The sequence below is a fragment of the Janthinobacterium kumbetense genome (assembly GCF_023703445.1).
Classification (GTDB): domain Bacteria; phylum Pseudomonadota; class Gammaproteobacteria; order Burkholderiales; family Burkholderiaceae_D; genus Janthinobacterium; species Janthinobacterium kumbetense.
Window position 1 is genome coordinate 1 of record NZ_JAMQGR010000002.1, and the last position, 56621, is coordinate 56621.

A 56621-nucleotide genomic window follows, 5' to 3' on the forward strand; every position below is an offset into this window, starting at 1 on the left:
TTGACGCCAATCCGAAGATTGACGCTGCACTTACATCAAATGTCCACACTTATCGACTGTTAATTGTTAAAGAACTGTATTCGGTACTGCTTTCGCGCTATCGACAAAGCGTTGTGTTTGTCAGCTGCGAAGAAGGAAGAGTATGAAGCGTTTCGGCCATTTCGTCAACCTTCTTTTTACTACCCAGCCCCTGAAGGCTGTCCCTTTTGTGCCGCAAACCAGTGCGTCTCATCGGGGAGGCGAATCATATCAAAGACCGTCGAAGTTTGGCAAGCGCTTTTCCAGAAAAGCGTGCATGCCTTCTTTTTGTGCAGGCGTACCGAAGGCGGCCTGGAACAAGCGGCGCTCGTAGGCGACACCATCGGTCAACGTCGTTTCAAAGGCGCGGTTGACGCAATCCTTGATCATCATGGCAACCGAGGTCGGCATGGCGGCAATGGTCTTGGCGGCGGCCAGCGTTTCTTCCAGCAATTTATCTGCCGGCACGACGCGCGACACCAGGCCGATGCGCTCCGCTTCCGCTGCGTCGATGGTGCGCGCCGTCAACAGCAGATCCATGGCCTTGGCCTTGCCGATGGCGCGCGGCAAGCGCTGCGTGCCGCCCGCACCCGGCGTGACGCCGACCTTGATTTCCGGCTGGCCAAATTTGGCGCTGTCGGCGGCGATCAGGAAATCGCACATCATGGCCAGTTCGCAACCGCCACCGAGCGCATAGCCGGCCACCGCACCCACCACAGGTTTGCGCACGCGCAAGATATGTTCCCAGTTGCGGCTGATGTAGCCCTGGGTAAAGGTGTCCGGGTAGGTGTAATCGGCCATGGCGGCGATGTCGGCGCCGGCGGCAAACGCTTTTTCGCTGCCCGTGAGCACGATGCAGCCGATATTGTCATCCGCGTCGAATTTCAGCAAGGCATCGCCCAGCTCATTCATCATGTTGTCGTTCAAGGCATTCAAGGCCTTCGGGCGATTCAGGCGGATGAGCGCCACTTTGTCCTGGATATCGATGATCAAGTCTTCGTATTGCATATAGTCTCCTCTGGATGAACACGGTGACAACGATTGTAGCGGCTAACGGCAGCGGCGCGGCAGGTGCGCTGCTATTATTGTGAGCCTGATCATTTTCATATCGAGCAAGATATTTTCTCCTCCCTCTTCCAGTACTGCGCCCATTACCTGCGCGGCGACGGCAGCGCCGCCAGCGTCGATTTCCGCCGCCTGTGGTTCAGCAACGGCCTCAATTGCTTCGGCGCCCAGATCACCTCGCTGGCCCTGCCCCTGTGCGCGGTACTGTTATTGCATGCGACGCCGGAACAGATGGGCGTGCTGGTCGCCTTACAGGCGTTGCCGTTCGCCCTGTTCGGCTTGCCCGTCGGCGTGCTGCTGGACCGGCGCAGCAAGCACCCGATCATGCTGTTCAGCGAAAGCATGTCCGGCCTGGCCCTGGCCAGCGTGGCAGTGGCTTACTGGTGCGGCGTGCTGTCGATGCCGTGGTTATATATAGTAGGGTTCATCATCGGCACGGGCTTCGTCGTGGGCGGCGGTGCCGAGCAGGTGTTTCTGACTTTCCTCGTGGGCCGCGATGGCTTGATCGATGCGCAGTCGAAATTTGCCGCCACCGAATCGGCTTCGCGCCTGATCGGTCCCGGCCTGGCCGGCGTGCTGGTGCAAGTGCTGTCCGCGCCCGTCGCCATCCTGTGCACGGCGTGCGGCTATCTGATTTCCGTCTTCAATCTGCGCGCCATGAGCGTGCGCGACCCACGCCCGGCGCCATCCGACAAGCACGCCTTGCGCGACATCGCCGACGGCTTGCTGTTCGTGTGGCGCGAACCGCTGCTGCGCGCGCTGGCCTGGGGCGCCGGCATCTGGCACTTCCTGTTTTACGCCAGCATGGCCTTGACGGTGCTGTTCGCCACGCGCGACCTGGGCATGAGTCCTGGCGTGCTGGGCATGACGCAGATGCTGGGCGGTGCCGGCGTCTTGCTCAGCGCCTTCATCGTCAAGCCATTGACGAAGCGCTACGGCGCCGGCCGCACCATCCTGATCGGCCTGGCATCCACCTCCGTGTGCTTTGCCCTGACGCCGACGATTCCGGCAGCACTGTTCGGCAGCGCGGCCGCCAGCGCCGTGGCGTATGCCATATTGATGTTCTTTTTCGATTGCGGCGTGATGCTGTTCTTTATTCCCTACCTGGGCCTGCGCCAGAAGGTGACGCCCGATCCCATGCTGGGCCGCATGACGTCGACCATGCGCTTCCTGACGGTGGCGACGGCGCCGCTGGGCGCGCTGGCCGCCGGCTGGATCGCGGAACACTTTGGAGTGCGCAATGGTCTCGCTTGCATCGCGGCCGGCAGCATCCTGTTGACGGTGGCCATGGTGTGGGGCACGCCGCTGCGTAGCGTGCGCACCTGAAGCGATGAACGGGCATACACTGCTAAAAGATTGCCTTGGCGACACTATTCACGCCAAAGCCTGTGAGGTTTGATTTATATCAAGGTTTTAATTGATGTAAATCCATAAGCTGTCTTACATCACTTGAGGAGCACGCTATGTTTAACACCATCTTATTTCCCACCGACGGCTCGCCGTTGTCCGACAAAGCCGCCGAGACCGCCCTCGCCTTCGCCCAACTGAACAAAGCCAAGCTGGTCGCCATCAGCGTGGTGCAGCCCTTCCCGTTCTCGCCGATGGCCGACGGCGGCATCGTGCTCGACGCCAGCCTGTATGAACAGCAGATGCAGGAAGCGTCGCAACGCGCCATCGACAAGATCGGCGCAGCGGCAAGCGCTGCTGGCGTGCCTTTCGAAGGCGTGGTGGCCGTGTCGCCGAGCCCGCACGATGAAATCGTCAATGCGGCGCAAACCTACCATTGCGACATCATCCTGATGGCCTCGCATGGCCGCAAGGGCTTGAACAAGCTGTTCGTGGGCAGCGAAACGCAAAAAGTGCTAGCCCACACCCATTTACCCGTCATGGTCCTGCGCTAACCTTGCGCTAGCGCAATCCCCGCCCGGCGCCGCGAGACAATCAGCGCGCCGGCGCCTGCTTCGGCAACAACACCCACACGGCGCCGCTCTGTTTCATGCGGCCCGCATTCTCGGCCGCTTCCGCGCCAAAGCCAAAGAAATAATCGACCCGGATCGGCCCGCGAATGGCGCCGCCGGTATCCTGCGCCATCACCAGGCGCTGCATGGGAATTTCGCTATTGGCTTGCGTGGTGGACAAGAACACGGGCGCGCCCAGCGGCAGGAAGCGCGAATCGATGGCTACCGAGCGCTGCGGCGTCAGCGGCACGCCCAACGCGCCCTTCGGCCCCACTTTCGGATCGGGCAAGCGCTCTTCCTTGAAGAAGACATAGCTCGGGTTGGCGTTGAACAATTCATCCTTGCGCGTGGGATGGCCGGCAATCCACGCCTTGATGCCTTGCGCGGACGCCTGGCTCAGGGTCAGCTCGCCCTTGTCGACCAGGTAGCGGCCGATCGATTTATACGGATGGCCGTTTTGATCCGCGTACGCCACGCGCACGGTTTCCTGCGTATCGGTCAGCTGCACGCGCCCGGAACCCTGCACTTGCAGGAAGAACGCCTCGACTTCGTCATCCACCCACAGCAATTCCTTGCCCGTGACGGACGTGGCGCGCTCGATGTCGGCGCGGGTTGCGTACGGTATCACCTTCTTGCCGACCAGCTTGCCCCGCAAGCGCATGTTTTTCAGTTCCGGATACACGCCGGACAAGTCCACCGAGACCAGATCGTCAGGCACCTTGTACAGCGGTGTCTGGTATGGACCGCCGCGCTTGCGCGCGCCGTGCAGCAATGGCTCGTAATAACCGGTCACCAGTCCAGTATTGGCGCCATCGGCGGTGACGACTTGATTTGGCACAAAGAAGGTCTCGAAAAACAGGCGGATGGCCTTGTCGCTGTCGGCATTGACCTGGCGCGCAATCGTGCACGATTCCTTCCAGTCCGGCCGTTTCACCAGCACGCCGCACGAAGCCATGAAGGCGGGCCAGGCGGCGCGCATGTCGTCGCGGGCCCAGCCTGGCAAGGCGGCAAACTTGGCGGGCACGAAGGTGGGCGCCGCCACATCCGTGGCATCCTTGGCATCGGCCGGCTTGGCAGGCACAGGCTTGACGACGGTCGGCGCAATGGCGGGCGCCTTGCCGCTGGAAGCAGCGGGCGGCGCGACGGGCGGCGTGGTGCAGGCGGACAAGACAAGCGCGACGGCGCCGATTGAAACGGGTAGACTACCGCGTGTAAACAGACGGCTGGTAAATGGGCTGCGGGTAAATAACATAGGGATGCGTATGTGGATCTTGATGATAGAGGCGCTGGTGGCGTTCTTCTTGCTGGCATTTATAGTCTGGTGGACCATGTATTCGGGCAAAAAGCCCGCACCGCCGGCACGCAAGCAGCTCAGTGAAGAACAGGACGCCACCGAAAAACTGAAATAAGGGGCAAGCCCCCCCGGCGTTTCCTTAATGCAGGGTACGCGGCACCGACAGCACGAACTCGGGAATCGGCGCTTCGAACTGATGGCCGTCTTCGGCCACGCAGAAGTATTCGCCGTGCATCGAGCCTTGCGGCGTGCCCAGCATGGTGCCGCTCGTGTATTCGAACTGCTCGCCCGGCTGCAACAGCGGCTGGTGGCCGACGGCGCCCAGGCCGCGCACCTCTTCCACCTTGTTGTTCGCATCCGTGATGACCCAGTGGCGCGAAATCAGTTGCGCGCCAGCCGTGCCCGTGTTGACGACGCGGATCGTGTAGCTGAACACGTGCCGCCCCTGGTCCGGTGCCGATTGATCGGGCAAATATTGCGTTTTGACCGTTACCGTAAATTCATAAGTCGCCATCGTCATTCCTCTTCAGACATTGCCAGTCATATTGTGTGTCGCGCGCGACGCATTGGCCATCGCACGATGCGTATTCTGTATTTCACCTTACTTCAATGAGGCATGGTAACGGCGTCAGGCGTAAAATAGCGCAAATCGCATTTTCTATCCTTTGGCTACTTCACCATGACAACATTCCGTATCGCTCCCAGCATCCTGTCCGCCGACTTTGCCCGCCTGGGCGAGGAAGTGCGCAACGTCGTTACCGCCGGCGCCGACATCATCCACTTCGACGTGATGGATAACCATTACGTGCCGAACCTGACCATCGGCCCGCTGGTGTGCGAAGCGATCCGCCCGCACGTGCAAGTACCCATCGATGTGCATCTGATGGTCAAGCCTGTCGATCGCATTATCCCGGATTTCGCCAAGGCTGGCGCGAACATCATCACCTTTCACCCGGAAGCGTCGGATCACGTCGACCGTTCCTTACAGTTGATCCGCGACAATGGCTGCAAATCGGGCCTGGTTTTCAACCCGGGCACGCCGCTGCATTACCTGGAACACGTGATGGACAAGATCGACATCATCCTGATCATGTCCGTCAACCCGGGCTTCGGCGGCCAGTCCTTCATTCCGCAAGCGCTGAAGAAAATCGCCGAAGCGCGCCGCATGATCGACGAATCGGGCCGTGACATCATGCTGGAAGTCGATGGCGGCATCAAGATCGACAACATCGCCGCCGCTGCCGCCGCCGGCGCCGACACCTTTGTCGCCGGCTCGGCCATCTTCGGCAAGCCGGACTACAAGGCAGTCATCGACGCCATGCGCGCCGAACTGGCCAAAACGGTGGGCAACTGATGCAAACGGGCATGGTGAAAGACCACGTACTGGCTGGCGTGCGCGCCGCCATCATCGACCTCGATGGCACGATGCTCGACACCGTGCCCGATTTTCATGTCGCCATCAATGGCATGCGCGCCGAACTGGACCTGGCGCCCATCAGCGCCGACGCCATCAAGTTGATGGTGGGCAAGGGCTCGGAAAACCTGATCCGCACCGTGCTGGCGCTCGACTTCGATGACGCCGGCGTGGAACAGCGTTTCGAGCAGGCGATGGAGGGCTACCAGCGTCACTACCTGGCCATCAACGGCCAGTTCAGCACCCTGTATCCTGAGGTCGAAGCAGGGCTGGCGGCGATGCAGGCGGCGGGCCTGCGCCTGGCCTGCGTCACCAACAAGCCGATCGCCTTCGCCCTGCCCCTGCTGAAACTGAAAAACCTGGACCAGTATTTCGAGATCGTCTATGGCGGCGATTCGCTGCCGCAGAAAAAACCGCACCCCATGCCGCTGCTGCAAGTGTGCGCGGACTTCGACTTGCCGCCATCCAAAGTGGTGGCCATCGGCGACTCCTCGAATGACGCGCAAGCGGCCAGGGCTGCGGCTTGCCCCGTACTGACGGTACCGTATGGCTACAATCACGGACACTCTATACACGATACCGATTCCGATGGTATAGTAAAGACACTGCTCGAAGCAGCCCGTTTTATTGGCATGCAAAACTAACCGGCATACTGACCAAACCCAACACCATATCGTGAACACGTTTCTCATCAAAAAACACAATGTCACCCAAACCGGCTCGATTGAGGCCTGGCTTTGGCGACGCTGGCAATCCTGGCAGGCTTAAGGGCCGAGCCGTTACGATTGCTGCCGGTTGTACACACGTCGTTTGCGCATATTGCGCACGTTGCGTGTCCCGGCAAGTTTTTTGATAACCCACCGCAGGGTTTGTGCACTATGCACACTCATACCCTGACGGCATGGAGAGAAACATGACCGAACTCGAATTCAAATCGCTGGCCCAGCAAGGCTACAACCGCATCCCCCTGATCGCGGAAGCGTTCGCCGACCTGGAAACCCCGCTCACCCTGTACCTGAAACTGGCACAGTCCCAACAAGGCGGCAAGAACACCTTCCTGCTCGAATCCGTCGTCGGCGGCGAACGCTTCGGCCGCTATTCCTTCATCGGCTTGCCCGCCACGACCGTGTTGCGCAGCTATGGCAAACGCACCGAAATCGTCAAGAACGGCACCGTAATCGAAGAACACGAAGGCAATCCGCTCGACTTCATCGAACAATTCCAGTCGCGCTTCAAGGTGGCCCTGCGCCCCGGCATGCCGCGCTTCTGCGGCGGCCTGGCCGGCTACTTCGGCTACGACACCGTGCGCCACATCGAGAAAAAACTCGCCGGCGGCGCGCCGAAAGATGACTTGAAGCTGCCCGACATCCAGCTGATGGTGACGGAAGAACTGGCCGTCATCGACAACCTGTCCGGCAAGCTCTACCTGATCGTCTACGCCGACACCACGCAACCCGAATCGTTTTCGAAAGCGCAGCAGCGCCTGAAGGACTTGCGCATGATGCTGCGCCGCGGTGTCGATGCGCCTGTCACCAGCGCTTCCGTGCGCACGGAAACCATCCGCGACTTTTCCAAGGAAGATTACCTGAAGGCCGTCGCCAAGGCGCATGAATACGTGATGGCGGGCGACCTGATGCAGGTGCAGATCGGCCAGCGCATCCGCAAACCTTACGTCGATTCGCCGCTGACTCTGTACCGCGCCTTGCGTTCGCTCAACCCGTCGCCGTATATGTACTTCTATAATTTCGGTGACATGCAGATCATCGGCGCCTCGCCGGAAATTCTGGTGCGCAACGAGAAGACGGCGGACGGCGGCAAGAAAGTCACCCTGCGCCCCATCGCCGGCACCCGTCCGCGCGGCGCCACGCCAGAGCGCGACGCCGAATTGTCGGCCGAGCTGCTGGCCGACCCGAAAGAGATCGCCGAGCACGTGATGCTGATCGACCTGGCGCGCAACGATATCGGCCGCATCGCCGAAACGGGCAGCGTGCAAGTCACCGACCGCATGGTCATCGAAAAATACTCGCACGTGCAGCACATCGTCTCGAACGTGGAAGGCAAGCTGAAAGACGGCCTGTCGAACCTGGACGTGCTGCGCGCGACCTTCCCCGCTGGCACCCTGACGGGCGCGCCGAAAGTGCGCGCCATGGAAGTGATCGACGAACTGGAAATCACCAAGCGCGGCATCTACGGCGGCGCCTGCGGCTACCTGTCGTTTGGCGGCGAAATGGATGTGGCGATCGCCATCCGCACGGGCGTGGTCAAGGACGGCATGCTGTACGTGCAGGCCGCGGCCGGCATCGTGGCCGACTCCATCCCCGAAATGGAATGGCAGGAAACGGAAAACAAGGCGCGCGCCGTACTGCGCGCCGCCGAACAAGTGCAAGATGGCCTGGATGGAGGGTTTTAAGATGCTGCTGATGATCGACAACTACGACTCCTTCACCTACAACATCGTGCAGTATTTCGGCGAGTTGGGCGAAGACGTGCGGGTCTACCGCAACGATGAAATCACGATCGCACAGATCGAGGCGCTGAACCCGGACCGCATCTGCATCTCGCCCGGTCCGAAAGCGCCGGCACAGGCGGGCATTTCCGTGGAAGTGCTCAAGCACTTCGCCGGCAAGAAGCCGATACTGGGCGTGTGCCTGGGCCACCAGGCCATCGGCGAAGCGTTTGGCGGCAACGTCATCCGCGCCAAGCAAGTCATGCATGGCAAGACTTCCTTCATCGCGCATACGGGCGTGGGCGTTTTCAAAGACTTGCCCAGCCCCTTCACAGTGATCCGCTACCACTCTTTGGCGATCGAACGCGCCTCGCTGCCTTCCTGCCTGGAAGTAACGGCGTGGACGGACGACGGCGAAATCATGGGCGTGCGCCACCGGGAATACGATATCGAGGGCGTGCAGTTCCACCCCGAATCGATCCTCTCGGAGCACGGCCACGCCCTGCTGAAGAACTTTCTCGAGCGCTGATTTTCCGCGCACGCCACGGCGTGCCATCAGTGTCCTCCTGCGCCATCATTGAAGAAGGAAGCATCATGCCGATCACACCACAAGAAGCCCTGCTGCGCTGCATCGAACACCGCGAGATCTTTCACGACGAAATGCTGTACCTGTTCCGCCAGATCATGTCCGGCGAAATGTCGCCCACCATGATCGCCGCCCTCACCATGGGTTTACGCGTCAAAAAGGAAACCATCGGCGAAATCGCCGCCGCCGCGCAAGTGATGCGCGAGTTTTCCACCAAGGTGCCCATGGCCGACACCACCAACCTGCTCGACATCGTCGGCACGGGCGGTGACGGCGCGCACACGTTCAATATTTCCACCGCCTCGATGTTCGTGGCGGCGGCAGCCGGCGCGCGCGTGGCCAAGCATGGCGGGCGCAGCGTCTCTTCCTCGTCCGGCAGCGCCGACGTGCTGGACTCGCTGGGCGTCAACATCAACCTGCAGCCCGAGCAGATCGCCCAGTCGATCGCGCAAACGGGCATCGGCTTCATGTATGCACCGAATCACCACGCGGCCATGAAACATGCGGCGCCCGTGCGCAAGGAACTGGGCGTGCGCACCATCTTCAATATCCTGGGCCCCTTGACCAATCCCGCCGGCGCGCCGAATATTCTGATGGGCGTGTTCCACGCCGACCTGGTCGGCATCCAGGTGCGCGTGCTGCAGCGCCTGGGCGCGCAGCACGCCATCGTCGTGTATGGCCGCGACAACATGGATGAAGTGTCGCTGGGCGCGGCCACCATGGTCGGTGAACTGGTCAACGGCGAAATCCGCGAATATGAAATCCATCCCGAAGACTTCGGCATGTCGATGATCGCCAGCCGCAACCTGAAGGTGGCCGATTCCGTGGAATCGAAAGCCAAGATGATGGAAGCGCTGCGCGGCGAGCCCGGTGCGGCGGCCGACATCGTGGCCCTGAACGCGGGCACGGCGCTGTACGCGGCCGGCGTGGCCAGTTCGATCGAAGACGGCCTGGCGCGCGCGCGCAGCGCCGTCAGTTCGGGCGCGGCCCTGGCGAAACTTGCGCAATTCGTGCAGGTCACGCAACAACTGGGCACCCCGGCGCAAGCGTAAGCTGCCGCCCTCCTTTATAGAATAGCGACCATCATGTCCGACATACTCGATAAAATCCTGGCCGTGAAAGCCGATGAAGTGGCCAGGGCCAAGGCCCGCCGCAGCCTGGCCAGCCTGCGCGGCGACGTGGAAAGCGACAACGCCCTGCGCGCCGGCCTGCGCGGCTTCGAAGCGAGCCTGCGCCAGCACATCGCCGCCGGCAAACCCGGCATCATCGCTGAAGTAAAAAAGGCATCGCCATCGAAAGGGGTCATTCGCGCCGACTTCCGCCCGTCTGATATCGCCGCCAGCTATGCCGCGCATGGCGCAGCCTGCCTGTCCGTACTGACGGACGAGCAGTTCTTCCAGGGTTCCGTGGCATACCTGCAGCAGGCGCGCGCCGCCTGCGCCATCCCCGTGCTGCGCAAGGATTTCATGGTCGACATGTACCAGATCTATGAAGCGCGCGCCATGGGCGCCGACTGCATCCTCCTGATCGTCGCGGCGCTCGACCATGGCCTGATGGCGGAGATGGAAGCGTGCGCCCACGAACTGGGCATGGGCGTGCTGATCGAAAGCCACGACGGCGACGAACTGACGGCGGCCCTGAAACTCAAGAGCGCATTGATCGGCATCAACAACCGCAACCTGCGCACCTTCGAAACGTCGCTCGACACGACCATCAATCTCTTGCCGCGCATCCCGCAAGACAAATTGATCATCACGGAATCGGGCATCCACGGCACGGCCGACGTGCAACGCATGCGCGATGCGCACATCCACAGCTTCCTCGTGGGCGAAGCGTTCATGCGCGCGCCCGACCCCGGCGTGGAGCTGGAACGCCTGTTCAGTTAAACCATGGTAGGCTGGCGGTCATGAGATACGGAATTATCGTCCTTGCCGCCGCCAGCCTGCTGTCGGCCTGCCAGACTGCGGCCCCGCCGGCGGTGAGCACGCCCACGTCCACGCCCCCGCGCACGCCGGCCGCGAAACAACTCGCGGACAGCATCGACGCCTACAAGTCGCTGGTGGCGCAGCAGATCATGGCCGCCAACAGTGCCTACACGTTCAGCGGGCGCCTGCCGCCCATGCTCCCTGCCATCGTCGTGCTCGACCTGAGCGTGGGCCCGGACGGCGAGCTGAAAAGCGTGCACGTGCACCGTTCGCGCGACAGCGAAGCATCGGCCGCGGCGCTGGCCGCCGTGCGGCGCGTGCCCACCCTCTTTCCGCCAGCGGCACACCTGATGCGCCGCCACGCCCGGACCTTCGATTTCTCCGAAACCTTCCTGTTCAACGAGCAGTACCAATTCCAGCTGCGGACCTTGTCCGGTCCACAGTAAACGCGGCGGTATCGAGTTCGATGCGGTCGCGCCCCCGCTCCTTGGCCAGGTACAGGGCCGCATCGGCGCGCGACAACAGCTGTTCCAGCCCTTCCACCACCGACGCCTGGCTAGCGACGCCGATGCTGACCGTACACGGTGGCAGCCCTGTATGACTGGGCTCGCGCAGCAAGGCGCGGATGCGTTCGGCCACGCCCAACGCACTATGCGCCGGCATGTCCGGCATCAGCACGACGAACTCCTCGCCGCCGAAACGCGCCACGCAATCCGATTCGCGCAAGGCGCCCTTGATAACGGTGGCCACATGCGCCAGCACCCGGTCACCCACCGCGTGACCGTGGCGGTCATTGATCAATTTGAAGTAATCGAGGTCGATGCTGAGCAATGTCAACGGCAAGCGGCGGCGGCGCAGATTGTCTATCTCGCGCGCATAGGCGTCGCCAAAGCCGCGCCGGTTCAGCACCTGGGTCAGCGGATCGTGGGTCGAGCGGCGCTCCAGTATCTGCTGCAGGCGGCGCGTCGCCATCGTCATGAAGCCCACCGTCAGCAGCAGCGCCATGAAATTGGCGACCGCCAGATAGATGCCGGCCGGCGTGCCGGCCACCGTCAGGTTCACGCTGGCGCCGCCATGCAGCAAGGCAGACACGCCGCGCGCCAGCACCACGACGGCTTGCATCAGCATCAGCGCGGCAAAGAAAAAACTCGAGAAATGGCGCTCGCCGTGGCGCCACACCAGTTGCACCTGGCGCGCATAAAACAGGAAGACCAGCAGGGAAAAGACCGCCACGCGCGCCGAGAAATCGGGGTGCACCAGCAACCACCAGCTATTGCCGGCGATGGCCAGGGCAAGTATCAGCAGATAGGTGCGGCGGCTGGGCGCCAGGCCAAAGAATTTCTCCGTGCCCAGCATCGACAGGCCGATGCCGGCCACCAGCGCCGCATTGGCCGCGATCATGGACAATGCCGGCGGCAGCACCTCGCGGGTGCCGAACAGCAGGGACGCGCACACCAGCAACAGCAAGCCGGCCGCCCAATGCCCCAGGCCATGCACCTCGCGCCGGAAACTGCGATACACCGAGAACATGACGATGCTCATCGCCCCGCACATCAGCGTGGTCATCAGCATAATCGTTCGAGGATCGAGGGTTTGCACGTTGGGCGCGATCTAAAAGAGCGGTTCGGCAATTTTAGTTTAGTTAAAGAAAAATTAGTTCATTTGCAGTAAATATGATGGCAAGCCGCCAGTTTCACCGGATAAGTTGCATTTTGGAAATTGCTGCTTGAAATAGAAAACCGGCCAGTGACGGCCGGTTTTCTGTCTTACTGCATGAGCATCATGCCGCGCTAGGACGCTTCGGCCCCGTGGCTTTCTTCGGCGCCGGCAGCAGCGCCAGGCTGACGCCGGGCACGCGGTCGCCTTGCAGCACGGCCGCAAACGTCATCAGCTCGTCGCGGCGGAAGGCGTGGATGGCCACCTTGGCGCCGACGGCGTAGCGGCCCAGCAAGGTGTCCAGGTTGGCCGGGTTACCCGTCACGCGCAAGCCATCGATGGCCACCAGCACGTCGCCCGCCGACAGGCCGGCCACGTGCGCCGCGCCGCCCTGGTGCACCTGCGCCAGTTTGGCGTCGTTGCCGTCGCGGCCCAGGTTGACGTCCAGGCTGGCCTTTTCCGCCTTGCGCGCGTCGCTGTATTTCACGCCGAACGGCGCCAGCAGGCGCGCCAGCGGCACGTCGTCCGTGCCGCGGATGTAGCGCTCGAAGAAGGGCTTCATCCGCGTGCCGGCAATTTCGTCGAACAGGGCTTCGACTTCGGCCGGCGTCACGCCGCGGCCTTTGCCTTCTCCCTTGCCCTTGTAGAAATCGCGGCCATAACGCTGCCACAAGGCCTGCATCACGTCGTCCAGCGACTTTTCGCCATTCGTCTTGGCGCGGATCGTCAGGTCGAAGGCCAGCGCGATCAGCGAACCCTTGGTGTAGTAGCTGACGATGGCGTTCGGCGCGTTTTCATCCTGGCGGTAGTACTTGCCCCAGGCGTCGAAGCTGGAATCGGCCACGCTTTGCTTCGTGCGGCCGCTACCGCGCAGCACGCTGTTGACGGTTTTCCCCAGCAATTTGAAATAGGCCGCTTCATCGATCAGGCCAGCGCGCACCAGCATCAGGTCGTCGTAATAGCTGGTGAAGCCCTCGAACAGCCACAGCAGCGGCGAATAGCTTTCCGCCTGCAGGTTGTACGGCGCGAAGGCGGCCGGCTTGATGCGCTTGACGTTCCAGGTGTGGAAGTACTCGTGGCTGCACAAGCCCAGGAATTTCAGGTAGCCGTCGCCGATTTCTGTGCTGTTTGAAGCCGTCGTCGGCAGGTCGGCGCGCGCGCAGATCAGCGCCGTCGAGGCGCGGTGTTCCAGGCCGCCATAACCGTCGCCGACGGCCATGGTCATGAACACATAGCGGTCCATCGGCGCTTTCTTTGTCTTCGGCTCGAAGAAGGCGATCTGCGTTTCGCAGATGGCTTTCAGGTCGCGGCACAAACGGTCCAGGTCCAGGTTCGGCACCTTGCCCGTGACGACGATATCGTGCGGCACGCCATGCGCGGTGAAAGTGGCCAGCGCGAAGTCGCCCATCTCCACCGGGTGGTCGATCAGCTCGTCGTAGTTGGCCGCCTGGTAGCTGCCGAAGCCATAGCGTTTCGCTTTCAGTTCCGGCAGGGTGGTGGCCACTTTCCACGTCTTGCAGGCCGCATCCTTCGGCTGCACGATATGCACTTCATGCGGCTCGGCCTCCTGGCCCAGCACGCGCAAGAACACGCTGGTGCCGTTGAAGAAGCCGTGATTCTGGTCCAGGTGGGCGGCGCGCACGGACAAATCCCAGGCATACACGTCATACTCGACGGTCAATGAGCCCTTGCACGGGGCGGCTTGCCACGAATGCTTGTCCAGCTTGGTCAGCGCCACGGCCTTGCCATCGGACTCGGCGCGGATGCTGACGATATTGCGCGAAAATTCGCGGATCATGTAGCTGCCCGGGATCCAGGCCGGCAAGGCAAATACCTGACCGATGGCGGCCGGCGACTTGACGGTCAACGTCACCTTGAACATGTGACCGGCCAGGTCGGCGGCGGCAATGCTGTAGATGATGCCGGCGGCCGGTGTGGTTTTCACTGCGGTTTTTGCCGCGGCTTTGCTTGTGGCTTTGCCGCTTGCCTTGGCTCCCGCCTTGGCGGTGATTTTTTGAATCGGTGCTTTCTTCATGTTTTCCTCGTGTCTGGCATGGATGTTCTACAATCGCCCGGGCGCGCCAGGCGCCGGCGACAAATCGTCAGGTGTATCAATATCGCGCAAGATGCCGCTGTCGTCCACTGCTACTTCGCACACGGCATGGCTGTTGACGATGCTGCGCGCGCCCTGGTCGCCATCAAGCGCCAGCAGCAGCGGCAAGTGAAAGGCGCTGAACGCGACAGGATTGCCGCGCCGTCCCCGGAACACGGGCACGGCGATGCGCGCGCCATCGCCGATGGCGTGCGACAAGGCGGCGATTGTAGCCGCTTCCACACCAGGCATGTCGCCCAGGGCGATCAGCCAGCCCGGCGCACCGCGCACGTGAGCGATGGCGCAGGTGAGCGAGGCGGCCATGCCCGTGTCGGCATCATGGCAGACGCGCACCTCGCAGCCCAGCGCACCGAGCTGGCGCGCGACCTCGGCATCGTCGGGGCGCACCACGGCCAGCACGCGCGGCAAGGCAGCCAGCATGTTCCTCGCTGCCGCCACCACCACCGGCAGACCCGCGTGCGGTCCTTCCGCCAATGGCTGCAATAATTTGTTCTGCACGCCGGAAGGGTCGAACCTGCGTCCCCTTCCGGCTGCCAGCAAGATGCCGACCGTGCTCAAAAATCCGCTACCGTCATGCGGCCGCCAAATCGAATGGCAGCTTGCGCAGGCGCTTGCCCGTCAGCGCGAACAGCGCGTTGGCGAAGGCGGGCGCCAGCGGCGGCACGCCCGGCTCGCCCATGCCCGTCGGCGCATCGCCCGACGGTACCAGGTGTACCTCGATCACCGGCATATCGGGCATGCGCGGCACGGGGTAGTCGCCAAAGTTCTGCTGCTCCACCACGCCATCCTTGAGCGTGATGGCCGCGCCGGGGATGGTCATGCCCAGCGCCATCAGCGCGGCGCCCTGCACTTGCGCCTCGATCGTCAGGGGGTTGACGGCCAGGTTGCAATGCACGCCCGCCCACACCTGGTGCAGCTTGGGCGCGCCTTGCACCACCGACGCCGTCACCACGTAGGCCACCACGGAATTGAACGATTCGTGCATGGCCACGCCCCAGGCTTGCCCCTTCGGCAGCTTCTTCTTGCCGTAGCCGGACTTGGCCACGGCCAGGTTCAGGGCGGCGATGTGGCGCGTATGCTTGGCGTCGATCAGCTGCTTGCGGTAGGCGACGGGATCCATCTTCGCCACGTGCGCCGCCTCGTCGATCAGGGTTTCCATGACGAAGGCCGTGTGCGTCGAGCCGACGGAGCGCCACCACAGCACGGGTACGTTCGCCTTGGCCGTGTGCACGGACAGCTTCATCGGCAGGGTGTAGGGCTCTCCCATGCCTTCGACCATGGTGCCGTCGACGCCATTTTTCACCATGAAGGCTTCGAACGGCGTGCCGGCCATGATGGACTGGCCCACGATGGTATGGTCCCAGGCGAGGATTTTCCCTTTGGCGTCGAGGCCGATCTGCGCGCGGTGCACATGCGACGGCCGGTAGTAGCCGCCCTTGATGTCATCCTCGCGGCTCCACATCAGCTTTAACGGGCCGCCCTTGCCCGCCGCCCGGTACGCCTTGGCGACGTTGACGGCTTCGACCACGTAGTCGGACGAGGGCACGGCGCGCCGGCCGAAGCCGCCGCCGGCCATCATCGTGTGCAGGGTGACCTGCTCCGGTTTCAGGCCGGAGGTCGCCGCGATGGCCGCCTGGTCGCCCGTCTGGAATTGCGAACCGACCCACATCGTGCATTTGTCGGCCTGCAGGTCAACGACGCAATTGAGCGGCTCCATCGGCGCGTGCGCCAGGTAGGGAAATTCGTAGACGGCTTCGATCTTTTTCGGCGCCGAGGCCAGCTTGGCCATGTCGGCAGGTTTGGCGACGGTGCCCGGCGTTTTCGCCAGCGCCTTGAAGGTGGCCAGCTGCTTGTCGCTGCTGACCTTTTCCACGGCGCTCGTGTCCCATTCGATCACCAGCGCGTCGCGCCCCTGTTTGGCGGGCCAGTAGCCTTCGGCGATGACGGCCACGCCGCTGCCGCCACGGTCGGTTTTGACTTCCAGCACGTCCAGCACGCCCTTGATGGCTTTCGCCTTGCTGGCGTCGAATTTCGCCACTTTCGCGCCAAACACGGGCGGGCGCGCCACCATGGCCACTTTCGCGCCAGGCGGCTTGAAGTCGATGCCGAACTGCTGCTTGCCAGTGGATTTGGCGGCCGCGTCCAGGCGTTTTACGGGTTTGCCGATGATGGCAAAGTCGCGCGGGTCCTTCAGCTTGACGGTGGCGGGGACTGGCTGGCGCATGGCCGCGTCGGCAAATTCGCCAAACGTGGCCTTTTGTCCGCCGGGGCCATACAGCACGCCCTTGGCGGCGCGCACCTGGTCAGGGCTGACTTTCCATTGCGCGGCGGCGGCGCCCACCAGCATGGCGCGCGCCTTGGCGCCGATTTCGCGGTACTGCGTAAACGAATGGGCGATGCTGCCCGAACCGCCCGTCATCTGCATGCCGTAGGCGGCATCCTTGTACTGCTCGCCGGCAGGCGCCAGCGCGCCGTGCACCAGGCTCCAGTCGGCGTCGAGTTCCTCGGCGATCAGCATGGGCAAGCTCGTTTGCACGCCCTGGCCAAATTCCAGCCGGTTCACCTGCACCGTCACCGTGTTATCGGGGGCGATGTGCAGGAAAGCGTTTGGCGCGTACACGGGCTTGGCGGGTGCGGCATCGGCCGCCTGCGCCAGCTTGCCTGCGCCCGGCAGGAAAAAGCCCAGCATCAAGCCGCCGCCGGCCACTGCGCCCGCCTTCATGAAACCGCGCCGCGACACGCCATCCGCCACGGTAACAGGCGCCGATGCCAGCGCCGCGCCCAGGGTCACCCCGCCATGCTGCAATGCTTCCTGATTCAACCATTCGATACGCATGTCGCTCTCCTCAGGCCAGAGTCTTGGCCGCGTCCTTGATGGCAGCGCGGATCCGTTGATAGGTGCCGCAGCGGCAGATATTGCCGCTCATGGCGCCATCGATGTCGGCATCGCTGGGCGCCTTGTTGGTGCGCAGCAGCGCCGTCGCGCTCATCACCTGGCCGCTTTGACAGTAGCCGCATTGCGGCACGTCGTGCCGCACCCACGCCGCCTGCACGGCCTTGCCCACCTGGTCGTTCTCCATCGCTTCGATGGTGGTGATCTTTTGCGCGCCGACGGAGGAAATCGGCGTGATGCACGAGCGGATGGCCTGGCCGTCGAGGTGCACCGTGCAGGCGCCGCACAGCGCCATGCCGCAGCCGAACTTGGTGCCCGTCATGTTCAGGTTATCGCGCAGCGCCCACAGGATGGGCGTGGAAGGATCGGCATCGACCTGCGTGTCGCGTCCGTTGATATTCAGGGTAATCATCTGCTGCTTCTCCTTTTTGGAATTGTTATGGCGTCTACAAACAACACTTGATGATACGACAGCGGAAAAAAGTGCAAAAAAAAGCGCGCCTTGCGAGGGCGCGCCGTCCAGCCTTCCTGGCGACAGCCCGGATTACTTAATGGTCGAGAATTTCTGTTCCAGCGTTTTCGCATCGACTGCGCCCGGAATGCGGCTGCCGTCGGCAAAGAAGATGGCAGGCGTGCCCGACACGCGCAATTGCTGGCCCAGGGCCAGGATTTTTTCATGCGGATTGGCGCAGGTGGCGGCCACCGTGGCTGGCGCCTTGCCGTTCAACATCCAGTCATCCCATGCCTTGTTGCGGTCCGGCGCGCACCAGACATTGCGCGACTTGACGATGGAGTCCGGCGACAGGATGTTGTACATGAAGGTGTAGACGGTGACGTTGTCGATTTCCTTCAGCGCGTTCTGGCGGAAGCGCTTGCAATAGCCGCAGTTCGGATCTTCGAACACGGCGATCACGCGCTTGCCATTGCCCTTGACGGTCTTCATGGCGGAATCAAGCGGCAAGTCGGAGAATTTGATGCGGTTGACTTCGTCCAGGCGCACCTTGGTCAGGTCTTGCGACGTCTTGGCGTCGAAGACGTGGCCGACGAACAGGTATTGCGCGGCCTTGTCCGTATACAGGATGTCGCCGCCCGTGCGCACTTCGTACAGGCCGCCGTACGGCGTTTCCTTGACCGAATCGACCTTGGCGCCTTCGCCCAGGCGCGGCTCGATCAGCTTTTTGATGTTCGCTTCCGTTGGCGTTTCCGCGCCGGCGCACGACATCATCAGGCCCGAGGCCAGTACCAATGCGATTCTGCTCATTTTTATCACTATCACTTCTCCACTTGAAACGCCTGGCGGGACTCGCCTCTGGCCCGGCATCGTTATCTCTTTGACAAAACGATCGCCGCAGACCAGCTGCGGCGACCTTGAATTTTCACTGCTGCCATTATCCGGCGATATCTTAAGATTCGCTGATATTTACTGATGTCCCAATGCGTGCGCAATCATTTTCCGCTTCAGGGCCGGTAATTTATCCAGCAAGTTTAATCCCAAATTGCGAACCACGCGCAACGGCTCCAGGTCGGCGCCAAATAATCGCGCCAGGCCATCGGTGGCCAGCTGCATCAACAGCACGTCTTCCTTGCGCGCGCGCGCATAGCGGGCCAGCACGCGCTCGTCGCCGATGCCGCGGTGCGCTTCGCGTTCGCTGATCGTCTTGACCAGCTGCGCCACGTCGGCAAAACCCAGGTTCATGCCGTGGCCAGCCATCGGGTGCACCACGTGGGCGGCGTCGCCCACCAGGGCCACGCGCGGCGCCACCATGGCGTGCGGGCGCATCAGGGTCAATGGGAAGGCGCGCACCAGCTCCGGCTGCAACGGCGTCAGCTTGCCCAGTTTGTCGTGGCAGTAGGCGGCCAGGCGCGCGGCCAGGGCGTCGGCCGATTCGGCCATCAAGGTGTCGGCCAGCGCATCGGGCGCCGACCAGACCAGCGAGACGCGGTCGCCCGGCAGCGGCAGCAGCGCGACGATGCCTTCGCTGCCCGTGAACCACTGGTGGGCCGCGCCATGGTGCGGCTTTTCGCAGGCGAAGTTGCTGACCACGCCGCGCTGGCCGTAGGAGCGGTAATCGAGGCCGATGTCGCACTGGCCCCGCACCCACGACTGGGCGCCATCCGCGCCCACTACCAATGCGCAAGTGATGGTGTCGCCGCCATCGAGATGCACGATGGCCGAGTCGTTCGTCCATTCCAGGCGGCTGGCGCGGCCCTGCACCACGCTGACGTTCGGCGCAAATTTCAGGGCGGCGTCCAGCGCCTGGCCCAGGTTGCGGTCTTCGATGATCCACGCCAGCGTGCCCACATGGGCGCCATACGCGTCGAAACCGAGTCCGCCCGCCTGCGCGCCGTCGCCGTTGACCAGCATGGCGTCGACGGGCGCCACCCTGTCGGCCTCCAGAGCGCCCCATACCTTCAGCGACGACAGCAGCTGGTGCGCCGTGTGATTGAGCGCATACACGCGCACATCCCAGCTGGCCTCGACCGGCTTGGCGGCCGAAGGGGATGTGGGCGCGGGCGGGCTCACCGGGGATAACAGGGTGACGCTTTGTCCTGCCTGGGCAAACGCCAGCGCCGTGGTTTTCGCGATGGCGCCATTGCCGACGATGCAAACGTCGCTGTGGCTATGCATGAAGCGCCGCATGGTAGGGGGAGTGGGACTGTTCATGCGGCCATTATAGCGTTTGCCCCACCCTTTTCAGATAGTCCGGAAGTACAGGACGCGTGTCCCAGATCAAGCGATGCCATGAAAGACGGGCAGCACGTGGTCCGCGATCTCCTGCATCGTCTCGGCCAGCGGGCGGCGGTTCTGCCGCAGCTGCAAGCCGATGTGCCGCACGCCGGCGTCGCGCATGGCCGTCAACTCGGCGATCAGGCCATCGCGCCCCGTGCGGGCACCAAAACGGAAGCGCTGCAGCGGCAAATTCGGGTCTTCGTCCAGGTCCAGGTGGATGAAGCTGACGTAGGGTTTATCTTCCCCGGCGACGGCGCGCCATTGCGCCGAGCGCCGCGCATGGTCGTCCGGCGTACCCGGATAGGCGAGCCAGCCATCCATTTGCTCGCCTATCCAGGCGGGCGACTGCTGCGCCAGCCCCGCCACCAGCAGCGGCAAGGGCGCGGACGGCTTGGGCAGCAAACGGATGCCAGGCGGCAGGCGCCTCTCGCCCCAATCGCGCAGCATGGCCACCTGTTCGCGGAAGGCGGCGCCGCGCTGCTCGAAGTCGCGGCCGAAGACGGGATATTCGACAGGACGGTCGCCGCTGGCCACGCCCAATAGCAAACGCCCGCCGCTCAACTGGTCGACGCTGACCGCCGCTTTTAACGTCAATACAGGCTCACGCAGGGGCAGCACCACGGCGGCCGTGCCCAGCAAGATGTTCTCCGTGATGCCGGCCAGGTAGCCAAGATAAGTAAACACCTCGAAGACCTGGGCCGCGTCGCCGAAGGACGGGTCATACAAAGGCACGTCGCGCAGCCACAAGGCCCTGAAACCGAGGCGGTCGGCCAGTTTTGCCAGCGCCGCATGCTGTTGCAGGTCCGGTTCGCCCGGCACGCGGCCGGACGCCGCATTCGCCTGGCGTCCCGTGGACGACCAGTCATTATCGAGCGGCAGTTCCAGCCCGATGCTGAAACCGCCCTGCCCGAGCTTCGTCATGGCGCCCATATCAATCCCACTGCGGCGCCAGGCCGTCCGGATTGGCCAGGCGTTCGCCACGCTCCAGGGTCGCCATCTGCGCCATCTCGTCCGGCGACAGGGTGATGCGCTGGAAATGCAGGTTCGCTTCCAGGTTGGCCCGTTTGGTGGACGACGGGATCACGGCAAAGCCCTGCTGCAGCGACCAGCTCAGGGCCACTTGCGCCGGCGTCACGCCATGTCTTACCGCGATGGCCATGATGACGGGATCGACGACCACCTTGCCATACGCGAGCGGCATATAGGCCGTGATGTGGATGCCCTGGCTGCGCGCGAAGTCGATGACGGTGCGGTTTTGCAGGAAGGGGTGGATCTCGACCTGCTGCGTGGCGATTTCAGACGCGCCCACCGCAGCGATGGCTTGCCGCAGCTGCGCGTTGGTGAAATTCGATACGCCGATGGCTTTCGTCAGCCCCTGCGCCTTGGCGTCCGCCAGCGCCGCCATATACTCGGCGACGGGAATGGCGTCCTGCGGCGACGGCCAGTGGATCAGGGTCAGGTCCAGTTGCTCCAATTGCAGCTTGTGCAGGCTGTCCTTCAGGCTGGGAATCAGTTTGTCGCGCTGCAGGTTCTCGATCCAGATCTTGGTGGTGACGAACAGCTCGTCGCGCGGGACGGGGCTGGCGGCGATCGCCTGGCCCACTTCGGCTTCGTTGCCGTAGATTTGCGCCGTGTCGATATGGCGGTAGCCGACGTCCAGACCCGTGGTGACGGAATCGATGACGACCTGGCCCTGCAGGCGGAAGGTGCCCAGGCCGATTTCAGGGATGGCGGTGCGATTTGTGGTGGCGTTCATGCGGTAATCCTCTCAAGTCAATGTCGATGGCCACACTATGCGCCCATCCTTTGTTGAGAAAAATACCGCTGATATCAAATCATATTTGACCTACAAGCAAGTAAAACCATGTCCATGCAGGAAATCGGGGAAAAGTCGCAGCCGGCTCTTGCATTCCCGTTTTGGTCTGCTATAATTCGCCACCTTGGCCTGGTAGCTCAGTCGGTAGAGCAGAGGATTGAAAATCCTTGTGTCGGTGGTTCGATTCCGCCCCGGGCCACCAAGAATTCGTTTTACATTCAAAAACGCCACCTTCGGGTGGCGTTTTTGTTTATGGACTGTCTATACAACACGCAGGCCGTTTCCGGCCCGCAACCACTCCCCCGACGCCGTCAGCGCCGGGCAAACACCCCTCTTACCACATCAAATCATCAGGAATCTGGAACGCCGCATACGGATCGTCCTCGTCCACTTCCGTGCTGGCCTGTTTCACGCGCACGACGATGGCGGGGTCGCGTTCGGCGATCTTGTCGGCGATGATGCGCGGCACCAGTTCCACGGCGCCGTTCAGGCAGATGATGACCAGGCGGCCCGCCACCAGGTGGGCTTGCACGGCGGCCGTCACGTAGATGCGCTCGATCTTGTTATTAAATGTAAAGTTGTACGGCACGTCGCCGTTGTTGCCCTTGCTCTGGCGGTTCTTTTGCACCATTTGCGCGATCTGCGCCACGATGGCCTTCTGGTTGGCGGCCGCGTCGCGCTGGGCGTTCAGTTCGCGCGCCCGCTCGGCATTCTTGCGCTGGGTCTCGAGCGCGGCCAGGCGCACCTCGTCGACGCTTTGCGTGCCGCTCTTGCGCTCGTCCTTTTTCTGCTTGCTCTTGTCCTGGTTGGCCAGCTTGACCTTCTTCTTGTCGACCAGGCCGGCCTTTAAAAACTGCTCTTGCAACGAGACCATAACTACTCCGTATTGAGGGTACGCCGGCCAAGGCAGCGGCATCGGCCGGTGGAAAGACGCTAGCATAGCAAAAAACAGGGGCGCTGCCGCCGCAAGATGGCTGCCCGGGCCAGCCGGCGGGCGCGTTCTACCTGCCAGTAACAAAAAGACACACTCGAGTGGAAATTTTGTTGATAAATGTCATATAGTTAGTTACGTTTTGCATATCGGCATTCTCTGCCGATTGCATCGCCCCCTTCCACCGACTGCGTCTACAAGGATTTGCCATGAAACAATTAATCGCCCTCTGCATCGCCGCCGCGTTTGCCAGCACCGCCTTTGCCGCCGCACCGGAAGCGGCGCCTGTCGCCAAGACGGCCCAACAATCGAAGATGACGACCTGCAATGCGGACGCCGCCGGCAAGAAAGGCGATGAACGCAAGACCTTCATGAAGGAATGCCTGAGCGCCAAGCCGGCACCGGCCATGACGCAGCAAAACAAGATGAAAGCGTGCAATGTCGACGCCAAGGACATGAAGGGCGATGCCCGCAAAGCCTTCATGAAAGAATGCCTGAGCGCGCCGAAGAAATAAGCGCCTCGCCTATTTGCCCCACAACGCCAGCGTCGATGCTGGCGTTTTTTTTCACGGCGAGGCGTACGCCTGCATGAGGCGGTCAAGGAAACCGAACAGCTGGCCGTTCATGGCGTGCCAGTCGTGGCTGCGCAAGACCGCTGGCGGCTGCACGAAGCGGTGCGGCTCCAGCATGGCCAGTTCGGCTTCCGACGCGGCGATCAGCAGTTCGACCACCTCCGGCGTGAACTCCATATGGCACTGGAAGCCGTACACCAGCCTGCCGTATTCGATGATCTGGCGGGGGCAGCCTTCGCTACCGGCGATGACCTTCGCGCTGTCAGTCAGGCCAGGCATGTCGCTATGCCAATGTCCGGTTTCCAGCACATCGCCGAAGTGGGCGAATTTATCGTTTGCCCGTCCTTCCGCCGTCAGCATGACGGGGAACTTGCCGATCTCCTTTTCCGGGCTGTGCGCCTGGCGTGCTCCCAGGGCTGCGCCTATCAGTTGCGCCCCCAGGCAGACGCCGACGACCGCCTTGCCCGCCGCCGCACATGCGGCAATCAAGGCCTGTTCGGCCGCGGCGTCGAAATGCGGGCATTCCTCGCGCGTCGTTGACGGCGACTGCGGCCCGCCCATGACGACCAGCAGGTCGATGTCCGCAATGGACGGGGGCAGCGGCTCATGGGCGTGGACGCGGGAATACGTGGCCGCGTAGCCGCGCTCGCGCACCCATGTCTCGTAGGCGCCCGGCGCCTCGAACGCTTCATGCACGATGAAATGGACTTTCATGATGTTCCCTTTCTGTGGCGAGGAATTAAAAAACTATGGCCGGCCCAGCACCTGGGCCAGCACGCCGGCGAACGCCTGCGCGCCCGCTTCATCCATGCTCGACACGGTGATCCGCAATCCCTGCGCCGGCGCCTGCACGCCGAACGCTTCACCGCCGCGCACCAGCCAGCCATGCCTGGCCAGCGCCAGCACGGCCGCCTGGCTGCTGCCCGGCAGCGGCAGCCACAGGTTCAAGCCATCGGCGGGACTGGCGCAGACCAGGCCTTGCGCCGCCAGCGCATCGGCCAGGATGCCGCGGCGGCGCGCATAGTCTGCGCGGGCCAGGGCCACCTGCGCCAGCACGTGGGGCGACGACAGGCAGGCGCTCACGGCATCCTGCAAGAGATGGCTGACCCAGTTCGTGCCGGGCGCCAGGCGCAGGCGCAGGCGGCGGGCGGTCTGTCCGTCGCTGGCAACGACGGCCAGGCGCAGGTCGGGGCCGAATATCTTCGACACCGAACGGACCAGCGCCCAGCGCCGGGCGGCAGGGGGAATCACGTCCCGGTAGCCGGCGACGGACAGCAGCGAGAAATGGTCGTCAACGATGACCAGCACGTTCGGGTAGGCGGCCAGCACCGCGCGCAGCTGAGCCACGCGCGCCGCGCTCAGGCTGCAGCCGGTCGGGTTGTGTGCGCGCGGCGTCACGATGACGGCTTGCGCGCCTTGCGCCAGCGCCCGTTCCAGCGCCCCGGCCTGCATCCCCTCGGCATCGACCGCCACGCCAACGGCGTGCAGCCCCGCGATGCGCAAGGTGTTGATGCTGCTGACGAAGCAGGGGTCTTCCACGGCCACCTTGTCGCCCGCGACCAGGTACGCGCCCAGCAGGCGCTCGACCGCATCGACCGCCCCATTCGTCAGGGTGATGTCGTGCCCTTCCGGGCAATCGCCGGCCAGCCAGCGCCGCGCCAGGGCTTCCAGCGCCGGGTCCAGCGTGGCCTCGCCATACAGGCGCGGGCGGTAGGGCTTGCGCGCCAAGGCCGCGCCGATATCGGGCAGCCAGGCCAGGTTCGGATTGCCGCCGCCCAGGTCGGCCAGCGGCGAGCCGGGCAGCAGGCCTTCCTGCTCGCCGGGATCGCGCTGCGCGCGGATGGCCGTGCCCAGGCGCCCTTGCGTGACCGCGATCCCGGCCGTCACCAGGCGCTTGTACGCCAGCGACACGGTATTGCGGTTGACGCCCAAGGTCGCCGCCAGCTCGCGCACGGTCGGCAGCGCCTGGCCCGGCGGCAGTTCACCCGCCTGCGTCAGCGCGCGGATGCTGTCGAACAGCTGCGCCGCGGTTTTCCCCGTCATCTTCATGATGGTCTCAGACATGATATATTTTGGCATAGGACAATCATACATCACTGCGGCGACTCCTGCCGCTCATAAGGCTGACACAAGGCTGACACATGAACAATGACACTCCCCTGCCCACTCCCACCATGCACGCGCAGCATGGGCGCTGGCCGCAAGCCGTTTCCGTGGACGACTTCCGCCGCAATCTGGCGGCGGTGCATGCGCGCATGGCGGCCGCATGCCAGCGGGTCGGGCGCGATCCGGCCGGCGTGCGTCTGCTGCCCGTCAGCAAGACCAAGCCCGAGGCGAGCCTGCGCCTGGCCTATGCCGCGGGTTGCCGCCTGCTGGGGGAAAACAAGCCGCAGGAAGCGGGCCGCAAATGGGAAGCGATGGCGGACCTGGTCGACCTGCAATGGTCGGTGATCGGCCATTTACAGACCAACAAGGCCAAGCTGGTGGCGCGCTTTGCCAGCGAGTTCCAGGCGCTCGACAGCCTGCGCGTGGCCGAGGCGCTGGAACGGCGCCTGCAAGCGGAAGGGCGCGGGCTCGACGTATTCGTACAAGTGAACACCTCGGGCGAAGCCAGCAAGTACGGCTTGCCGCCGGACGAAGTGGCCGCCTTCCTGCGCCAGCTGTCCGCCTTCCCGGCGCTGCGGGTGCGCGGATTCATGACATTGGCCCTATTGTCGGCGGAAGCGGTGCGCGTGCGCCGCTGCTTCGTGCTGCTGCGCGAACTGCGCGACCGCCTGCGCCAGGACGCCCCGCCTGGCATCGGCCTCGACGAGCTGTCGATGGGCATGTCCGGCGACTATGAAATCGCCATCGAAGAAGGCGCCACCGTCGTGCGGGTCGGCCAGGCCATCTTCGGCGCGCGGGACACGCCGGACAGCCACTACTGGCCCACGGCGCAGACGGAGTAGGCGGCCCGACGCGCCCCGCAGGTAGCCGCGCAGTCAACCATGCCGAATGATCAAGATGACATGCATAAAGATAGCGCGTAATATTTTTACCATACTGCTCAGCTCGGCAGCACAGCTCCTGGGGAAAGGACGGCAGCGTGGCCGCGTCAAACGATCTCGCGCACTGGCGCGGACAGATTTTTTCGCGCCTGCTGCAGGTAGTGTTGCTGCTTGGCATCATCACCGCCATCCCCAGCGCCTTGCTGGCGGCGCGCGAAGCTATCTGGCCCATAGTCGCCCTCGACGTGCTGGCCATCGGCTGGATCGGTCTCATCTGGCATCTGCGCGCCATGCCTTACCGCTGGCGCGTGTGGCAATTCCTCATCGTCGCCTACCTGGTGGGCGTGGGCCTGCTGTTGAAAATCGGCCCCGTCAGCCAGATCTACATGATGCTCATGCCCGTGCTGGCGGCCCTGCTGCTGGGGATGCGGCCAGCCTTGTCGACCCTGGCCCTGACTTCGCTGACCATCTTTTTCCTCGGCTTGCATCCCGACGTCGCCCTGCACGTGCAGGGCGTGCCCGACTCCCCCGTGCTGCGCGCGCTGATCGTGGCCCTGAACTTCCTGTTCATCGCCGCCGTGCTGACCCTGTCCTGCGCCTTCCTGCTGCGCCACCTGGAACGCAGCAGCCAGGCCCTGTCGCAGCTGAACGCCGACCTGCGCTTGACGGCCACGGCGCTGGCCCGCCTGAATGACATGGTAATGCTCGCCGAAGTGACCGATGCCCCCGGCGGCGCGGCGCCGGCCACGCGCATCATCTTCGTCAACGACGCCTTCGAGCGCAGCAGCGGCTATGCGCGCGCCGAAGTGCTGGGCCGCAGCCTGCTGTTCCAGCAGGGCCCCGCCACCGATGCGGGCGAACTGGCGCGCGTCGCCGCCGCCATGGCCAACGCCCAGCCGGCCAGGGCGGAATTGCTCAATTACAACAAGGCCGGCAAGGCGTACTGGGTCGAAGCGGAACTGGCGCCGTTCACGGATGCGGACGGCAAGCAGACGCACTGGGTGGCCGTCGAGCGCGAAATCGACGAGCGCAAGAAATCGGAAGCGGACATCCACCGCCTGGCCTTCTACGACGTGCTGACGGGCCTGCCCAACCGGCGCCTGCTGATGGACCGCATCGGCCACCTGCTGGCCGCCGCGCCGCGAGGGAATACCATCAGCGCGCTGATGTTCATCGACCTCGACCACTTCAAGCACATCAACGACGCGCGCGGCCACGCCACCGGCGACGCGCTGCTGCGCCTGGCCGGCGAACGGCTGGCGCAGCTGATGCGCAAGGCCGACACGGTGGCGCGCATCGGCGGCGATGAATTCGTCGTGCTGCTGGCGCACCTGGCAGAAGACCTCGACAGCGCCGCCCGCGCGACGGCCCAGGTGGCCGAGAAAATCCGCGCCGCCATCGCGCGCGACTTCGATATCGACGGGCAGTCCTATCATTGCAGCGCCAGCATCGGCGTGACCCTGCTGCCGAAAGCGGGCCAGCAGGCGCACGACCTGCTGCGCGAAGCGGACATCGCCATGTACCGCGCCAAGGCAGAAGGACGCAACGGCATCGCCTTCTTTGAAGCGGCCATGCAGGCGGGCGTGGAACGCCGCCTGACCCTGGAACGGGCGCTGGCGCGCGCCCTCGATGCCCATGCACTGTGCATGCACGTGCAGCCGCAGGTCGACCGCCATGGCCGGGTGACGGGGGCCGAATTGCTGATGCGCTGGCCGCAGGCGGACGGCAGCCATATCGCGCCCGGCATCTTCATTCCCATCGCCGAGGAATCGGGGCTGATCGTCAGGCTCGGGCACTGGGCCCTGCGCGAGGCGTGCCGCGCCGCCGCCATGCTGGCGCAGGCCGGGCAGCCCGTCGCCCTGTCCGTGAATGTCAGTCCGGCCCAGTTTCGCCAGCCCGATTTCGCCGCCCGCGTGCAGGCGGCGCTGGCCGAACACGGCACGCCGGCCGGCGCCCTGATCCTGGAATTGACGGAAGGCCTGCTGATCGACCAGCGCGACGCCTCGCTGGCGCGCATGCGCGAATTGGCGGCCCTCGGCATCCGCTTTTCCATCGACGATTTCGGCACCGGCTATTCCAGCCTCGCCTACCTGACCTCGATGCCGCTGTACGAACTCAAAATCGACAAGCGCTTCATCGACGACACGCCGCACGATGCGCGCGACACGGCCATCGTGCAAGCGATACTGGCCATGGCGCGCCACCTGGGCTTGCGCGTGGTGGCCGAAGGCGTGGAAACGCAGGAGCAGGCCGACTTCCTGCTCGCCCACGATTGCGACGGCTTGCAAGGCTACCTGTATGCGCGGCCCATGCCGCTGAACGACTTTCCCGGCTGGCTGGCCCGGTATCAGGCTTAGCTTTCCGACATTTCCTGTACGAAACTCCTCCGCTAGAATACCGGCCTCATAGCCTGTACCTTCACCATCCCCTTTGATTAAAGTGATCCCCGATGCGTCTGGTTCTTCCCCTGCTGCCGCTCCTGCTGCTCTCTCTGCTCCCCGCCGCCCATGCGGCTCCATCCACCGCACCCACGCCCATCACCCTGGACCAGGCCATGGCCGATCCCGACTGGATCGGCACGCCCGTCGAAGCGGCATGGTGGGGCTGGAATGGCCAGCTCTACTACAAGCAGAAACGCCTCGGCTCGCCCCTGCGCGACACCTATCAATTGCCGGGCGCAAACGCCAAATTCAATAGCGGCAAGAAGGTCGACGATGCGCAGCTGGCCAATCTCGACGGCCAGCACATGGTGGTCAACCGGGCCGGCACGCGCGCCATCCTGCTGCGCAACGGCGACTTGTTCGAGCGCGACCTGAAAAGCGGCGCCTTGATCCAGATCACGCGCGGCGTGTCCGCCATCAGCGACCCGCAATACTCCGCCGACGGCGGCGCCGTGCAATACCGCAGCGGCACAGACTGGTTCAGCTGGAACCGGCTTGACCGCCTGAGCGCCCCCGTGGCCCTGTTGCGCGCCGTCAAGGACCCGGACGCCAAGCCGGAAGCGGACGCCCTGCGCGAACTGCAGCTGCGCCTGATCGTCAACCTGGCGCGCCAGAAGGAAGACCGCGACGCCAGCCGCGAACGCCGCCATGAAGAGCGCCGCCTGGACGCCACGCGCGCACCGGAACCGATCTACCTGGGCGACAAAGTCACCATTTCCGGCAGCGCCCTGTCGCCGGACGGCCGCTGGCTGCTGTTCGTCACGCAGGACAAGGCCGCCGAAAAGGGCAAGCTGGGCAAACTGGCCCGCTATGTCACGGAAACGGGCTATCCGGAAGCGGACGACGAGCGCACGCGCGTGGGCCGCAACATGCCGATCGCGCAAAGCCTGAAACTGGCCAACCTGCGCACGGGCCAGGTGCGCGACATCGCCTTCGATAACCTGCCCGGCATCGCCGCCGATCCACTGGCCGCCATGCGCGCCGACCAGAAACTGCCGGCCCTGAAAGGCAACCGTCCCGTGCGCATCGACGCCCAGCGCGACGGCATCGCCTGGACCGACGACGGCCGCAATGCAGCTGTGCGCATCCGCGCCATCGACAACAAGGATGGCTGGCTCGCCAACGTCGACCTGGCCAACGCCGCCCTGCTGCCCGTGCACCGCATCAGCGACGCGGCCTGGGTCAACCGCCGCGCCGACGAATTCGGCTGGCTGCCCGACAACGCCACCCTGTGGTATCTGTCCGAGGAAAGCGGCTACGCCCACCTGTACACGAAAACGGGCGCGGCCCCGGCGCGCGCCCTGACCAGCGGCCAGTGGGAAGTGAGCGCCGTCGAATGGAGCCGCGACGGCAAAACCGCGTATTTCATGTGCAACCGGCAGGCGCCAGGCACGTATGAAGTGTGCGCCAGCACGGCCAAGGAGGGCGGCGCGCGCGAAGTCACAGGCTTGAAAGGCGTGGAAAACTTCGGCCTGTCGCCCGATAACGGCAAGCTGCTGCTGCGCTATTCCACCAGCTATATGCCGGCCCAGCTGGCGACGATTTCCATTGCCGGCGGCAAGGCCAATATCCTGACGGATACACGCAGCGACGCCTTCAAGGCGCGCAGCTGGGTCATGCCGGAACTGGTGCAAGTGCCGTCCACGCATGGCGCGGCGCCGATCTGGGCCAAGCTGTACCGCCCGGCCCAGCTGGAAGCGGGCAAGAAATATCCCATCGTCATGTTCGCGCACGGCGCCGGCTACCTGCAGAACGTGACCGAGCGCTATCCCGTCTACTTCCGCGAACAGATGTTCCACAACCTGCTGGTGGAGCAGGGCTACATCGTGCTCGACGTCGATTACCGCGCCTCGCTCGGCTACGGCAGCGCCTGGCGCACGGCCATCTACCGCCAGATGGGTCATCCGGAACTGGAAGATTTCATCGACGGCGCCCACTGGCTGGCGCAGCAGCACCAGGGCGACATCAAGAACGTGGGCATCTATGGCGGCAGCTATGGCGGCTTCATGAGCCTGATGGCCCTGATGCGTGCGCCAGAAATCTTCAAGTCCGGCGCCGCGCTGCGTCCCGTGACGGACTGGACCACCTACAACCACGAGTACACGGCGAATATCCTGAACACGCCGGACGTCGATCCGCAAGCGTATAAAATCTCGTCGCCGATCGAATACGCCGACAAACTGACGGGCAATCTCTTGATCGCCCACGGCATGATCGACGACAACGTGTTCTATCAGGATTCCGTACGCCTGTCACAGCGCTTGATCGAGCTCAAAAAGGATAACTGGGAAATGGCCAGCTACCCGATGGAGCGCCACGGCTTCGTGCAACCGGAAGCGTGGTATGACGAGTACCGCCGCATTTATCAGTTGTTCCAGAGAACATTGAAATAAACCCCGATGCCCGCTTGATGCGGGCATTTTTCATGGACTCATTCAGTCAAACGGCACGGGCCGCGGCGTCGTATCCGACGATGGCGGCAGGATCGGCAGCACGATGTGCGGCTGCTTGCCCGTCAGGGTTTTCAGGAAGGCCACCAGCTTGCCATTTTCATCGGGCGTGAAGGTGCGGCCCAGTTGCAGCCGGCCCATCACGTCGACGGCCTGCGTCAGGGTTGCCGCTTCGCCATCGTGGAAGTAGGGATACGTCAGCTCCACGTTGCGCAGGGTCGGCACCTTGAAATTGAAGCGGTCCGCATCCTTGCCCGTCACGGCCGAGCGTCCCTCCGCCGTCATCGCCGTCTTGTACGGCTCGACGACGCCCATCTTCTGGAAGGTGTTGCCGCCCACGGCGGGGCCGTTATGACAGGCGATACAGCCGCTCGATTTGAACAGCTGGTAGCCGGCCAGCTCGTCTTTCGTCAACGCGCTTTTCTTGCCCGACAGCCATTGGTCGAAGCGGGAACCGGGCGTCACCAGCACCTCTTCAAAGGCGGCGATGGCGCGCGTGACTTGCTCGATGGTCAATTTATCCTGGCCAAACACTTGCCGGAACTCCGCGCGGTAGGCGGGAATCGAGGCCAGCACGTCGATGGCAAGCTCGTGCGTGAAAGCCATCTCGCCGGGATTGGCGATGGGACCGCCCGCCTGCTCCTGCAAATCCTTGGCGCGGCCATCCCAGAATTGCGCCACGTTCATGCTGGAATTGAGCACGGTAGGCGAATTGATGGGTCCGCGCTGCCAGTTATGGCCGATCGACGTCTTGATGTTGTCCGTGCCGCCCATGCTCAGGTTATGGCAGCTATTGCAGGAAATAAAGCCCGAGCGCGACAGGCGCGGATCGAAAAACAGTTTCTTGCCCAGCTCGACCATGGCCGGATTGGCCACCTTGGCGGCCGTGATCGGCTGGATCGGCTCCTTGTCGGCGGCGTGCAGCACGTTGCCGAAAGTCAGGCTGGCGATGAAGAGGAAGGGGGATAAGGTGCGGCGCATAGTCTAACTCCTGGAAACATTCCCGAATCGGCGGCGCGCGCCGGCGCGGGAATGCAGCGCACCGGCCCGGTTGCCACCCGTACATCGCTGGTTGGATGTTGATTTATATTAACTTTGACTAGTTAATAAGGAAAATGACCGGGATCAAGGTTCTGCCCAAGTGCGAATCGCGCTTGCCATTTACGCAAGCGTGGCACATGATGAGCGCATGCAAACGCCAACCTACTCCGCCCTGCTGCGCGCCGCGTGCGCCAGTTTCCTGCTGCTGGCCGCCAGCGCCTGCGGCAGCGCCCCCACGCAAGATGATGCGCCGCCCGCCCTCGGCAATGCCGGCTTGCTGGCGCAAATCCAGGCGGAAGTGGGCGCCGCCGCGTGCGATTCCACCCAGCAATGCCAGACCATCGCCATCGGCGCCAAGGCTTGCGGCGGCCCCGAGCGCTATCTGGCGTGGTCCAGCAAAAGCAATGACGGCAAGAAACTCAAGGCACTGGCCCAGGCGCAAGCCGAGGCAAGCCGCAAACAGCAGCAGGCGGACGGCATGATGTCGACCTGCTCCATCATCACGGACCCGGGCGCCACTTGCCAGGCAGGGCGCTGCGTGCTGCAAAAGAGCGGCCTGGGCGGCAGCTCGGCCATGTAAAAAAGCCGCTGATTCAGCAGCTTATGAGGTTCGGCAACGCGTCAGGACTGCAATTGCAAGGTCTTGACGATCTTGCTTTCCACCTTCTCGCCCGCGCCCGACATGGCATTCTTGCTTTCCTTGCGCAGGAGCAATAAATGGTCGCCGCTGACGCCATACTGGCGCGTCTCGTCCGTCTTTTGCGTAAAGCTGATGACGACAAAGGCGCGCCCGCTCACATCCACGTGGAAATGGCTGGCCAGCGGCGTGCCGTCCGCCGCGATCCACACATCGAGGCCGCCTTCGAACTTCTTCACATACTTGCGGTCTTTCTCAGGCACCTTGTCGAGCGACAAGGTAAAGCTGAGCAGGCGCGCCGGCTTGCCCTTATAGCTATCCATTTTTTCGCCGCTGAACACGGCTTCCTCGATTTCGCGCGACAGGGTATCCGCCGCCGACACCATGGAACGCAGCTCCGGCGCCTTCATTTCCCCCAGCGCAAAGCCGATCGGCGCCTTGGCCTTCGGATCCTTCACCTTGGCGCGCTGCTCGGCCTCCACTTTCGCCAGCACCTCCTTGCTGTACAGCACCTGCAAGCCCGCCGGCCCGCCCTCGACCGCCACCGTGGCTTGGCCGCTATCCTCTTCCGCCGCCTTGCCCTCGCCTTCGCGGCGCCAGGTTTTCGATTCGACCTGCGCCTTGATCGGCATCTGCCCCTGCAAGCGCGCCAGCGCCGCGTTCAACTCGGCCAACCCGTCGGCCCGCGCCGCGCCGCACAACAAACCGAACAAGCCCGCCACCGCCAGGCCTTGCACTCCAATACGTCGCTGCATCGCCACATCCCTTTCGCTCATACAAGGATGCCAAAACACCATGTTTTGGCCATCTGTTGCATTTGAACACAGCCAGCTCTGGTCAGGTGGAAAGTCTTTCTGCTATAATTCGCCGCCTTGGCCTGGTAGCTCAGTCGGTAGAGCAGAGGATTGAAAATCCTTGTGTCGGTGGTTCGATTCCGCCCCGGGCCACCAAGAATAAAAAAACGCCACCTTCGGGTGGCGTTTTCTTTTGTCCGCCACCGCCTTTCGCTCTCAGGCAAAACCGTACGCGTGACTTTTTTCTGTCGCCGCCGAACCCATTGTGCGAGAATGCCCCTCCCCACTGGATGGTGCGCATGATGATCAGACTCGCCGCAATCACAACCGGAATGACACTGCTGCTGGCAGCTTGCAAGCCCGCGGCCACAGTGCCCGCGCATGACATTCCTGCGGCAATGCGCCAGACCGCGACCACCCTGCTGCAGTCGAAACTGCTGCACGCGACCTCGATAGCCCTGGTTTATCGCGGCCAGGAGTTCATCCTGCATCAAGGCGAGCTGGAGACCGGCAAGGCCAATCCGCCCAACGATACAACGCTGTATGAAATCGGCTCAGTCAGCAAAACCTTTGCCGGCCTGCTGCTGGCGAACGCGGTGCTCGATGGGAAGGCGACGCTCGACGATCCCATACAAAAATACCTGCCGGCCGCCTACCCGAACCTGCAGTCGCAGGGGCAGCCCGTGCGCTTGCGCCATTTGATCACGCACACCAGCAATATGCCGGGCATGCTGCCATTGCAGGTGAACACCGTATTGCAGGACTTCACGGCGCACGCCACGCCGGCAAAGCTCAACGCAGCCTATGCCAACTACGGACAACCCCAATTCTGGCAGGACTTGCATACAGTCAACATCAACGGTCCGCTGGGCAAGGACTACGCCTATTCCAGCGCCGGCACCGAACTCGTTGCGCACGCGCTCGAAACTATCTACGGCATGCCCTATGAAGTGCTGCTCACGCAATTGCTCGCGCGCGAAGCCGGCATGCACGATACCAGGCTGAAAATCGCAGCCCAGGATGCCGGCCGGCTGGCACCCGGCTACCACAGCGACAATCCCGTCATCACGACACCGATGCCACAGCTGCCCTGGGGGGCCGCCGGCAACCTGAAGTCGACCATGCCGGACATGGCGAAATACCTGCGCCTGCAATTGAGCGCCCATCCCGCCGTCGTCGAATCGCACAAGCCGCTGCTACGCTTTCAGGATGACTTCAGCATTGCCTATTTCTGGAACATCGGCACGAATCGCCAGCTGGGCACGCATTACGTCCACCATGGCGGCGTGCCGCGTGCGCAAGGCTACGCCTACATCGTTCCCAAATATCAGCTCGGAGTCTACATCATCACCAACCAGAGCGGCGACGCCACCGCCGGCGCCATGGAAAGCGCGCTGGCGCATATTTTCGACACCGTGGCATCCATGGAAAGCGCGCAGTAGGCCGGGCCTTGCTTGGCACATCTTCGTGCCGCTGCTTCGATTCCGCCCCGGGCCAGCAAGAATGCAGCAGTACTGATCAAGACGCCACCTTCGGGTGGCGTCTTTGTTTGCTGGCGCCGAAAACAATAATGCCGTATGACAATATGACTTAAGTTACAATCATGCAATTTTATAAATTTCATCCCCATGACTCATTTGCGTTTTGTTTCAGCGACCAGCTTATTGCTCGCCTTGAGCGCCTGCGGCGGCGGCAGTACTTCACCGACATCGCCTCCCGCTCCTCCCCCGACACCGCCAACGCTGCCAACGCCCCTGCCGCCCGAGGTCAGCGCCGTTTCGCCGGCCAGGGCCAACATCGGCATGGTCACCATCTTTACTGTGACTGGCAGCAATCTGCCGGATAACATGCAGTTTGCGTTGACGGACTGCGCAGGTATCGCCGAGCTCAGCGGGGGTAGCAGCACGCAGCGTCAATTCAGCTGCACGCCGACCGGGCAATCGGGAGCGCGCCAGGGCGCAGTGTCCGCGAGCGCCGGCGCCGCATCGCCATTGCACAAGCTCTCCGTCGACTATCAGGCCATTGCCGCATTCGTCACCAGCCTGAATTGGCGCTACGCCGCCCTCAAATCTGATGGCACACTCTGGGGCTGGAACCCTCTCCAGCCCGTACCGGTCAAGATCGGCGACGGCTACGCCGATGTCGCAGTCAGCATCGCTGCCACCCTGGCCATCAAGAAAGACGGCTCGCTTTGGAGCTGGGGCAACAGCAATGACGCAGGCATCCAGGGCAATGGCACGAGCGGCTCAAACGCCACTCCTGTGCAGATCGGCAGCGATTTCGTCAAGGTCGTCGTCAAAGGCGAGAGAAGCGTCGCCGGCGAAAACGCCGAAGCCCTGAAAAAAGACGGCAGCCTGTGGGTCTGGGGCGCGCGTAGCCTGCAGCAACCCAACGCCATCGAACCGGAGCTGACGCCGCGCATGATAGACACGGGCTACGTGGATATCGCCCGTGGCAGTGGCGGGGCGTCACTGGGCCTCAAGCGCGACGGCTCGGTGTGGACATGGACCCAGAATCTGGCCAACCAGCCATTTACACCGGTCAAGATCGCGGATGGCTATGTTGCGATTGCCACCAGCTACGATGCGGTCTATGGCTTGAAGGCGGACCATTCGCTGTGGAACTGGGGCGGCAACGCGCCCAACCAGGCGCCCGCCGCCACGCCCACTGCCGCCACGCCGGTCAAGGTGGGAGATGGCTTCGTCAGCATATCGGCAGGCACTTATTATGCGCTTGCCGTCAAGTCCGACGGCACCTTGTGGGCAGGCGGCGATGGCAACAACGGCCAGTTCGGCGATGGCCAATTCAATCGCGGCGCCTTCCGGCAAGTCGGTACCGGGATTGCCGCCGCATGGGCTGGCAGCGCATGCTCCTTCATCCAGAAGACCGATGGCAGCTTGTGGGCGGCAGGCTTCTGCGACCTGGGGGATGGCAAATATGCGCGCTACATGCTCACGCCGGAACCCGTCACGCTGTAATTTTCCCTACTGCCCATCCGGGTCACCATCCTGGATTTAAGTGACATCAAAGGCCCGGCTCTGGCACAGCCATGGCCGTTTCAAGGTGACGCCAGCACAGGCGTAACTATTGAGAATGGACAAGTTCGATGAAGACTCTGGCAATTGTATTTAGCGCGTGTATGCTCGTCGTTGCCTGCGGTGGCGGCGGTGGCGACTCGTCGCCGGCCCCTGCAGCCCAGGCAGATTTGACCGTCAAATAAGCGTGCCAGGCAGCACCAGGCCCTCAGTCGCGGTGCTGCCACTCCAATTTGAACAGCCACAGCAACCTTCGGGTTGGCTTTTTTGTTTGTCCTTGCACAAAACCTCCACCCCGGCCCGCCGCTATGTACGCAAACGTACGGACTGCGGCTGTCCAAAAGCACATGCTGCAGGCAGACCACATCCCTTCCCGCCGCCAGCGCCCTGCGCGACACGGCGCAACGGCTACCTGATCCGATTCTCTCCGCCATACCGCCATGCGAAACTCGCGCCCGACGCCGTCGAGCCGTTCCGTACATCACGGCACACTGCCAAAGGATGCATCATGAAAACTACCCTGATATTGCTCGCGCTCGCCTCTACCCTCGCCCTGACCGCTTGCCAGCGCGAAGCGCCACCCGCGCCTACCGTCGTACAAGTCGTTCCCGGCCCTGCCGGCGCGCCTGGTCCTGCCGGCGCTACCGGTGCCAAGGGCGCCGAAGCCCCTGCCGGCGCGACGGGTGCCACCGGCGCCACGGGCCAGACGGGCGACAGCGGCATGCAAGGCAACGATGGCGCCAAGGGCGACGCTGGTGTTGCCGGCGATGAAGGCGCCAAAGGCGACACGGGCGCCAAGGGCAAGACGGGCGACACGGTGATTGTCGTTCCGCAACGCTGATACGCCTCACGCCAGACACCACAACGCCAACCCCTGCGGTTGGCGTTGTGCGTATGCGCAGTACCGCACAGTAACATCGGCCGCATCGGCCTACTCTGTTGTCATGACACAGGGAGATATCGCATGCTGACGATCATACTGCTGCTGGCCCTGCTGGGCCTGGCTTTACTGTTTGCGCCCGGCCCCGTGCGCCGCGCCTTGCTTGCGCCGCACCTGCTCGCGCTGTTCAAGCGCATCTTGCCGACCATGTCCGAGACGGAACGCGACGCGCTCGAGGCGGGCACTACCTGGTGGGATGCGGACCTGTTTTCCGGCCGGCCCGACTGGCCCAAGCTGCTGGCGTATGGCCGCGCCATGCTCACTGCCGAGGAGCGCCACTTTCTCGAGCACGACGTCGAACGGCTGTGCGAACTGGTCAACGACTGGGAAACGCAGCAGCAACTCGACTTGCCACCGCAAGCCTGGGACTACATGAAAAGCCAGGGTTTCCTCGGCATGATCATCCCGAAACAATACGGCGGCAAGCAATTCTCCGCCTACATGCATTCGCAAGTGGTGATGAAGCTGTCGAGCCGCTGCTCGGCGCTGGCCGTGACCGTGATGGTGCCCAATTCGCTGGGGCCGGCCGAACTGCTGTTGCACTACGGCACCGAAGAACAGAAAAACCATTATCTGCCGCGCCTGGCTGCCGGCACGGAGATTCCCTGCTTTGCGCTGACCAGCCCGTATGCGGGTTCCGACGCGGCCGCCATTCCCGACCTGGGCGTCGTGTGCATGGGCATGCATGAAGGGCGCGCCACTGTCGGTTTCCGCCTCAGCTGGAACAAGCGCTACATCACCCTGGCGCCCGTGGCGACCTTGCTGGGCCTGGCATTCCAGACCAGCGATCCAGAACACTTGCTCTCCGACAACGATGCGCCCGGCATCACTTGCGCCCTGATCCCCGCCAGCCACGACGGCGTGGTGATCGGCCGCCGCCACCATCCCTTGAACGCCGCGTTCCAGAACGGTCCCACGTCCGGTCAAGATGTCTTCATCCCCATCGACTGGGTCATCGGCGGCCAGGCGCAAGTGGGCAAGGGATGGCGCATGCTGATGGAGTGTCTCGCGGCCGGGCGCGCCATTTCGCTGCCCTCGTCCAGCGTCGGCATGGGCAAGATGGCCGTGCGCGGCACCGGCGCATATGCGGCCGTGCGGCGCCAGTTCAACATGCCCATCGGCAAGTTCGAAGGGGTGCAGGAAGCGCTGGCCCGCATGGGCGCCAACCTGTACTTGATGGATGCGGCCCGCACCCTGGCCGCGCACGCCGTCGACCTGGGCGAGAAGCCGGCCGTCATTTCCGCCATCGTCAAATACCACGTCACGGAGCGGGGCCGCGCGCTCGTCAACGATGGCATGGACATTCTCGGCGGCAAGGGCATCTGCGTGGGACCGAACAATTTCCTCGCCAGCGCCTACCAGCAAATCCCCATCGCCATCACCGTCGAAGGCGCCAACATCCTCACGCGCAGCCTGATCATCTTTGGCCAGGGCGCCATCCGCGCGCATCCGTATGTGCTCAGGGAAATGGCCGCCGTCAGCGAAAGCGACGGCCGCAAGGCCGTGCGCGATTTCGATGCAGCCTTCTTTGGCCACGTGGGCTTTGTCCTGGGCAACCTGGCACGGGGACTGTGGTACGGCCTGGGCGGCGCGCGCCTGGCGGCCGTGCCCGACGCCGGCGCCGCGGAACTGGCGCCCTATTACCGCGCCCTGACGCGGCTGTCGACGGCGTTTGCCGTCATGACGGATATGTCGATGTTCGTGCTCGGTGGCGAACTCAAGCGCCGCGAGCGGCTGTCCGCCCGCCTCGGCGACGTGCTGGCGCAGCTGTACCTGGCTTCATCCGTGCTGAAGCGCTACGAGGACGATGGCCGTTTCGCCGCCGACCTGCCCTATGTGCACTGGTCGCTGCAAGATGCGCTGGTCAAGGCGCAGCAAGGCTTGACGGGCGTGCTCGACAATTTCCCCGCGCGCGGACTGGCCGTGCTGCTGCGCACCCTGCTGTTTCCGTTTGGCCTGCCACACCGTCCGCCATCCGACGAACTGGGCAGCGAGGTGGCGCTGGCCCTGCAAACGCCGGGCGCCGACCGCGAACGGCTGCTGGCCGACGGCCATGTCGCCAGCGACGCCGCAGATCCCGTCGCCTGCGCCGAGCGGGCGCTGGCCCTGCTGCCCGACGTGCTGCACATCGAAAAACGCCTGAAAGACACGCCCGCAGGCGCAACCCTGCGGCACTTGCCGCAAAGCCTGTCCGCCATGCAACAGTGGCTGGCCGCAGCCAAGGCAGCAAGCTTGGTCAGCTGCCAGGAGCACAATACCTTGCTGGAATATGCGCGCCTGGCCGATGGCTTGATCCAGGTCAACGATTTTCCGGCCGACGCGGCGCAGCCAGCACACTTGCCCGTGCACGAGGCCGATACCGGCAGCCGCGCCGCCTAGGCAAATTTGCGACCTATACTGAATGGAGCGGGCGCGGTGCCCGCTCTTTGCAGAAAGGAGTCGATCATGACGCGCAAATTCATCGATTGCCGGGAATTTCCAAGCGACACACATTGCTCGGTGGCCATCTCGGCCGACAGCGAGGAAGAGCTATTGGGTATTGCCGTGGAACACGCGGTCTCGGTACACCATCACCACGACACGCCGGAGCTGCGCCAGCAGCTGCGTCAACTGTTCAAGGACGGCATGCCGCCCGAACACCTGCCCATGACGGGACAGGCCGGCAGCAGCGGGGCCTCGCACGCGCACTAGCCTGCCAGGGCTTGCGCCGGTTTCTGCAAGCGCAAGCCCAGCACGAGCGGCACCAGCGCCGCGTACACGACGATCACGGATAGCCAGACGGCGCCGGGCCAGTGCGCCCTGACGCCAAAGTAAATGCTGGAAAACACCAGCGGGCACAGCACGGACGCCAGGCTCACGGCCGAGGCCAGCACGCCCTGGAACTGGCCTTGCCGGTCCTCGGCAACTTGCCGCGTCGCCAGCGACTGCAAGGCCGGCGCGCCGATGCCGCCCAGGGCGAACACGGGCATGATGGCGAAGATCATCCAGCTGCGCGTGGCAAACGCCATGACGAGCAGCGCGACGCAGGCGCAAGCCACGCCCGTCAGGATGGTGGCGCGTTCGCCCAGCAGTTTCACGGCCGGACCGGGCAAGAAGGCCTGGGCCAGCGCCTGGCACACGCCAAAGGCGCCCAGCGACAGGCCGATCCACAGCCCGTTCCACGCGAACGCGTCGTGTCCCCACAAGGCCCAGCACACGCCATACACTTCCCCGGCCGCGCTGAAGGTAAAGAAGATGACGGTGATCGGCAGCAAGCTTTTCTCAGAGAAAACCCAGCGCAAGGGGCGCAAGGGATGCAATGCCGCCAGGTCGATTTTTCCGCGTGTCGGCGTTCGTGATTCGGGCAAGCTCAACCACGCCAGCAACAGATTGCCCGCATTCAAGACGGCTGCCGCCATGAACGGCAGGCGCAGCCCGTAATCGCCCAGCGCGCCGCCCAGCACGGGGCCGATGATGAAGCCTGCACCGAACATGGCGTTGAGCAAGCCGAAGCGGCGCGCCCGCTGGTTCTCGGCCGAAATATCGGTGATGTAGGCGGTGGCCACGGAAACGTTGGCGCTGGTCAACCCCGCGATGGCGCGCCCCAGCAGCAGCATCCACAGGCTGGGGGCGAAGGCGAGGAACAGGTAATTGACGGCCGCGCCCGCCAGCGACAGCAGCAGCACGGGACGCCGGCCCAGGCGGTCGCTCAACGCGCCCAATACCGGCGCAAAGATGAACTGCATCAGCGCGTACAGGGCCGTCATGATGCCGATATACGGCGCCACGTTATCGGCATGCGTGACGTCACGCAGCAACGCCGGCAGGATGGGGAAGACCAGGCCGATGCCGACGGCGTCCAGCACGACAGTGGCGAAAATGACGGGCAGCGCCGCCACGGGAAGGGATTTCTTCATATACTCAATCTAAATATGTACTCAGTACATAAATAGTATTCCCCATCTTGCCGCATCATCAAGCGTTATCTGTACTCAGTACACTTCGTGTATGATCGGAGCAACATGACGATTCCTGCCGACCTCCGCTCCCGCAAACGCCTTGCCACCAGGCAAGCCATCTCGAATGCCGCCACGCGATTGTTCTTCGTGCACGGCTTCGAGCAAGTGACGGTGGACGAGATCGCGGCGGCCGCCAGCGTGGGACGCATGACGGTGTTCAACCATTTCCCCCGCAAGGAAGACATGTTCTTCGACCGCGAGGAAGAGGGACGCGAACTGCTGCGCGACGCCCTGCGCCAGCGCGATCCCGCCATCGCTCCCATCGAAACCCTGCGCCTGCTGGCGCACCGCCTGGCGGCCGAGGACAGTCCTTACCTCACGTTTTCCGCCGCCGGCCAGGGTTTCATTGCCACCATCGAGGCCAGCGCTACCTTGAAAGCGCGGGCGCGGGCGATCCGCGACGAGCTGGCGCACGTGGTGGCGCAAGCGCTGGCCGACGCCACGGGGCGCGATGCAAGCGATCCCCTCGCCCACCTGGCGGCCAGCCTGCTGCTGGCCACCTGGAGCACCGCCCTCATCGAAGCGCACCGTGCCTTCGCGCAACATGGCGACGCGCAACTGGCCAAGGCCGGCTTCCTGTCCCTGGTGGACCGCGGGCACACGGGCTTGAACGCCGCCATGGCGGGCACGCCCTACGCCTGAAGCGGCAGCCCCGTCGTTCAGGCAGCCCAGCGTCTGTCGCAGCGCAAGCCTTCGCACTTCCTTGTTTCATTTGCCAGCACCTGGGCTTGCGTACCGTCTGGCGCCTTCCTATCATGAAACCACGCGCTGGCAAACGATGCATGCAGGCCGGCACGCGGGGACAGTCCTCCTGCTTCCCGTCACCATACCCATAACCGCATGCAGCCGCTGGGAGGTACACGATGAATACCTTGACGAACGGCCAGCTCAATGAGTTGCAAGCCTCATTGAGAGGGCAACTGTTACAAACGAACGACGCCGGCTACGACAGCGCGCGCGCCGTCTGGAATGCGATGATCGACCGGCATCCGGCCCTCATCGCGCGCTGCGCGGGCACGGCCGACGTGCGCACGGCGCTGGCGTATGCACGCGACCACGGCCTGCCCCTGGCCGTGCGGGGCGGCGGCCACAATATCGCCGGCAGCGCCCTGTGCAACGATGGCCTGGTGATCGACCTGTCCGGCATGCGCTCGGTGCATATCGATCCGCAACAGCGCCGCGCCCACGTCGAAGGCGGGGCCACCTTGCACGACTTCGACCACGAGGCGCAAGCGTTCGGCCTGGCCACGCCGCTGGGCATCAATTCCACCACGGGCGTGGCAGGACTTGCCCTGGGCGGCGGCTTTGGCTGGCTCAGCCGCACGCTGGGCCTGGCGGCCGACAACTTGCTGGCGGCCGATGTCGTCACGGCCGACGGCCAGTTCCTGCATGCGAGCGCGACGGAGCATCCCGACCTGTTCTGGGCCTTGCGCGGCGGCGGCGGCAACTTCGGCGTGGTCACGCGCTTCGAATTCCAGCTGCATCCGGTGGGGCCGCAAGTGACGGCCGGCCTCATCGTGTTTCCCTACGCGCAAGCCAAGGCGGTGCTGACGAAATACCGCGATTTCGTCGACGGCATGCCCGATGCATTGACCGTCTGGGCCGTCTTGCGCAAGGCGCCGCCGCTGCCCTTCCTGCCGCCGGAAGTGCATGGCCAGGACGTGCTGGTCCTGCCCGTCTTTTCACCCGTGCAATCTGCCGCCATGCAGGAAGCGATCGAGCGCATCGGCAGCTTCGGCCAGCCGCTGGGCATGCACCTGGGCAGCATGCCGTACACGGCCTGGCAACAGGCCTTCGATGCCCTGCTCACGCCGGGCGCGCGCAATTACTGGAAATCGCACAACTTCACGCAGCTCAGCGACGCGGCCATCGATACCGTCATCCGCCATGCCGGCAAGCTGCCGACGCCGCAATGCGAAATCTTCCTCGGCCTGCTGGGCGCGCAGGCGAGCCGGCCGGCGCCCCAGGATACAGCTTATCCGCACCGCGACGCCCTGTACGTGATGAACGTGCACACGCGCTGGGACGAGCCGGCCGATGACGCGCGCTGCATCGCCTGGGCACGCGAGTTTTTCAACGACGCGGCGCCGTATGCGACGGGCAGCGTGTACGTCAATTTCCTGACCGAGGATGAAAGCGGGCGCACGGCCGACGCGTATGGCGTGAACTATCCGCGCCTGGCGCGCATCAAGAAGCAATACGATCCCGCCAACCTGTTCCGCGCCAACCAGAACATCTGTCCGGCCGCCTAGGCTGCCACGGCGCAGCGCCTTGCAATCCCTTGATCCAGGGCAATGCAATGCGCTCGCCGCCCGCTTACAATCGCCGGCTTTGCCCCTCCTCCATGCGCCACGCTCCCGAACTTCTCCTGCCTGCCGGTTCCCTGGCCAAGATGCATGCCGCCTTCGACTATGGCGCCGACGCCGTCTACGCGGGCCAGCCCCGCTACAGTTTGCGCGTGCGCAATAACGATTTTTCGACCTTGCAAGCCTTGCAGGAGGGAATTGACGGCGCGCATGCGCGCGGCAAGCAATTCTTTGTCGCCAGCAATATCTTCGCCCACAACGCCAAGCTGAAAACGTATTTGCGCGACATGGAGCCGGTGATCGCCATGCGCCCGGACGCCCTGATCATGGCCGATCCGGGCCTGATCATGATGGTGCGCGACAAGTGGCCGGAGATTCCCGTGCACCTGTCCGTGCAGGCGAACGCCGTCAACTGGGCCGACGTGAAATTCTGGCACCGCATGGGCTTGACGCGCGTGATCCTGTCGCGCGAACTGTCGCTCGACGAGATCGAGGAAATCCGCCAGCGCTGCCCGGAAATGGAACTGGAAGTGTTCGTCCACGGCGCCCTGTGCATCGCCTATTCGGGCCGCTGCCTGCTGTCCGGCTACTTCAATCACCGCGACCCGAACCAGGGCACGTGCACGAATTCCTGCCGCTGGGATTACAAGGTGAAAAATGCCACCGAAGACGCCAGCGGCGACCTGGGCGGCATGCAAGTGGTGCCGCTGGAATTCCACCAGGCGCTGGCCGAGGCCGACAACAACGCGTTTTCCGCCCTGCACCAGCAGCCGCGCCACCCGCTGGCCGACCAGCCCTATCTGATTGAAGAAGCCCAGCGCCCGGGCCAGCTGATGCCGATCCTCGAAGACGAGCACGGCACCTACATCATGAACTCGAAGGACTTGCGCGCCGTGGAACACATCGAGCGCCTGGTGAAAATCGGCGTCGATTCGCTGAAGGTCGAGGGCCGCACCAAGTCGCTGTACTACGCGGCGCGCACGGCGCAAGTCTACCGCCAGGCCATCGATGACGCCGTCGCGGGCCGGCCTTTCGACATCGGCTTGCTGGGCCAGCTGCAAGGCTTGGCCAACCGCGGCTACACGGACGGCTTCTACCAGCGCCACCACACGCAGGCGCACCAGAACTACATGCGCGGCGCGTCCGAGGCGGACCGCAGCCAGTACGTGGGCGACGTGCTGGGCGTGACGGACGGCTGGGCCAGGGTGGACGTGAAAAACCGCTTTGCCGTGGGCGACCGCATCGAAGCCGTGCATCCGGGCGGCAACCGCGACTTCACCATTACCCGCATGCTGGCCGACGATGGCAGCGAGATCCAGGTGGCGCCGGGCAGCGGCCACTTCGTGCGCATCGAACTCGACGTGTCCCTCGACAAGGCCTTGCTGGCGCGCTATTTGTAACCGCCAGTCTGGAGCGCGGGGTGGCGAACCAGTATGTAAGTGTTTGATTTGACAAGAAAAATTCCCGCTGGCACGGCCTAAATAATTTGTTTAGGCTTCAACATTGCTATACGATACGGCCACCCTGCGCCCGGGGGCCTTATCGGATTCCCGTGCGTCCCTGACACGTTCACCGGAATCCCCGATGCCACCTGCCACCTCTGCCCTGATCACCAATGACGCCGTCGTCCTCGGCCTGCTCGCCATGACCCTGGGGGGCGTCTTCTGGACCGCCTCCCGCCAAAATGGCTTCTGGAAAAAGTTTTACACGTATATCCCGTCCCTGCTGATGTGCTATCTGATCCCGGCGTTGCTCAACACGTTTGGCATCATCGATGGCAACACGTCCGGCCTGTACGCCGTGGCGCGCGACTACCTGCTGCCCAGCGCGCTCGTGCTGCTGTGCGTGGCCATCGATTTCGGCGGCATCATCCGCCTCGGCCCCAAGGCCATCATCATGTTTCTCACCGGCACACTCGGCGTGATGCTGGGCGCCCTCGTCTCGTTCGAAGCCCTGCGCCTGATCCACCCGGAAACGGTGGCGGGCGACACCTGGCGCGGCATGACGACTGTCGCCGGCTCGTGGATAGGCGGCGGCGCCAACCAGGCGGCCATGAAGGAAGTGTTCGAAGTGGACGCCACCCTGTTCGGCCAGTTCGTCGCCGTCGACGTGCTGGTGGCCAACGTCTGGACGGCCGTGCTGCTGTTCCTGGCAGGCCGCGCGGGCGCCTTCGACCGCTGGACGGGTGCCGATTTGACGGCCATCAATGCGCTCAAGGACAGCATCGAAAGCTACCGCGCCCAGCACGCGCGCGTCGCCACCCTGACGGACATCATGATCATCCTCGGCGTGGGCCTGGGCGTGACGGGACTGTCGCACTTCCTGGCCGGCCCCATCATCAGCTGGATCAATAGCTTGCCCGCCGCATGGCGCCTGCAGGATTACAGCCTGACGTCGAACTTCTTCTGGATCGTCGTGCTCGCCACCACCTTCGGCTTGCTGCTCAGCTTTACCCGGGCGCGCAGCCTGGAAGGTGCGGGGGCATCGACCATCGGCTCGGCCATGCTGTACGTGCTGGTGGCCACCATCGGCATGCACATGGACCTCGGCGCCCTGCTCGACAAGCCGTTCTTGTTCCTGCTGGGCCTGATCTGGATCGCCGTGCATGGCGGCTTGATGCTGCTCGTCGCCAAGCTGATCCGCGCGCCCCTGTTCTTCATGGCCGTGGGATCGCAGGCGAACATCGGCGGCGCCGCGTCGGCCCCCGTCATCGCCAGCGCCTTCCACCCGGCCCTGGCGCCCGTCGGCGTGCTGCTGGCCGTGCTCGGCTACGCGCTGGGCACCTACGGCGCCTACATCACGGGCTTGATCTTGCGCAGCATGGCGGGGTGACGCTCCTGGCAGCGCGGTAACGACAACGCCAGCCTTCGGGCTGGCGTTGTCGTTGGTTCTCGAATCAGCTTGCTACCGGCCATCAATAGTTGCTAGGTAGAGACATAAAACATAAATAAATAATAACTTTGTGCTATATATGGCATGAATTGAGATAATATTTTAAAGCAACATATTTTCAAGAAAGTAAATTCTTTAATTGCTTTAAAAGCATCATCGCACGCAACAGGGCATCGCCAGCCTCCCCCCACTCATGAATGAACGTTTCCCCACTCCGTTGACTAATATCAAGTCAGTATGGACCGGCAGCATGCGTCCAACGCCCGCAGAAATGCGTGAGTTTCCTTACGATACGTCGTCGCCACTCCCCCATAAAAAGCTATTGGTATGCGCAGCGCCACGTGCATCGAGCAAACGCCTGGCCCGCCTGTTACTCGGCGCAGGGATCGGCGTGCCGCTGGAGTATTTCAACGACAATAGCGTGCAGGCGCTGACGGAGCGCTGGCAAATCAAGAAACAGGATTACCTCGCGCATATTTTTGCCAGGCGTTCTGCGAATGGCCTGTTCGCATCGAATATCCAGTTTCCCCAGATACAAAAGTGGCCGTATCCACACGACTTTACCGCCTTGTTCGAAGGAGCGACGGTCATTCATTTGATCCGCGACAACAAGCTCGCCCAGGCGGCATCCCTGGCGACCTGCATGATCACGGGGCGCTGGGGTTTCGAAGTCGCCCCGGTAACAAAAAATTACTCGACCTGGCGCCTCAAACTGGCGGCGCGCAAGGCCATGCAGCTGATTGCCGTGGATGAGCAACTCTGGCAGGACTGGTTCAAGCAACGGGGTATCGAACCGCTCGTCATCAGTACCGAACGTGTCAACCGGCACGATCTGACGCTGATCGATGACATCGCCGCCTTGCTCGGCGTCAATGCCGATGCGGCAAGCGCCCAACGCATGCTGGACGTGGACCAGGGCGCCTACCCAGGGGACCAGGAACTGAAATCGCGCATGCGCACGCTCGTCGAAGAACTTGCGGCACGCGGCTAGTCAACGCCCGGGCTTCCCCGTTTTCATTGAACACACACAACAAGACAGGACGAACATTGAATATCTTTATGGTGCACCCCACCACCCGCAATATCGGCAACGATCTCATCGGCTACGCTACGGCAGAGCTCCTCTATGAGGTGTTCGGAGCGGCCACCAATGTCGTCAGCATTCCTGCCTTGAAGGGACCGCAATTTGGCGGCCTGGTGCCACGCCAGATTTACGATATGAACCGCCTCGCCGACGCCGTCATCGTGGGCGGCGGGAATCTGTTTGAAAACGGCCAGCTGTCCTATGATGTCCAGGCCGTCAATGCCTTGCGCCGGCCGATGATGCTGATGGGGCTATCCCACGGCCGCATCACGGGCCGCGACGGGCAAATGGAAGACCGCACCGATGCGCTCAGCCCGACTGCGATACGGCACCTGGTCGAGCATGCCAAGGTGGCCATGGTGCGCGACACGGGTTCGCAGGAAATCCTCGCCGACCTTGGCGCCAAGGTGACGGTCGGTGGCTGCCCCACGCTGTACCTGCCGCCGAATGCCGAGGGCGAAGCCGCCAAGGGCGGCGTGATCATTTCCGTCCGTCACCCCATGCGCATGAGCGTTCCGGCCACCTTGCAGTGGCGCATCGCCGAAGACTTGCGCCGCCTGATTGCCGCCCTGCGTGCCGAATATGCGCAACCTGTCTACCTGGCTTGCCACGACTACATCGATCTCGAATTCGCGGCCGGCTTCCCGGAAGCGGCGCCCCTGTACTTTGACGAAGTCAGCCGCTACATCGAAGCGCTGCGCACCTGCAAGCTGCACGTCAGCTACCGCCTGCATGGTTTCCTGCCCTGCCTGGCCATGGGCTCGCACAGCATCAACCTGTCGTATGACGAACGGGGCCGCTCGATGCTGTCGACCATCGGCATGGCATCGTGGGATGTTGATCTGATGCAAAGTGGCGACTGCGTGAGCGCCATCATGGACCGCGCGCGCTCGGTCGCGCAGTATCGCCGCGCGCGCCAGGACGCCCTGCCGCTGATACAGGAGTTGCGCCAGATCACGGTGCGCGGCTTGCAAACCTTGCGCACCCTGGCATCGGAGCAATGAAGATGAGCGCTCCATCCTCGACACAGGGCGTGTGGCTCAAGTGTCACGTCCGTGAACTGGCCCCGTGGGCAACGATGACCGAGCGCGTGCTCAACGAAATTATTTCCACGGTCGAACAGATGAAGGGCGCCGCGGCAGCCCAGGTGCTGCACCAGCATGGCATCGAGCGGCTGCACGAAGTGATCGACACCGACGATGTGACGTCCTTGCGCAACCAGGTGCTGGAACGCTTGCGCCAGCCCTTGCTGGCCATGGCGACGGCCGTCGGCCGCCAGATCCTGGGCTGGGACGGCGATTTCTATGTGGATGACTATTTGATCCTGCGCATCAACTTCCCCTACGAAGTGGCGCGCAAGACCAATCCGGCGAGCGAAAATCCCGGCATTGGCCGCCTCAGCGCGACCGTGCGCGAGCAATTTCAGGCCCGTAAGGTCATTGACCCCGTGTACGCGCCGAAAGACTATCACCGGGGCCATCCGCCCGCCGCCTGGGCGCATGGCCCGCACATCGATAGCTGGGCCGGCCATTCGCGGGACGGACGCAATATCTGGTGGGCCATTGGCGAAGTGCCGGCGGAAGCGGGCATGGTGCTGTATCCGGAACTGGCCAACGCCTCGCTGCCCTGCGAGCGCCGCACGCTGTACCTGCAAGCGGGCTACCGCCTGCCGGTGCCGACTTATCTGCCGCTGGCGGCAGGCGAGATGCTGGTCTTCGATCCAGAAGTGCTGCACGGCACGCACCTCAATACGACGGACGCGACGCGCGTGGCCATCTCCATGCGCCTCAATGCTTCCCGCCCGACCTTCGATCCCGCCTGCTTTTACTCGCGCGAATTCTGGCGGCGGGCCGCCGATATCGAGCAGGGCCACGATGAAGTGCTGCACCTGCGACGCGAAGACAATTTCGGCGCGCCCGTCGCCGCCGCCCCCGTGCAGACGCCGGCAGCCGTTCCCGTCATTGCCGGCCAGCTCGACCAGGCGAGCGGCTTCATACACGGCCAGCTTCCTGCTGCCGGGCCGGACACGCAGCGCATCATCGTCGATGCCGCGCCGTATCGCATCATGCTGGTGCGCACCAGCGACGGCACCCGCGCCTACGATGCGGCCTGCCCGCATTACGGCGTGGACCTGGCCGATGGCGGATGCGACAGCGGCAAAGTATATTGCCCGGCCTGTGCAATCTCGTTCGACTTGCAAACAGGAAAATCGTCCTGCCCGTCATTGACACTGCAACCATATGACATCCGGCAAGACGGCGCAGCCATCCGCATCCGTGTTGCGCCGCCAGAAGCCGTGGCGACATGAGCGTCGCCCCCGTCAGCGTAATCATTTGCACCAGAAACGGCTGGTCCAGGGGCTTTCTCGACGACACCTTGCAATCGCTGCTGGCCCAATCCCGGCCAGCTCAGGAAATCTTGCTGATCGACGATGCCAGCAGCGACGGCACTGCCGCTTACGTCCACGCTGCCTACCCGCACGTGACCATCGTGCAGAATACGGGCACCGGCCTGGCGGCCGCCAGGAACACGGGAGTGGCCGCCGCCCGTTGTCCATGGGTGGCCTTCATCGACGACGATGACATCTGGCTCCCTGAAAAACTGGCCGAACAACTGGCACAGGCAGACGCATCCGACACGCCAGATGCGATTGTGTATGCATCGCAAGTTGCCACGCTTAACAGCCATGGCGGCAAACCCGTGGCCTGGGCAACGCCACGGCAATTTGCCGCCTGGCCTGCCTGCCTGCTGGGTTCTCCCATCCAGCCATCCGGCGTGCTGCTCAGCAAACGGCTGCTCTCCCGTATCGGGCCATTCAGCGAACAGCTGAAGGAAGGCGCCGCTTATGACTACTGGATACGCTGCCTGAGTGCCGGCATGTCCATACACTACAGTAGCAACGTTCTGCTGCACTATCGGCAACATCATCCGCAAATGACAGCAATGTCGCGCAAGCTCGATCATTTCCTGCATATCGACGCCATGCTCACGCCGCACCTTGCGCGACTGGCGCCAGCACTGGCCAACAGGATCCGCTCAGCGCGCAAGCTGAACAATCTGCGTTCCCTGCTGAACCATACCGGTATCCCGGCAGCAACACGTTACTGGCGCGCCAGCACCCCTTGCCCGGCGCCCGGCCTGCGCACTCTTTCCTATTTCTTGCTAGATACTGTTGCATGCCGGGCTCCGCACCGGATTCGCCACACGCTGCGGCAGCGCGCCATGCGGCTGCTCATCGGCAAGGAAACGCCCTTGCCCGGGCTGCGCCCGAAACGATCCGGACATCCCACGTAAAGGTCCGCAACGCCAGCACTCACGCTGGCGTTTTTTGTTTTCCGGTCATTTTTTCCACCAGACCACTATCTGCCTGGCCTCGCCGCCTGATGGGAAAGCGCGCCCCACAATGTAGCAGAAACCCCTCAAAACCAAATTTCTGCACCATTTTCGTGCGAAATCTGCGATGATAGTTGCCCAAATAACCGATTACCTCCATGGAATTCTGATGAAATACGCATCTGCTCACGAGTATGTCCAGCATGTCGCCGCACGCAATCCAGGTCAACCCGAGTTTCTGCAAGCCGTCACCGAAGTCATGGAGAGCTTGTGGCCGTTCCTGGAACAGCACCCGAAATACGCGGAACAAGGCTTGCTGGAACGCTTGATCGAGCCGGAGCGCGTGGTGATGTTCCGCGTGTCGTGGGTCGATGACCATGGGCAAGTGCAAGTCAATCGCGGCTACCGCATCCAGCACAGCATGGCCATCGGGCCGTACAAGGGCGGCATCCGCTTCCACCCGTCCGTGACCCTGTCCGTGCTGAAATTCCTTGCATTCGAGCAAACGTTCAAGAATGCACTGACCACGTTACCGATGGGCGGCGGCAAGGGCGGCGCCGATTTCGATCCGAAGGGCAAGAGCCCGGGTGAAGTGATGCGTTTCTGCCAAGCCTTCGTGAGCGAACTGTTCCGCCATGTGGGTTCGGACACGGACGTGCCGGCCGGCGACATCGGCGTGGGCGGGCGCGAAGTGGGCTATATGGCCGGCATGATGAAAAAACTCAGCAACCGCGCCGACTGCGTGTTCACGGGCAAGGGCGCCAGCTTCGGCGGCTCGCTGATGCGTCCGGAAGCGACGGGCTACGGCACCGTGTATTTCGCAGAAGAAATGCTGAAAACGCGGGGCCGCTCGTTCGAAGGCATGCGCGTGTCCGTGTCCGGCTCGGGCAACGTGGCGCAATACGCGGTGGAAAAAGCCATGGCCATGGGCGCGAAAGTCATCACCGTCTCCGATTCGAGCGGCACCGTCATCGACGAGGAAGGTTTCACGCCGGAAAAACTGGCCATCCTGATGGAGATCAAGAATCATCTGTATGGCCGGGTCAGCGATTACGCCGCGCGCACGGGCGTGCGCTTCGAGGCGGGCGTGTCTCCATGGCATGTGCCGGTCGACATCGCCCTGCCCTGCGCCACGCAAAACGAACTGGACATCGACGCTGCCCGCACCCTGATCGCCAATGGCGTGCAGTGCGTGGCCGAAGGCGCCAACATGCCCACCACTATCGAGGCAGCCAAGGCCTTCGAAGCGGCCGGCGTGCTGTATGCGCCGGGCAAGGCCAGCAATGCGGGCGGCGTGGCGACTTCCGGTCTGGAAATGAGCCAGAACGCGGCCCGCATATCGTGGCCGCGCGAAGAAGTCGATGCACGTTTGCTGCAGATCATGCAAGGCATCCACGCCGCGTGCAAGCAATACGGCACGCGCGCGGACGGTTCCGTCAGCTATGTGGATGGCGCCAATATCGCCGGCTTCGTGAAAGTGGCCGATGCCATGCTGGCGCAGGGTGTCATTTAACCCCAGGACAGATACGGGGAGCATCTTGAGAATTAACGACACCTGACAAAACCGTAGCGAGCGGAAGAGAGAGGTGGCCGAGAAGCGCAACCGTACTCGGGTACGGTGAACATCGCAGGCCGCCTATATCGACGCGCAGTAGGTTTGGTCAGGTGTCCTACGACATTTCAGGCTTCATCAAACTCTTGCGGCTGATGGTGCGGCCCGATACCATGAACTCGCCGTTGCCACGGTAGTGCAGGGTTTCGGGCAGCTTGGGCGAGGTGGCCACGTGGGCTTTCACGCACTCGAAGATGAAGAAGCCGCCCTTCGGATTGCCCGCCACCTGGGCCAGCTTGCATTCGAAGTTGGCGTAGCACTCGGCGATCAGCGGCGCGCCCACCTGCTCGGCCGGCTGCGGCGTCAGGCCGAAGGCCGTGAACTTGTCCGTGTCTGCGCCGCTGCAATTGCCGATGGCGACCACCTGGTCGACCATGTCGGCCGTGGGCAGGTTGATCACGCATTCCATGCTGCGCTTGATCATTTCATAGCTGTGGTTGGCGTCGGAAATGAAGCAGCCCAGCAAGGATGGCGTGAATTCCATCAGCATGTGCCAGGCCATGGTCATGACGTCGCTTTCGCCCTGCCACGTTGAACTGACCAGCACCACCGGCCCCGGTTCGAGGAAGCGGCGGATGTCGGCGACGGGATAATCTTCTTTGTGGTAATTTTTCATGCAGTCTCCAGGACGCGGTACGCCACAGCATAGCCCAACGGCGCCTTGCCGGGCGCGCGGCTGGCCGATGGCGGCGCTCATCCGCGCCGCGATTTGTGCCGTTCATCGCAAAATTCTCCCCAATGGAGATGTTGCACAATAGAATACACTGATCAACTACTCAAGGAAACCGCCATGCGCCCTCTGTTCCTGTTGTCAGTCCTGTCCCTTGCCTGCCTCTCCACCCTCGCGCATGCCGACGAGCAAACCCGCACGGTCGGCGCCTTCAACGCCATCGATATCCGCGGCCCCATCAGCATCGAAGTCGAATCTGGCAAGGAGCAAAGCCTGCTGCTGCGCGGCGACCAGAAATTCCTCAGCGGCGTGATCACGGAAGTGGTCGATGGCGAACTGAAAATTTCCATGAAGGACAAGGACATCAAGAAAACGGAAGGCGATCCGCGCATCATCATCACCATGCCCACCTTGCGCAAGCTGATCGCGGAAGGCGCGGGCGAAAAGATATTGACCAAGCTCAATGGTCCAAGAGTCGACATCAGCTACAAGGGCGCGGGCCGCCTGGCCGCCGATGGCCAGGTCGACTGGCTGCGCCTGAAGGCGCAAGGCGTGGGCGAAGTCGATACGAAAGCCTTGCTGGCGAAAAACGTCGACGTCAATTTCGAAGGCATCGGCTCCGTCAAGGTGTATTCCTCGGGCGAACTGAACGCCGTGGTGCGCGGCATGGGCGAACTGACGTATTACGGCAAGCCGAAGATCGTGCACAAGTCGATCGCCGGCATCGGCAGCGTCAATGCCGCCAAGTAAGATTTCCTAAAACAACAAGGCCATCAGGCCAGGGGAGACCGCATGACCGCAACACCCGAAACCCAGGATAACGATGCGCCGCTGGTACTGCGCGAAGACGAGGGTGGCCTGGTCACCCTGCGCCTGAACCGTCCCCTGCAATTCAATGCCCTGTCGGAAGCCATGCTGGCTGCGCTGCAAGAGGCGCTGGACGCCGTCGCGCAGCAGCCGCACGTGCGCTGCGTGGTGCTGGCCGCCGAAGGCAAGGCTTTTTGCGCGGGCCACGACTTGCGCCAGATGCAGGCCACGCGCCAGCTTGCGTATTATCAAACCCTGTTCGCGCAATGCTCGCGCGTGATGCAAGCCATCCAGGCCTTGCCCGTGCCAGTAATTGCCCGCGTGCACGGCATCGCCACGGCGGCCGGCTGCCAGCTGGTCGCCAGCTGCGACCTGGCCGTGGCGGGCGCGTCCGCGCGCTTTGCCGTCTCCGGCATCAACGTGGGCCTGTTCTGCGCCACGCCCTCCGTCGCCCTGTCGCGCAATGTGTCGCCCAAGCGGGCCTTCGACATGCTGGTGACGGGCCGCTTCATCGACGCCGACACGGCCGCCGACTGGGGCTTGATCAATGAAACGGTGGCCGACGCGGCGCTCGACGACGCCGTGGCGCGCCTGGCGCAGCAGATCATGGCGAAAAGCCCGACGGCCATCCGCTACGGCAAGCAAATGTTTTACCAACAGCGCCAGCTGCCACTGGACGACGCGTATGCGTATGCGGGCGACGTGATGGCGCGCAACATGATGGAAGAGGATGCGCAGGAAGGCGTCACTGCCTTTTTAGAAAAGCGGCCGCCCGGCTGGGCGCGGCCGTAAAGCAGCTTAGCGCTGTTCCTTCATCTGCTGCTGGACAGAAAGACTCAAGGTGCCGAGGTCTTCCTTGCCCAGCAGCGGCAGTTGCGCCAGCAGCTGCATCAGGGCGGAACTGCCCGTCACGTCCAGTTCGGACGACTGCACCAGCACCGTGCCGGCGCCCGTGAAGTCGATCTGCTTTTCCTCGCCCGACAAACTGAAACCGGTGAGCGCGCCGGCGGCCGAGGCCCAGCCCTGCACGTGGGCGTAATCGTAGTGGTACGAGGGGCTGGGGCAATCGGCCCAGCCCAGCACGGCCTGCTCATCCACGCGGCACGGCAGTTCGAGGAAATGCACAGGGCCGTTCGACGAGGCGATGACCTTGCCCGTGCCGAGCATGGTCAGATAACCGGGCAAGGTCGATTCCTGGCAAATCACATCCTTCGTAAAACCCAGCAGGTTTTTCGCGCGGATGGTCATGTTGGCGTTGTCCAGGTCGTAGCACGCCAGGTCGTTGCCGTTGTCGCCCAGGATCAACTGGCCTTGCCCTTGCGCCACGACAAAGTGGTGCACGTATTTCGGTGCATTGAAGGCATTGCGCACGATCAAGTCGAGCACGCTGCTGCCCATGGCTTCGAAGCGCAGTTCGCCATAGAAGGCGATCATCTTGCCCTTGCGAATGAAGATCTGCTCCTTGACGTCGATGACATACGAAAAACGGTTCAGGTTATCGTTCTTCGGCAAGGTATCGGGATTGTAAATCGTCATGGCTTACCTTTCGCTCGCTTGGATGTAGACCGTGCCCTGGCCCGTGAATTTCACCTGGTACGATTCGCCGGACGCCTGGCCGACGAAGGTTTTCCAGTTCAAGTCCGTGACGATGGTCGAGCTCAACTGCCCCGTGTGGCCGATATACGCTTGCGGGTCGACAAACACGGGCACGTCCGGCGTGACGGGCAAGCCGATGGCATTGCCGTCCGACAAAATCGCCACTTCGCCCGTGCCTTGCAAGGTGGTGGTAAACAAGCCCTGGCCCGAGGCCATGCCGCGCACCACGCCCTGCACGCCGCCCTGGTTGCCGAGGAACATGGTGCCGGCCGTCAGGCGCGCATCGAAGGCCAGCAGGGAATCGCTTTCCACATAAAACGTTTCGCCGCGCACGGGGACGATGGTGACGAACAGGCCGCCCTGCGCGTAAAACACGCTGCCCGTGCCGCGCGCCGACATCAGGGCATAGCCCTCGTTCGTGACGGCGCGCATGGCCAGGCTTTGCACGCCCTGGCCGGCCAGGAAGGAACGGCTGAACGCCACGTCGCCCTGGTAGGACACCATAGCGCCCTTGCGCGCGAACACTTCTTCATTGCCGAGTTTGACCTCAAGCATCTTTTCATTGATTTGCTGATAGACA

General features: G+C 63.3%; 53 protein-coding genes and 2 tRNA genes (1 of these 55 running past the window's edge). 33 read left to right on the plus strand and 22 right to left on the minus strand.

Translation table 11 applies throughout. From position 1 onward, the window contains the following. Positions 1–249: 249 nt before the first annotated feature. Positions 250–1026, minus strand: coding sequence for an enoyl-CoA hydratase (locus NCG91_RS07365; RefSeq protein ID WP_251349235.1), 777 nt, complete (start codon positions 1024–1026; stop codon positions 250–252). A 63-nt stretch (positions 1027–1089) separates the two neighbouring features. Here NCG91_RS07365 and NCG91_RS07370 point away from each other — a divergent pair, with 63 nt between their 5' ends. After that, positions 1090–2409, plus strand: a complete 1320-nt coding sequence (locus NCG91_RS07370) for an MFS transporter (RefSeq protein WP_251349236.1) — start codon at positions 1090–1092, stop codon at positions 2407–2409. 137 nt (positions 2410–2546) lie between these two features. Further along, positions 2547–2984, plus strand: coding sequence for a universal stress protein (locus NCG91_RS07375; protein WP_034785626.1), 438 nt, complete (start codon positions 2547–2549; stop codon positions 2982–2984). Between the two features lie 40 nt (positions 2985–3024). On the opposite strand, the gene mltA is transcribed toward NCG91_RS07375, so the two are convergent. Next, the gene (gene mltA / locus NCG91_RS07380) at positions 3025–4293 is read right to left on the minus strand and encodes a murein transglycosylase A (RefSeq protein ID WP_285817086.1); all 1269 of its coding nucleotides are present in this window, start codon (positions 4291–4293) and stop codon (positions 3025–3027) included. Positions 4294–4303: 10 nt separating this feature from the next. Between mltA and NCG91_RS07385 the strand changes: the two genes are divergently transcribed. Continuing rightward, positions 4304–4450: a hypothetical protein gene (locus tag NCG91_RS07385; RefSeq protein ID WP_167468630.1), complete on the plus strand. Its 147-nt coding sequence runs from the start codon at positions 4304–4306 to the stop codon at positions 4448–4450. Positions 4451–4474: 24 nt separating this feature from the next. On the opposite strand, the gene apaG is transcribed toward NCG91_RS07385, so the two are convergent. Then, positions 4475–4849, minus strand: a complete 375-nt coding sequence (apaG, locus tag NCG91_RS07390; RefSeq protein ID WP_034785627.1) for a Co2+/Mg2+ efflux facilitator ApaG/CorD — start codon at positions 4847–4849, stop codon at positions 4475–4477. A 165-nt stretch (positions 4850–5014) separates the two neighbouring features. Between apaG and rpe the strand changes: the two genes are divergently transcribed. From rpe to NCG91_RS07425, 7 genes are all read left to right on the plus strand, one after another. Beyond that, complete coding sequence (rpe, locus tag NCG91_RS07395) at positions 5015–5689, plus strand: ribulose-phosphate 3-epimerase (RefSeq protein WP_077399332.1); 675 nt, start codon at positions 5015–5017, stop codon at positions 5687–5689. 11 nt (positions 5690–5700) lie between these two features. After that, entirely contained in the window at positions 5701–6393 is a 693-nt protein-coding gene (locus NCG91_RS07400; protein ID WP_251349237.1) for a phosphoglycolate phosphatase, read from the plus strand. A 269-nt stretch (positions 6394–6662) separates the two neighbouring features. Beyond that, a complete protein-coding gene (gene trpE / locus NCG91_RS07405; protein WP_251349238.1) occupies positions 6663–8159 on the plus strand; it encodes an anthranilate synthase component I in 1497 nt (498 codons plus the stop codon). Position 8160: 1 nt separating this feature from the next. Then, positions 8161–8724 carry an aminodeoxychorismate/anthranilate synthase component II gene (locus NCG91_RS07410; RefSeq protein ID WP_077399324.1) on the plus strand — a complete coding sequence of 188 codons (564 nt, stop codon included), beginning with the start codon at positions 8161–8163 and terminating at the stop codon, positions 8722–8724. 65 nt (positions 8725–8789) lie between these two features. Further along, positions 8790–9833 (plus strand): anthranilate phosphoribosyltransferase, encoded by a 1044-nt coding sequence (gene trpD / locus NCG91_RS07415; protein ID WP_251349239.1) that lies wholly within the window; start codon positions 8790–8792, stop codon positions 9831–9833. A 33-nt stretch (positions 9834–9866) separates the two neighbouring features. Beyond that, a complete protein-coding gene (trpC, locus tag NCG91_RS07420; protein ID WP_251349240.1) occupies positions 9867–10667 on the plus strand; it encodes an indole-3-glycerol phosphate synthase TrpC in 801 nt (266 codons plus the stop codon). Between the two features lie 20 nt (positions 10668–10687). Further along, a complete protein-coding gene (locus NCG91_RS07425) occupies positions 10688–11152 on the plus strand; it encodes a hypothetical protein (RefSeq protein ID WP_251349241.1) in 465 nt (154 codons plus the stop codon). Here the strand turns inward: NCG91_RS07425 and NCG91_RS07430 are convergent. The 9 genes from NCG91_RS07430 to dkgB all read right to left on the minus strand — a co-directional run bounded on the left by NCG91_RS07430 (position 11103) and on the right by dkgB (position 21855). After that, positions 11103–12272 (minus strand): GGDEF domain-containing protein, encoded by a 1170-nt coding sequence (locus NCG91_RS07430; protein ID WP_251349242.1) that lies wholly within the window; start codon positions 12270–12272, stop codon positions 11103–11105. The two genes, NCG91_RS07425 and NCG91_RS07430, sit on opposite strands and share 50 nt — an antisense overlap. Before the next feature lie 214 nt (positions 12273–12486). Then, a complete protein-coding gene (locus NCG91_RS07435) occupies positions 12487–14397 on the minus strand; it encodes a M61 family metallopeptidase (RefSeq protein WP_285817087.1) in 1911 nt (636 codons plus the stop codon). Between the two features lie 27 nt (positions 14398–14424). After that, a complete protein-coding gene (locus NCG91_RS07440) occupies positions 14425–15033 on the minus strand; it encodes a nucleotidyltransferase family protein (RefSeq protein ID WP_251349243.1) in 609 nt (202 codons plus the stop codon). 13 nt (positions 15034–15046) lie between these two features. Beyond that, on the minus strand, positions 15047–17311 hold the full coding sequence (locus tag NCG91_RS07445) for a xanthine dehydrogenase family protein molybdopterin-binding subunit (protein ID WP_251349244.1): 2265 nt from the start codon (positions 17309–17311) through the stop codon (positions 15047–15049). A gap of 10 nt (positions 17312–17321) precedes the next feature. Beyond that, positions 17322–17780, minus strand: a complete 459-nt coding sequence (locus NCG91_RS07450) for a (2Fe-2S)-binding protein (protein WP_099665572.1) — start codon at positions 17778–17780, stop codon at positions 17322–17324. 132 nt (positions 17781–17912) lie between these two features. After that, positions 17913–18629 carry a DsbC family protein gene (locus NCG91_RS07455; protein ID WP_034785648.1) on the minus strand — a complete coding sequence of 239 codons (717 nt, stop codon included), beginning with the start codon at positions 18627–18629 and terminating at the stop codon, positions 17913–17915. A 159-nt stretch (positions 18630–18788) separates the two neighbouring features. Then, entirely contained in the window at positions 18789–20033 is a 1245-nt protein-coding gene (locus NCG91_RS07460) for an FAD-dependent monooxygenase (protein ID WP_251349245.1), read from the minus strand. A gap of 66 nt (positions 20034–20099) precedes the next feature. Then, positions 20100–21029 (minus strand): LLM class oxidoreductase, encoded by a 930-nt coding sequence (locus NCG91_RS07465; RefSeq protein ID WP_251349246.1) that lies wholly within the window; start codon positions 21027–21029, stop codon positions 20100–20102. Position 21030: 1 nt separating this feature from the next. Beyond that, positions 21031–21855, minus strand: a complete 825-nt coding sequence (gene dkgB, locus NCG91_RS07470) for a 2,5-didehydrogluconate reductase DkgB (RefSeq protein WP_251349247.1) — start codon at positions 21853–21855, stop codon at positions 21031–21033. Between the two features lie 186 nt (positions 21856–22041). On the opposite strand from dkgB, the gene NCG91_RS07475 reads away from it, so the two are divergent. Further along, positions 22042–22117: transfer RNA gene (locus NCG91_RS07475), tRNA-Phe, on the plus strand. Positions 22118–22249: 132 nt separating this feature from the next. Here the strand turns inward: NCG91_RS07475 and NCG91_RS07480 are convergent. Next, the gene (locus NCG91_RS07480) at positions 22250–22789 is read right to left on the minus strand and encodes a DUF2058 domain-containing protein (protein ID WP_077399286.1); all 540 of its coding nucleotides are present in this window, start codon (positions 22787–22789) and stop codon (positions 22250–22252) included. 266 nt (positions 22790–23055) lie between these two features. On the opposite strand from NCG91_RS07480, the gene NCG91_RS07485 reads away from it, so the two are divergent. Then, the gene (locus NCG91_RS07485) at positions 23056–23361 is read left to right on the plus strand and encodes a PsiF family protein (RefSeq protein WP_046682222.1); all 306 of its coding nucleotides are present in this window, start codon (positions 23056–23058) and stop codon (positions 23359–23361) included. Between the two features lie 51 nt (positions 23362–23412). Here the strand turns inward: NCG91_RS07485 and NCG91_RS07490 are convergent, their stop codons facing one another. Together NCG91_RS07490 and ptsJ are read right to left on the minus strand one after the other, a co-directional pair. Then, on the minus strand, positions 23413–24132 hold the full coding sequence (locus NCG91_RS07490; RefSeq protein ID WP_251349248.1) for a glutamine amidotransferase-related protein: 720 nt from the start codon (positions 24130–24132) through the stop codon (positions 23413–23415). A gap of 33 nt (positions 24133–24165) precedes the next feature. Then, entirely contained in the window at positions 24166–25467 is a 1302-nt protein-coding gene (gene ptsJ / locus NCG91_RS07495; RefSeq protein WP_251349704.1) for a MocR-like B6 salvage transcription factor PtsJ, read from the minus strand. A 92-nt stretch (positions 25468–25559) separates the two neighbouring features. Here ptsJ and NCG91_RS07500 point away from each other — a divergent pair, with 92 nt between their 5' ends. The 3 genes from NCG91_RS07500 (at position 25560) to NCG91_RS07510 (ending at position 31239) form a co-directional block, all read left to right on the plus strand. Continuing rightward, the gene (locus NCG91_RS07500) at positions 25560–26366 is read left to right on the plus strand and encodes a YggS family pyridoxal phosphate-dependent enzyme (protein ID WP_251349249.1); all 807 of its coding nucleotides are present in this window, start codon (positions 25560–25562) and stop codon (positions 26364–26366) included. A gap of 137 nt (positions 26367–26503) precedes the next feature. Then, entirely contained in the window at positions 26504–28762 is a 2259-nt protein-coding gene (locus NCG91_RS07505; RefSeq protein ID WP_251349250.1) for a putative bifunctional diguanylate cyclase/phosphodiesterase, read from the plus strand. A gap of 92 nt (positions 28763–28854) precedes the next feature. After that, positions 28855–31239, plus strand: a complete 2385-nt coding sequence (locus tag NCG91_RS07510; protein ID WP_251349251.1) for a S9 family peptidase — start codon at positions 28855–28857, stop codon at positions 31237–31239. Positions 31240–31281: 42 nt separating this feature from the next. Here the strand turns inward: NCG91_RS07510 and NCG91_RS07515 are convergent, their stop codons facing one another. Then, a complete protein-coding gene (locus NCG91_RS07515; protein ID WP_099665580.1) occupies positions 31282–32277 on the minus strand; it encodes a cytochrome-c peroxidase in 996 nt (331 codons plus the stop codon). A gap of 208 nt (positions 32278–32485) precedes the next feature. Here NCG91_RS07515 and NCG91_RS07520 point away from each other — a divergent pair, with 208 nt between their 5' ends. Continuing rightward, entirely contained in the window at positions 32486–32917 is a 432-nt protein-coding gene (locus tag NCG91_RS07520) for a hypothetical protein (protein ID WP_251349252.1), read from the plus strand. A 41-nt stretch (positions 32918–32958) separates the two neighbouring features. Here the strand turns inward: NCG91_RS07520 and NCG91_RS07525 are convergent, their stop codons facing one another. Further along, a complete protein-coding gene (locus tag NCG91_RS07525) occupies positions 32959–33729 on the minus strand; it encodes a hypothetical protein (RefSeq protein ID WP_251349253.1) in 771 nt (256 codons plus the stop codon). 119 nt (positions 33730–33848) lie between these two features. On the opposite strand from NCG91_RS07525, the gene NCG91_RS07530 reads away from it, so the two are divergent. Together NCG91_RS07530 and NCG91_RS07535 are read left to right on the plus strand one after the other, a co-directional pair. Next, positions 33849–33924 (plus strand) — tRNA-Phe (locus NCG91_RS07530). Between the two features lie 134 nt (positions 33925–34058). Further along, positions 34059–35210 (plus strand): serine hydrolase domain-containing protein, encoded by a 1152-nt coding sequence (locus NCG91_RS07535; protein WP_251349254.1) that lies wholly within the window; start codon positions 34059–34061, stop codon positions 35208–35210. Between the two features lie 191 nt (positions 35211–35401). On the opposite strand, the gene NCG91_RS07540 is transcribed toward NCG91_RS07535, so the two are convergent. Continuing rightward, entirely contained in the window at positions 35402–35572 is a 171-nt protein-coding gene (locus tag NCG91_RS07540) for a hypothetical protein (protein WP_251349255.1), read from the minus strand. On the opposite strand from NCG91_RS07540, the gene NCG91_RS07545 reads away from it, so the two are divergent. From NCG91_RS07545 to NCG91_RS07560, 4 genes are all read left to right on the plus strand, one after another. Further along, entirely contained in the window at positions 35571–36746 is a 1176-nt protein-coding gene (locus NCG91_RS07545; RefSeq protein ID WP_251349256.1) for an RCC1 domain-containing protein, read from the plus strand. The genes NCG91_RS07540 and NCG91_RS07545 overlap by 2 nt on opposite strands. Positions 36747–37311: 565 nt before the next feature. Then, positions 37312–37644 carry a hypothetical protein gene (locus NCG91_RS07550; protein ID WP_077399256.1) on the plus strand — a complete coding sequence of 111 codons (333 nt, stop codon included), beginning with the start codon at positions 37312–37314 and terminating at the stop codon, positions 37642–37644. Positions 37645–37767: 123 nt separating this feature from the next. After that, positions 37768–40122, plus strand: a complete 2355-nt coding sequence (locus NCG91_RS07555; RefSeq protein WP_251349257.1) for an acyl-CoA dehydrogenase — start codon at positions 37768–37770, stop codon at positions 40120–40122. A 66-nt stretch (positions 40123–40188) separates the two neighbouring features. Then, positions 40189–40434, plus strand: coding sequence for a DUF1059 domain-containing protein (locus NCG91_RS07560; RefSeq protein WP_099665586.1), 246 nt, complete (start codon positions 40189–40191; stop codon positions 40432–40434). On the opposite strand, the gene NCG91_RS07565 is transcribed toward NCG91_RS07560, so the two are convergent. Beyond that, on the minus strand, positions 40431–41639 hold the full coding sequence (locus NCG91_RS07565) for a TCR/Tet family MFS transporter (RefSeq protein WP_251349258.1): 1209 nt from the start codon (positions 41637–41639) through the stop codon (positions 40431–40433). The two genes, NCG91_RS07560 and NCG91_RS07565, sit on opposite strands and share 4 nt — an antisense overlap. Before the next feature lie 105 nt (positions 41640–41744). Here NCG91_RS07565 and NCG91_RS07570 point away from each other — a divergent pair, with 105 nt between their 5' ends. The 9 genes from NCG91_RS07570 to gdhA all read left to right on the plus strand — a co-directional run bounded on the left by NCG91_RS07570 (position 41745) and on the right by gdhA (position 52869). Further along, positions 41745–42383 carry a TetR/AcrR family transcriptional regulator gene (locus NCG91_RS07570; protein ID WP_251349259.1) on the plus strand — a complete coding sequence of 213 codons (639 nt, stop codon included), beginning with the start codon at positions 41745–41747 and terminating at the stop codon, positions 42381–42383. A 221-nt stretch (positions 42384–42604) separates the two neighbouring features. Then, on the plus strand, positions 42605–43993 hold the full coding sequence (locus tag NCG91_RS07575; RefSeq protein ID WP_251349260.1) for an FAD-binding oxidoreductase: 1389 nt from the start codon (positions 42605–42607) through the stop codon (positions 43991–43993). Positions 43994–44085: 92 nt separating this feature from the next. Further along, a complete protein-coding gene (trhP, locus tag NCG91_RS07580) occupies positions 44086–45447 on the plus strand; it encodes a prephenate-dependent tRNA uridine(34) hydroxylase TrhP (RefSeq protein ID WP_251349261.1) in 1362 nt (453 codons plus the stop codon). A gap of 184 nt (positions 45448–45631) precedes the next feature. Continuing rightward, on the plus strand, positions 45632–46879 hold the full coding sequence (locus NCG91_RS07585; protein WP_251349262.1) for a DUF819 family protein: 1248 nt from the start codon (positions 45632–45634) through the stop codon (positions 46877–46879). A 310-nt stretch (positions 46880–47189) separates the two neighbouring features. Continuing rightward, positions 47190–47930: a Stf0 family sulfotransferase gene (locus NCG91_RS07590; RefSeq protein ID WP_251349263.1), complete on the plus strand. Its 741-nt coding sequence runs from the start codon at positions 47190–47192 to the stop codon at positions 47928–47930. A gap of 56 nt (positions 47931–47986) precedes the next feature. Then, positions 47987–49027: a polysaccharide pyruvyl transferase family protein gene (locus NCG91_RS07595; RefSeq protein ID WP_251349264.1), complete on the plus strand. Its 1041-nt coding sequence runs from the start codon at positions 47987–47989 to the stop codon at positions 49025–49027. A gap of 2 nt (positions 49028–49029) precedes the next feature. After that, entirely contained in the window at positions 49030–50331 is a 1302-nt protein-coding gene (locus NCG91_RS07600; protein WP_251349265.1) for a Rieske 2Fe-2S domain-containing protein, read from the plus strand. Beyond that, the gene (locus tag NCG91_RS07605) at positions 50328–51317 is read left to right on the plus strand and encodes a glycosyltransferase family 2 protein (RefSeq protein WP_077399222.1); all 990 of its coding nucleotides are present in this window, start codon (positions 50328–50330) and stop codon (positions 51315–51317) included. The genes NCG91_RS07600 and NCG91_RS07605 overlap by 4 nt, the downstream gene beginning before the upstream one ends. A 208-nt stretch (positions 51318–51525) precedes the next feature. Continuing rightward, a complete protein-coding gene (gdhA, locus tag NCG91_RS07610; protein ID WP_099665596.1) occupies positions 51526–52869 on the plus strand; it encodes an NADP-specific glutamate dehydrogenase in 1344 nt (447 codons plus the stop codon). A 157-nt stretch (positions 52870–53026) separates the two neighbouring features. Here the strand turns inward: gdhA and NCG91_RS07615 are convergent, their stop codons facing one another. Then, complete coding sequence (locus tag NCG91_RS07615; RefSeq protein ID WP_077399216.1) at positions 53027–53584, minus strand: flavin reductase family protein; 558 nt, start codon at positions 53582–53584, stop codon at positions 53027–53029. A gap of 174 nt (positions 53585–53758) precedes the next feature. On the opposite strand from NCG91_RS07615, the gene NCG91_RS07620 reads away from it, so the two are divergent. Then, positions 53759–54388, plus strand: a complete 630-nt coding sequence (locus NCG91_RS07620; protein ID WP_251349266.1) for a head GIN domain-containing protein — start codon at positions 53759–53761, stop codon at positions 54386–54388. Positions 54389–54430: 42 nt separating this feature from the next. Further along, a complete protein-coding gene (locus NCG91_RS07625) occupies positions 54431–55237 on the plus strand; it encodes an enoyl-CoA hydratase (RefSeq protein ID WP_251349267.1) in 807 nt (268 codons plus the stop codon). Positions 55238–55243: 6 nt separating this feature from the next. Here NCG91_RS07625 and NCG91_RS07630 read toward each other — a convergent pair whose 3' ends face one another. Then, positions 55244–55981, minus strand: coding sequence for an AIM24 family protein (locus NCG91_RS07630; protein WP_251349268.1), 738 nt, complete (start codon positions 55979–55981; stop codon positions 55244–55246). Between the two features lie 3 nt (positions 55982–55984). Continuing rightward, positions 55985–56621: the 3' portion of an AIM24 family protein gene (locus NCG91_RS07635; RefSeq protein WP_034784288.1), read on the minus strand. It continues 5 nt past the right edge of the window; 637 of the gene's 642 nt are visible here — the last part of the coding sequence; the start codon falls outside the window, past its right edge; it ends in the stop codon at positions 55985–55987.

Excerpts from the sequence above, each read along its gene's own strand:
- NCG91_RS07425 (WP_251349241.1), top strand. The coding sequence starts at position 10,688 with ATGAGATACGGAATTATCGTCCTTGCCGCCGCCAGCCTGCTGTCGGCC.
- NCG91_RS07375 (WP_034785626.1), top strand. The coding sequence starts at position 2,547 with ATGTTTAACACCATCTTATTTCCCACCGACGGCTCGCCGTTGTCCGAC.
- trhP (WP_251349261.1), top strand. The coding sequence starts at position 44,086 with ATGCGCCACGCTCCCGAACTTCTCCTGCCTGCCGGTTCCCTGGCCAAG.
- NCG91_RS07590 (WP_251349263.1), top strand. The coding sequence starts at position 47,190 with ATGCGTCCAACGCCCGCAGAAATGCGTGAGTTTCCTTACGATACGTCG.
- NCG91_RS07525 (WP_251349253.1), bottom strand. The coding sequence starts at position 33,729 with ATGCAGCGACGTATTGGAGTGCAAGGCCTGGCGGTGGCGGGCTTGTTC.
- NCG91_RS07540 (WP_251349255.1), bottom strand. The coding sequence starts at position 35,572 with ATGCCGATGTTGGCCCTGGCCGGCGAAACGGCGCTGACCTCGGGCGGC.
- NCG91_RS07620 (WP_251349266.1), top strand. The coding sequence starts at position 53,759 with ATGCGCCCTCTGTTCCTGTTGTCAGTCCTGTCCCTTGCCTGCCTCTCC.
- NCG91_RS07365 (WP_251349235.1), bottom strand. The coding sequence starts at position 1,026 with ATGCAATACGAAGACTTGATCATCGATATCCAGGACAAAGTGGCGCTC.
- NCG91_RS07605 (WP_077399222.1), top strand. The coding sequence starts at position 50,328 with ATGAGCGTCGCCCCCGTCAGCGTAATCATTTGCACCAGAAACGGCTGG.
- gdhA (WP_099665596.1), top strand. The coding sequence starts at position 51,526 with ATGAAATACGCATCTGCTCACGAGTATGTCCAGCATGTCGCCGCACGC.
- apaG (WP_034785627.1), bottom strand. The coding sequence starts at position 4,849 with ATGGCGACTTATGAATTTACGGTAACGGTCAAAACGCAATATTTGCCC.
- NCG91_RS07625 (WP_251349267.1), top strand. The coding sequence starts at position 54,431 with ATGACCGCAACACCCGAAACCCAGGATAACGATGCGCCGCTGGTACTG.
- ptsJ (WP_251349704.1), bottom strand. The coding sequence starts at position 25,467 with ATGAAGATGACGGGGAAAACCGCGGCGCAGCTGTTCGACAGCATCCGC.
- rpe (WP_077399332.1), top strand. The coding sequence starts at position 5,015 with ATGACAACATTCCGTATCGCTCCCAGCATCCTGTCCGCCGACTTTGCC.
- NCG91_RS07600 (WP_251349265.1), top strand. The coding sequence starts at position 49,030 with ATGAGCGCTCCATCCTCGACACAGGGCGTGTGGCTCAAGTGTCACGTC.
- NCG91_RS07565 (WP_251349258.1), bottom strand. The coding sequence starts at position 41,639 with ATGAAGAAATCCCTTCCCGTGGCGGCGCTGCCCGTCATTTTCGCCACT.
- dkgB (WP_251349247.1), bottom strand. The coding sequence starts at position 21,855 with ATGAACGCCACCACAAATCGCACCGCCATCCCTGAAATCGGCCTGGGC.
- NCG91_RS07515 (WP_099665580.1), bottom strand. The coding sequence starts at position 32,277 with ATGCGCCGCACCTTATCCCCCTTCCTCTTCATCGCCAGCCTGACTTTC.
- NCG91_RS07630 (WP_251349268.1), bottom strand. The coding sequence starts at position 55,981 with ATGACGATTTACAATCCCGATACCTTGCCGAAGAACGATAACCTGAAC.
- NCG91_RS07535 (WP_251349254.1), top strand. The coding sequence starts at position 34,059 with ATGGTGCGCATGATGATCAGACTCGCCGCAATCACAACCGGAATGACA.
- NCG91_RS07485 (WP_046682222.1), top strand. The coding sequence starts at position 23,056 with ATGAAACAATTAATCGCCCTCTGCATCGCCGCCGCGTTTGCCAGCACC.
- NCG91_RS07480 (WP_077399286.1), bottom strand. The coding sequence starts at position 22,789 with ATGGTCTCGTTGCAAGAGCAGTTTTTAAAGGCCGGCCTGGTCGACAAG.
- trpE (WP_251349238.1), top strand. The coding sequence starts at position 6,663 with ATGACCGAACTCGAATTCAAATCGCTGGCCCAGCAAGGCTACAACCGC.
- NCG91_RS07445 (WP_251349244.1), bottom strand. The coding sequence starts at position 17,311 with ATGCGTATCGAATGGTTGAATCAGGAAGCATTGCAGCATGGCGGGGTG.
- NCG91_RS07555 (WP_251349257.1), top strand. The coding sequence starts at position 37,768 with ATGCTGACGATCATACTGCTGCTGGCCCTGCTGGGCCTGGCTTTACTG.
- NCG91_RS07550 (WP_077399256.1), top strand. The coding sequence starts at position 37,312 with ATGAAAACTACCCTGATATTGCTCGCGCTCGCCTCTACCCTCGCCCTG.
- NCG91_RS07585 (WP_251349262.1), top strand. The coding sequence starts at position 45,632 with ATGCCACCTGCCACCTCTGCCCTGATCACCAATGACGCCGTCGTCCTC.
- NCG91_RS07570 (WP_251349259.1), top strand. The coding sequence starts at position 41,745 with ATGACGATTCCTGCCGACCTCCGCTCCCGCAAACGCCTTGCCACCAGG.
- NCG91_RS07545 (WP_251349256.1), top strand. The coding sequence starts at position 35,571 with ATGGTCACCATCTTTACTGTGACTGGCAGCAATCTGCCGGATAACATG.
- NCG91_RS07510 (WP_251349251.1), top strand. The coding sequence starts at position 28,855 with ATGCGTCTGGTTCTTCCCCTGCTGCCGCTCCTGCTGCTCTCTCTGCTC.
- trpD (WP_251349239.1), top strand. The coding sequence starts at position 8,790 with ATGCCGATCACACCACAAGAAGCCCTGCTGCGCTGCATCGAACACCGC.
- NCG91_RS07455 (WP_034785648.1), bottom strand. The coding sequence starts at position 18,629 with ATGAGCAGAATCGCATTGGTACTGGCCTCGGGCCTGATGATGTCGTGC.
- NCG91_RS07410 (WP_077399324.1), top strand. The coding sequence starts at position 8,161 with ATGCTGCTGATGATCGACAACTACGACTCCTTCACCTACAACATCGTG.
- trpC (WP_251349240.1), top strand. The coding sequence starts at position 9,867 with ATGTCCGACATACTCGATAAAATCCTGGCCGTGAAAGCCGATGAAGTG.
- NCG91_RS07560 (WP_099665586.1), top strand. The coding sequence starts at position 40,189 with ATGACGCGCAAATTCATCGATTGCCGGGAATTTCCAAGCGACACACAT.
- NCG91_RS07460 (WP_251349245.1), bottom strand. The coding sequence starts at position 20,033 with ATGAACAGTCCCACTCCCCCTACCATGCGGCGCTTCATGCATAGCCAC.
- NCG91_RS07615 (WP_077399216.1), bottom strand. The coding sequence starts at position 53,584 with ATGAAAAATTACCACAAAGAAGATTATCCCGTCGCCGACATCCGCCGC.
- NCG91_RS07400 (WP_251349237.1), top strand. The coding sequence starts at position 5,701 with ATGGTGAAAGACCACGTACTGGCTGGCGTGCGCGCCGCCATCATCGAC.
- NCG91_RS07575 (WP_251349260.1), top strand. The coding sequence starts at position 42,605 with ATGAATACCTTGACGAACGGCCAGCTCAATGAGTTGCAAGCCTCATTG.
- NCG91_RS07500 (WP_251349249.1), top strand. The coding sequence starts at position 25,560 with ATGAACAATGACACTCCCCTGCCCACTCCCACCATGCACGCGCAGCAT.
- NCG91_RS07435 (WP_285817087.1), bottom strand. The coding sequence starts at position 14,397 with ATGAAGAAAGCACCGATTCAAAAAATCACCGCCAAGGCGGGAGCCAAG.
- NCG91_RS07465 (WP_251349246.1), bottom strand. The coding sequence starts at position 21,029 with ATGGGCGCCATGACGAAGCTCGGGCAGGGCGGTTTCAGCATCGGGCTG.
- NCG91_RS07490 (WP_251349248.1), bottom strand. The coding sequence starts at position 24,132 with ATGAAAGTCCATTTCATCGTGCATGAAGCGTTCGAGGCGCCGGGCGCC.
- NCG91_RS07520 (WP_251349252.1), top strand. The coding sequence starts at position 32,486 with ATGCAAACGCCAACCTACTCCGCCCTGCTGCGCGCCGCGTGCGCCAGT.
- NCG91_RS07385 (WP_167468630.1), top strand. The coding sequence starts at position 4,304 with ATGTGGATCTTGATGATAGAGGCGCTGGTGGCGTTCTTCTTGCTGGCA.
- mltA (WP_285817086.1), bottom strand. The coding sequence starts at position 4,293 with ATGTTATTTACCCGCAGCCCATTTACCAGCCGTCTGTTTACACGCGGT.
- NCG91_RS07450 (WP_099665572.1), bottom strand. The coding sequence starts at position 17,780 with ATGATTACCCTGAATATCAACGGACGCGACACGCAGGTCGATGCCGAT.
- NCG91_RS07430 (WP_251349242.1), bottom strand. The coding sequence starts at position 12,272 with ATGACCACGCTGATGTGCGGGGCGATGAGCATCGTCATGTTCTCGGTG.